This is a genomic window from Enterobacter sp. MGH 16 (assembly GCF_000493175.1).
GTDB lineage: Bacteria > Pseudomonadota > Gammaproteobacteria > Enterobacterales > Enterobacteriaceae > Enterobacter > Enterobacter roggenkampii.
Genome location: NZ_KI535695.1, coordinates 4256951 through 4313455 on the forward strand (window position 1 = coordinate 4256951; position 56505 = coordinate 4313455).

Annotated in this window: 55 protein-coding genes, 2 tRNA genes and 3 rRNA genes (2 of these 60 only partly in view); 20 read left to right on the forward strand and 40 right to left on the reverse strand. The window is 56.7% G+C overall.

Going from position 1 to position 56505, the window contains the following annotated elements; all coding sequences use genetic code 11:
* Nucleotides 1-659: the 5' end (the start) of a formate dehydrogenase subunit alpha gene (fdhF, locus tag L362_RS03050; protein ID WP_084832132.1), read on the reverse strand. The gene continues 1489 nt to the left of window position 1, outside the view; the window shows 659 of its 2148 coding nt (coding positions 1-659); it begins with the start codon at nt 657-659; its stop codon lies beyond the left edge, outside the window.
* Between the two features lie 256 nt (nt 660-915).
* Here fdhF and L362_RS03040 point away from each other — a divergent pair, with 256 nt between their 5' ends.
* The gene (locus L362_RS03040) at nt 916-1647 is read left to right on the forward strand and encodes a response regulator (RefSeq protein WP_021242940.1); all 732 of its coding nucleotides are present in this window, start codon (nt 916-918) and stop codon (nt 1645-1647) included.
* A 3-nt stretch (nt 1648-1650) separates the two neighbouring features.
* Here the strand turns inward: L362_RS03040 and lpxO are convergent, their stop codons facing one another.
* The 7 genes from lpxO to L362_RS03005 all read right to left on the reverse strand — a co-directional run bounded on the left by lpxO (nt 1651) and on the right by L362_RS03005 (nt 8798).
* A complete protein-coding gene (gene lpxO, locus L362_RS03035) occupies nt 1651-2559 on the reverse strand; it encodes a lipid A hydroxylase LpxO (RefSeq protein WP_023345276.1) in 909 nt (302 codons plus the stop codon).
* A 143-nt stretch (nt 2560-2702) separates the two neighbouring features.
* On the reverse strand, nt 2703-3710 hold the full coding sequence (locus L362_RS03030; protein ID WP_023345277.1) for a carbohydrate kinase family protein: 1008 nt from the start codon (nt 3708-3710) through the stop codon (nt 2703-2705).
* Entirely contained in the window at nt 3707-4567 is an 861-nt protein-coding gene (locus tag L362_RS03025; RefSeq protein ID WP_025912336.1) for a ketose 1,6-bisphosphate aldolase, read from the reverse strand. Before L362_RS03025 ends, L362_RS03030 begins: the two co-directional genes overlap by 4 nt.
* 10 nt (nt 4568-4577) lie before the next feature.
* A complete protein-coding gene (locus L362_RS03020) occupies nt 4578-5264 on the reverse strand; it encodes a D-lyxose/D-mannose isomerase (protein WP_023293504.1) in 687 nt (228 codons plus the stop codon).
* A gap of 49 nt (nt 5265-5313) precedes the next feature.
* Nucleotides 5314-6255, reverse strand: a complete 942-nt coding sequence (locus L362_RS03015; RefSeq protein WP_021242935.1) for an ABC transporter substrate-binding protein — start codon at nt 6253-6255, stop codon at nt 5314-5316.
* Between the two features lie 30 nt (nt 6256-6285).
* The gene (locus tag L362_RS03010) at nt 6286-7281 is read right to left on the reverse strand and encodes an ABC transporter permease subunit (RefSeq protein WP_008500046.1); all 996 of its coding nucleotides are present in this window, start codon (nt 7279-7281) and stop codon (nt 6286-6288) included.
* Nucleotides 7278-8798, reverse strand: coding sequence for a sugar ABC transporter ATP-binding protein (locus L362_RS03005; protein WP_021242933.1), 1521 nt, complete (start codon nt 8796-8798; stop codon nt 7278-7280). The genes L362_RS03010 and L362_RS03005 overlap by 4 nt, the downstream gene beginning before the upstream one ends.
* Before the next feature lie 125 nt (nt 8799-8923).
* Here L362_RS03005 and L362_RS03000 point away from each other — a divergent pair, with 125 nt between their 5' ends.
* The 3 genes from L362_RS03000 (at nt 8924) to yjdP (ending at nt 12347) form a co-directional block, all read left to right on the forward strand.
* The gene (locus tag L362_RS03000) at nt 8924-11200 is read left to right on the forward strand and encodes an ATP-binding protein (protein WP_023345279.1); all 2277 of its coding nucleotides are present in this window, start codon (nt 8924-8926) and stop codon (nt 11198-11200) included.
* A gap of 121 nt (nt 11201-11321) precedes the next feature.
* Nucleotides 11322-11948, forward strand: coding sequence for a GNAT family N-acetyltransferase (locus tag L362_RS02995; protein WP_008500049.1), 627 nt, complete (start codon nt 11322-11324; stop codon nt 11946-11948).
* A gap of 75 nt (nt 11949-12023) precedes the next feature.
* The gene (yjdP, locus tag L362_RS02990; RefSeq protein WP_021242926.1) at nt 12024-12347 is read left to right on the forward strand and encodes a DDRRRQL repeat protein YjdP; all 324 of its coding nucleotides are present in this window, start codon (nt 12024-12026) and stop codon (nt 12345-12347) included.
* Nucleotides 12348-12429: 82 nt separating this feature from the next.
* On the opposite strand, the gene phnP is transcribed toward yjdP, so the two are convergent.
* From phnP to L362_RS02910, 16 genes are all read right to left on the reverse strand, one after another.
* Nucleotides 12430-13188, reverse strand: coding sequence for a phosphonate metabolism protein PhnP (phnP, locus tag L362_RS02985; RefSeq protein WP_023345280.1), 759 nt, complete (start codon nt 13186-13188; stop codon nt 12430-12432).
* Between the two features lie 9 nt (nt 13189-13197).
* On the reverse strand, nt 13198-13632 hold the full coding sequence (gene phnO / locus L362_RS02980) for an aminoalkylphosphonate N-acetyltransferase (RefSeq protein ID WP_021242924.1): 435 nt from the start codon (nt 13630-13632) through the stop codon (nt 13198-13200).
* Nucleotides 13625-14176: a ribose 1,5-bisphosphokinase gene (gene phnN / locus L362_RS02975; protein ID WP_031275336.1), complete on the reverse strand. Its 552-nt coding sequence runs from the start codon at nt 14174-14176 to the stop codon at nt 13625-13627. The genes phnO and phnN overlap by 8 nt, the downstream gene beginning before the upstream one ends.
* Complete coding sequence (gene phnM, locus L362_RS02970; protein WP_023345281.1) at nt 14173-15309, reverse strand: alpha-D-ribose 1-methylphosphonate 5-triphosphate diphosphatase; 1137 nt, start codon at nt 15307-15309, stop codon at nt 14173-14175. Before phnM ends, phnN begins: the two co-directional genes overlap by 4 nt.
* Nucleotides 15306-15986: a phosphonate C-P lyase system protein PhnL gene (phnL, locus tag L362_RS02965; protein ID WP_023345282.1), complete on the reverse strand. Its 681-nt coding sequence runs from the start codon at nt 15984-15986 to the stop codon at nt 15306-15308. The genes phnM and phnL overlap by 4 nt, the downstream gene beginning before the upstream one ends.
* 157 nt (nt 15987-16143) lie before the next feature.
* Nucleotides 16144-16899, reverse strand: coding sequence for a phosphonate C-P lyase system protein PhnK (gene phnK, locus L362_RS02960; RefSeq protein ID WP_021242920.1), 756 nt, complete (start codon nt 16897-16899; stop codon nt 16144-16146).
* Entirely contained in the window at nt 16896-17741 is an 846-nt protein-coding gene (locus L362_RS02955; RefSeq protein WP_008500058.1) for an alpha-D-ribose 1-methylphosphonate 5-phosphate C-P-lyase PhnJ, read from the reverse strand. The genes phnK and L362_RS02955 overlap by 4 nt, the downstream gene beginning before the upstream one ends.
* On the reverse strand, nt 17734-18798 hold the full coding sequence (locus L362_RS02950) for a carbon-phosphorus lyase complex subunit (protein ID WP_021242918.1): 1065 nt from the start codon (nt 18796-18798) through the stop codon (nt 17734-17736). Before L362_RS02950 ends, L362_RS02955 begins: the two co-directional genes overlap by 8 nt.
* Nucleotides 18798-19382, reverse strand: a complete 585-nt coding sequence (gene phnH, locus L362_RS02945; protein ID WP_023345283.1) for a phosphonate C-P lyase system protein PhnH — start codon at nt 19380-19382, stop codon at nt 18798-18800. Before phnH ends, L362_RS02950 begins: the two co-directional genes overlap by 1 nt.
* A complete protein-coding gene (gene phnG / locus L362_RS02940) occupies nt 19379-19831 on the reverse strand; it encodes a phosphonate C-P lyase system protein PhnG (protein ID WP_023345284.1) in 453 nt (150 codons plus the stop codon). Before phnG ends, phnH begins: the two co-directional genes overlap by 4 nt.
* A complete protein-coding gene (gene phnF, locus L362_RS02935; RefSeq protein ID WP_023326523.1) occupies nt 19832-20557 on the reverse strand; it encodes a phosphonate metabolism transcriptional regulator PhnF in 726 nt (241 codons plus the stop codon). It lies immediately after the preceding gene.
* Nucleotides 20558-20577: 20 nt separating this feature from the next.
* Entirely contained in the window at nt 20578-21357 is a 780-nt protein-coding gene (gene phnE / locus L362_RS02930; protein WP_021242916.1) for a phosphonate ABC transporter, permease protein PhnE, read from the reverse strand.
* A 102-nt stretch (nt 21358-21459) separates the two neighbouring features.
* Entirely contained in the window at nt 21460-22476 is a 1017-nt protein-coding gene (phnD, locus tag L362_RS02925; protein ID WP_023345285.1) for a phosphonate ABC transporter substrate-binding protein, read from the reverse strand.
* Nucleotides 22477-22500: 24 nt separating this feature from the next.
* The gene (gene phnC / locus L362_RS02920) at nt 22501-23289 is read right to left on the reverse strand and encodes a phosphonate ABC transporter ATP-binding protein (protein WP_023345286.1); all 789 of its coding nucleotides are present in this window, start codon (nt 23287-23289) and stop codon (nt 22501-22503) included.
* Nucleotides 23290-23462: 173 nt separating this feature from the next.
* Complete coding sequence (gene yjdN, locus L362_RS02915) at nt 23463-23903, reverse strand: VOC family metalloprotein YjdN (RefSeq protein ID WP_023345287.1); 441 nt, start codon at nt 23901-23903, stop codon at nt 23463-23465.
* A 123-nt stretch (nt 23904-24026) separates the two neighbouring features.
* Nucleotides 24027-24362, reverse strand: a complete 336-nt coding sequence (locus L362_RS02910) for a zinc ribbon domain-containing protein YjdM (RefSeq protein ID WP_008500067.1) — start codon at nt 24360-24362, stop codon at nt 24027-24029.
* 594 nt (nt 24363-24956) lie between these two features.
* On the opposite strand from L362_RS02910, the gene crfC reads away from it, so the two are divergent.
* Nucleotides 24957-27302: a clamp-binding protein CrfC gene (gene crfC / locus L362_RS02905; protein WP_023345288.1), complete on the forward strand. Its 2346-nt coding sequence runs from the start codon at nt 24957-24959 to the stop codon at nt 27300-27302.
* The gene (locus L362_RS02900; protein ID WP_023345289.1) at nt 27299-28174 is read left to right on the forward strand and encodes a diguanylate cyclase regulator RdcB family protein; all 876 of its coding nucleotides are present in this window, start codon (nt 27299-27301) and stop codon (nt 28172-28174) included. The genes crfC and L362_RS02900 overlap by 4 nt, the downstream gene beginning before the upstream one ends.
* 57 nt (nt 28175-28231) lie before the next feature.
* On the opposite strand, the gene kdgT is transcribed toward L362_RS02900, so the two are convergent.
* Nucleotides 28232-29224 (reverse strand): 2-keto-3-deoxygluconate transporter, encoded by a 993-nt coding sequence (gene kdgT, locus L362_RS02895; protein ID WP_008500071.1) that lies wholly within the window; start codon nt 29222-29224, stop codon nt 28232-28234.
* A 650-nt stretch (nt 29225-29874) separates the two neighbouring features.
* Between kdgT and proP the strand changes: the two genes are divergently transcribed.
* Nucleotides 29875-31377, forward strand: coding sequence for a glycine betaine/L-proline transporter ProP (proP, locus tag L362_RS02890; RefSeq protein ID WP_008500072.1), 1503 nt, complete (start codon nt 29875-29877; stop codon nt 31375-31377).
* Between the two features lie 32 nt (nt 31378-31409).
* Here the strand turns inward: proP and L362_RS02885 are convergent, their stop codons facing one another.
* Nucleotides 31410-32363 carry a nickel/cobalt transporter gene (locus L362_RS02885; RefSeq protein WP_023345290.1) on the reverse strand — a complete coding sequence of 318 codons (954 nt, stop codon included), beginning with the start codon at nt 32361-32363 and terminating at the stop codon, nt 31410-31412.
* Between the two features lie 494 nt (nt 32364-32857).
* Here L362_RS02885 and L362_RS02880 point away from each other — a divergent pair.
* The 4 genes from L362_RS02880 (at nt 32858) to rrf (ending at nt 37828) form a co-directional block, all read left to right on the forward strand.
* Nucleotides 32858-34399 (forward strand): 16S ribosomal RNA (locus L362_RS02880).
* 85 nt (nt 34400-34484) lie between these two features.
* Nucleotides 34485-34560, forward strand: a tRNA-Glu gene (locus tag L362_RS02875).
* A 183-nt stretch (nt 34561-34743) separates the two neighbouring features.
* Nucleotides 34744-37648: ribosomal RNA gene (locus L362_RS02870) — 23S ribosomal RNA — on the forward strand.
* A gap of 64 nt (nt 37649-37712) precedes the next feature.
* A 5S ribosomal RNA gene (gene rrf, locus L362_RS02865) occupies nt 37713-37828 on the forward strand.
* Together the 16S, 23S and 5S rRNA genes with 1 tRNA gene alongside form the textbook arrangement of a ribosomal RNA operon.
* Before the next feature lie 240 nt (nt 37829-38068).
* Here rrf and L362_RS02860 read toward each other — a convergent pair.
* The 6 genes from L362_RS02860 to aspA form a co-directional block, all read right to left on the reverse strand.
* Nucleotides 38069-38144, reverse strand: a tRNA-Phe gene (locus L362_RS02860).
* A gap of 127 nt (nt 38145-38271) precedes the next feature.
* On the reverse strand, nt 38272-38847 hold the full coding sequence (locus tag L362_RS02855) for a transcriptional regulator (protein WP_008502952.1): 576 nt from the start codon (nt 38845-38847) through the stop codon (nt 38272-38274).
* A 49-nt stretch (nt 38848-38896) separates the two neighbouring features.
* Nucleotides 38897-40588 carry a protein-disulfide reductase DsbD gene (locus L362_RS02850; RefSeq protein WP_023345291.1) on the reverse strand — a complete coding sequence of 564 codons (1692 nt, stop codon included), beginning with the start codon at nt 40586-40588 and terminating at the stop codon, nt 38897-38899.
* Nucleotides 40564-40887: a divalent cation tolerance protein CutA gene (cutA, locus tag L362_RS02845; protein ID WP_014168278.1), complete on the reverse strand. Its 324-nt coding sequence runs from the start codon at nt 40885-40887 to the stop codon at nt 40564-40566. Before cutA ends, L362_RS02850 begins: the two co-directional genes overlap by 25 nt.
* A 113-nt stretch (nt 40888-41000) precedes the next feature.
* Nucleotides 41001-42302 (reverse strand): anaerobic C4-dicarboxylate transporter, encoded by a 1302-nt coding sequence (locus L362_RS02840; RefSeq protein ID WP_008502949.1) that lies wholly within the window; start codon nt 42300-42302, stop codon nt 41001-41003.
* A 115-nt stretch (nt 42303-42417) separates the two neighbouring features.
* Nucleotides 42418-43854 carry an aspartate ammonia-lyase gene (gene aspA, locus L362_RS02835; protein WP_003855923.1) on the reverse strand — a complete coding sequence of 479 codons (1437 nt, stop codon included), beginning with the start codon at nt 43852-43854 and terminating at the stop codon, nt 42418-42420.
* 334 nt (nt 43855-44188) lie between these two features.
* Here aspA and L362_RS02830 point away from each other — a divergent pair, with 334 nt between their 5' ends.
* Nucleotides 44189-44653, forward strand: coding sequence for an FxsA family protein (locus L362_RS02830; protein ID WP_023616652.1), 465 nt, complete (start codon nt 44189-44191; stop codon nt 44651-44653).
* Nucleotides 44654-44689: 36 nt separating this feature from the next.
* Here the strand turns inward: L362_RS02830 and yjeH are convergent, their stop codons facing one another.
* Nucleotides 44690-45910: an L-methionine/branched-chain amino acid transporter gene (gene yjeH / locus L362_RS02825; protein ID WP_023326536.1), complete on the reverse strand. Its 1221-nt coding sequence runs from the start codon at nt 45908-45910 to the stop codon at nt 44690-44692.
* Nucleotides 45911-46089: 179 nt separating this feature from the next.
* Here yjeH and L362_RS02820 point away from each other — a divergent pair, with 179 nt between their 5' ends.
* Nucleotides 46090-46383 carry a co-chaperone GroES gene (locus L362_RS02820; protein WP_003855929.1) on the forward strand — a complete coding sequence of 98 codons (294 nt, stop codon included), beginning with the start codon at nt 46090-46092 and terminating at the stop codon, nt 46381-46383.
* Nucleotides 46384-46414: 31 nt separating this feature from the next.
* Nucleotides 46415-48058: a chaperonin GroEL gene (gene groL / locus L362_RS02815; RefSeq protein ID WP_008502946.1), complete on the forward strand. Its 1644-nt coding sequence runs from the start codon at nt 46415-46417 to the stop codon at nt 48056-48058.
* Nucleotides 48059-48123: 65 nt separating this feature from the next.
* Here groL and iadA read toward each other — a convergent pair whose 3' ends face one another.
* The 3 genes from iadA to L362_RS02800 are packed head-to-tail and all read right to left on the reverse strand — an operon-like array spanning nt 48124 to nt 50405.
* Nucleotides 48124-49287, reverse strand: a complete 1164-nt coding sequence (gene iadA / locus L362_RS02810) for a beta-aspartyl-peptidase (protein ID WP_023345292.1) — start codon at nt 49285-49287, stop codon at nt 48124-48126.
* Between the two features lie 10 nt (nt 49288-49297).
* Nucleotides 49298-49759, reverse strand: coding sequence for a YjiG family protein (locus tag L362_RS02805; RefSeq protein ID WP_023293466.1), 462 nt, complete (start codon nt 49757-49759; stop codon nt 49298-49300).
* A complete protein-coding gene (locus L362_RS02800) occupies nt 49740-50405 on the reverse strand; it encodes a nucleoside recognition domain-containing protein (protein ID WP_023345293.1) in 666 nt (221 codons plus the stop codon). Before L362_RS02800 ends, L362_RS02805 begins: the two co-directional genes overlap by 20 nt.
* A gap of 234 nt (nt 50406-50639) precedes the next feature.
* Between L362_RS02800 and L362_RS02795 the strand changes: the two genes are divergently transcribed.
* Nucleotides 50640-50993, forward strand: coding sequence for a DUF4156 domain-containing protein (locus L362_RS02795; protein ID WP_008502942.1), 354 nt, complete (start codon nt 50640-50642; stop codon nt 50991-50993).
* Between the two features lie 65 nt (nt 50994-51058).
* On the opposite strand, the gene epmB is transcribed toward L362_RS02795, so the two are convergent.
* Nucleotides 51059-52087, reverse strand: a complete 1029-nt coding sequence (epmB, locus tag L362_RS02790) for an EF-P beta-lysylation protein EpmB (RefSeq protein ID WP_023345294.1) — start codon at nt 52085-52087, stop codon at nt 51059-51061.
* Between the two features lie 40 nt (nt 52088-52127).
* Between epmB and efp the strand changes: the two genes are divergently transcribed.
* The 3 genes from efp (at nt 52128) to ecnB (ending at nt 53139) form a co-directional block, all read left to right on the forward strand.
* The gene (gene efp / locus L362_RS02785; RefSeq protein WP_008502940.1) at nt 52128-52694 is read left to right on the forward strand and encodes an elongation factor P; all 567 of its coding nucleotides are present in this window, start codon (nt 52128-52130) and stop codon (nt 52692-52694) included.
* A 58-nt stretch (nt 52695-52752) separates the two neighbouring features.
* The gene (locus L362_RS0123255) at nt 52753-52884 is read left to right on the forward strand and encodes an entericidin A/B family lipoprotein (protein ID WP_024907352.1); all 132 of its coding nucleotides are present in this window, start codon (nt 52753-52755) and stop codon (nt 52882-52884) included.
* A gap of 108 nt (nt 52885-52992) precedes the next feature.
* On the forward strand, nt 52993-53139 hold the full coding sequence (gene ecnB / locus L362_RS0123260) for a lipoprotein toxin entericidin B (protein ID WP_003025482.1): 147 nt from the start codon (nt 52993-52995) through the stop codon (nt 53137-53139).
* Nucleotides 53140-53176: 37 nt separating this feature from the next.
* On the opposite strand, the gene L362_RS02780 is transcribed toward ecnB, so the two are convergent.
* Nucleotides 53177-53776: a helix-turn-helix transcriptional regulator gene (locus L362_RS02780; RefSeq protein ID WP_021240725.1), complete on the reverse strand. Its 600-nt coding sequence runs from the start codon at nt 53774-53776 to the stop codon at nt 53177-53179.
* A 261-nt stretch (nt 53777-54037) separates the two neighbouring features.
* Here L362_RS02780 and sugE point away from each other — a divergent pair, with 261 nt between their 5' ends.
* A complete protein-coding gene (gene sugE / locus L362_RS02775; protein WP_008502938.1) occupies nt 54038-54355 on the forward strand; it encodes a quaternary ammonium compound efflux SMR transporter SugE in 318 nt (105 codons plus the stop codon).
* On the opposite strand, the gene L362_RS02770 is transcribed toward sugE, so the two are convergent.
* Nucleotides 54352-54882: a lipocalin family protein gene (locus L362_RS02770; RefSeq protein ID WP_023345295.1), complete on the reverse strand. Its 531-nt coding sequence runs from the start codon at nt 54880-54882 to the stop codon at nt 54352-54354. The two genes, sugE and L362_RS02770, sit on opposite strands and share 4 nt — an antisense overlap.
* A gap of 130 nt (nt 54883-55012) precedes the next feature.
* Complete coding sequence (locus L362_RS02765) at nt 55013-56158, reverse strand: cephalosporin-hydrolyzing class C beta-lactamase MIR-17 (RefSeq protein ID WP_023345296.1); 1146 nt, start codon at nt 56156-56158, stop codon at nt 55013-55015.
* A gap of 132 nt (nt 56159-56290) precedes the next feature.
* Between L362_RS02765 and ampR the strand changes: the two genes are divergently transcribed.
* Nucleotides 56291-56505, forward strand: the 5' end (the start) of a protein-coding gene (gene ampR / locus L362_RS02760) for a LysR family transcriptional regulator AmpR (RefSeq protein WP_023345297.1). Its footprint extends 661 nt past the window's final position; the window shows 215 of its 876 coding nt (coding positions 1-215); the start codon lies at nt 56291-56293; its stop codon lies beyond the right edge, outside the window.

Sequence of the window (56505 nt, forward strand, 5' to 3'; positions counted from 1 at the left end):
TTTTTCAATGCAATGTGCATATCCGCAATGCGCGCGGTTTCAATTTTGCGCGGATCGCAGACGATGATTTTCGCCCCATTCTGTTTAGCGCGAATAACGTGGTTCGCGACGATAGGGTGAGAATCCGCCGGGTTATAACCAAAGATGAAGACGAGATCGGTATTATCTATCTCGTTGATGGCATTACTCATTGCGCCGTTACCGACCGACTGGTGCAGACCTGCAACCGATGGGCCGTGTCAGACGCGAGCGCAGCAGTCGACGTTATTGGTACCAATAACGGCGCGCGCGAATTTTTGCATCACATAGTTGGTTTCATTTCCCGTCCCGCGGGAAGAGCCGGTGGTCTGGATGGCATCCGGGCCATACTTGGCCTTAATGGCACTCAGGCGCGTGGCGACATAATCCAGCGCCTCGTTCCAGGTGACGGCTTCCAGCTTGCCGCCGCGCTCGCGGCGGATCATAGGGGTTTTCAGGCGCGGGGTAAGAATTTGGGTATCGTTAATAAAATCCCAGCCGTAGTACCCTTTCAGGCACAGCGTGCCCTGGTTGGTTTTCCCCTGCGCGGCCTCCGCCCGGACGATTTTGCCGTTATCGACCACCAGGTGGATCTTGCAACCTGAGGCACAATAAGGGCAAACCGTGACGACTTTTTTCATCAGTCTGCTCCAGTTAATCGAATCGTTCGCACCCACTATGCAGCTTCTATGCCATGTTTTTTGTATGGGTATCCCCTGACTTTACGGCCCATCCGGGGTGAAAACCCTGACAAAAAGCAGTCAATCGTCAAAATTGACGTGTCGACAGGGCGGCGGATGTGACATGGGTTGAATTTCCGTCACTGAAAAAACCTTTTGACTGGAGCCGACGGCAGAATAGTTCAGACTTAACATAATCCCCTGACGGAAGCATACGATGAAACCGGCGATTCTGGTGGTTGATGACGATACGGCAGTCTGCGAACTGCTTCAGGACGTGCTGAGCGAGCACGTCTTTAGCGTGCTTGTCTGCCATAACGGCCAGGATGCGCTGCGCCAGGTGCAGCAGGAGCCGAATATCGCGCTTGTGCTGCTGGATATGATGCTGCCGGATATCAACGGCCTGCAGGTTCTGCTGCAGCTGCAAAAGCAGCGTCCGGCGCTACCGGTTGTGATGTTAACCGGCCTGGGCAGCGAGTCAGACGTGGTGGTGGGGCTGGAGATGGGGGCCGACGATTATATTGGCAAACCGTTCAACCCGCGCGTGGTGGTTGCCCGGGTGAAAGCGGTGTTGCGCCGAACGGGCGCGCTGGCGGCAGAAGCCCCCGCAGCGCCCGTCGCGGGCATTGCGTTTAATGGATGGACGCTTGATACCACCCGCTGTGAGCTGATTGATCCGCAGCGTAATACCGTGCCCTTAACCCAGGGCGAGTACGGCCTGTTGCTGGCGCTCACGCAAAATGCCCGCCGGGTGCTGAGCCGCGATCGGCTGCTTGAGCTGACCCACAGCGAAAGCGCCGACGTGTTCGACCGCACGATTGACGTGCTGATCATGCGCCTGCGCCGGAAAATAGAGGCTAACCCGCATCAGCCTGCGCTCATCAAAACCATCCGCGGGTTGGGTTACGTGTTTGCCACTGACGTGAGCCGGCCCGAACAGGCGGCATAAGGCTTACGTTATCGCCGGAACAATGATGGCGGCAAAAATCGCAATGATGCACAAATACTTGAGGGCGTAATAGGCCTTACGGTTCCTTTTTTTCAGGCGCTGCCCCCGTTCGCGGCTCGCATGAACGTATTTAAAAATTCGGTTAATGCCGCCGGTACTGTCATTCTCGTCATTCGGTGAGCTGGCCGCAGACATCAGCGTGGTTCCCACCCAATGGTTAACCGCCTGCGCCCAGCGCCATTTCATCGGACGCTCGATATCGCAGAAGAGAATAATGCGCGTTTGATCCGATTTATTTTCTGCCCAGTGGACGTAGGTCTCATCAAAAATAACGGCTTCACCATCCCGCCAGCTGTGGCGCTGCCCGTCGACTTCAATAAAGCAGCGATCGTCATTCGGGGTGAATAAGCCCAGATGGTAACGAACCGAGCCCGCATACGGATCCCGGTGCTTGCCAAGCTTTGCACCCGCCGGCAGCTCGGCAAACATGGCCGCCTTCACCGAAGGGATTTCACTCACCAGCCGGGTCGTCACCGGGCATAAAGACTGCGCGGAGGGATGGGCATCGGCATACCACTTCAGATAAAAACGTTTCCAGCCGCGTTTAAAAAAGGTGTTAAAGCCGGCGTCGTTATTATTTTCCGCTGCCTTAATATGATGCTGCAAACGCAGCGCCTCTTCGCGAATAACCAGCCAGTTTTCCGTCAGCTTATTTAATTCCGGGAAGCGCTCTGTTTCAAAGAAAGGCTGCCTGGCGGGCAGGGAAGAAAACGCCGTCATAAACATATTGATGGGCGCCATAAACGTCGAATGGTCGAAGAGCTGACGGGAAAGCGTCTGTTTTTCTTTGCCGCGGGAATGCGCATAAATAACGCTGATAATGAAAATACCGATGATGATGGCTGCGAACATTTTTCCCTTGTCCTCTTTCTATCTCATTTCGGAAAAGCGTGCGGACAGAGTGCTGCCCACGCCGAATATGCCAGATGGAGAGAGTGTAGTTCGGGAATATAAAATTCATAGAACTGTAACGAAAAATCGCAATTATTGTTAAATTAAATGCTCTCGCGAATAAACGCCTGCAGCTCGGCCAGCGTTTTTGCGCCGTCAATCGCATTGGCGGCCAGCAGGCTTGCCCGCGCGCAGGCGTGCGCCAGATAAATACTTTCTGTCAGCGGGAGCGATTCATGGCAGCCGTATAAAAAGCCCGCGCAAAAGGCATCGCCCGCGCCGACGCTGCCAATAATCTCTTCCTGCTCCAGCATCCATGACGGGATCCAGCGACCCTCTTCACCGCGAGCTTCTCCCCATGCGCCTTCCGGACAGTGGATCACCACCCGCTGGCGTACGCCGGCCGCCAGCAGCTGCGCCGCGGCGTCCGCGATATGGGCAATGTGCGGGGCGTCGTTTTCGTCACGCATTGTCAGGCCGCTAAACTCACCGGCCTCCAGCTCGTTAATCACCAGATAGTCGAGATGGCGAAGGGCAGGGAGCACCAGCGGCTGATAGCGCGGGTCGCCCTTACGGGAAACCAGATCGAGTGAGGTTTCATACCCCTGGTCACGCATCTGCGCCAGCAGCCGCGCGCTGCGGGTGCCAAATTCGTCATCGGGCATATCCAGGCTGTCGAGTAGCAGGAGATAGCCGAGATGGAAGATCTTCATCGATCCGTCTAAGCGATCGAAAGCAGGAAGATCCAGCAGGCGGTTGGCCCCCGGCGAGTGGAAAAAGGTGCGCTGTCCGCTGGGGTCGGTCATCACCTGCGACATGGAGGTTGGCGCAAAGGTGGTGCGCTGTACGCGCTGGCGGTTGACGTGGTACTGGTCGAGCATCGCCAGAATGTAGTCCCCGTCGCCGTCTTCGCCAATCAGCCCCACCGCCTGCAGCGGCAGGCCAACGTGCATTTTTGCCAGCGTCAGCAGGACGTTGATCGGCGCGCCGCCGGTTGAGCGTTCGCTGTGGGTGATTTCCGCCAGCCAGCCGCGCTCCGGCCACTGCACGATCTGGTGGACGTGGTCCACCAGCATATTGCCTGCGGCGATGATGCCTTTGCGTTCCATCATGCCTGCCCCGCGCTGCCGAAAATGCGCATCTGTTCGGCGACCGTATCCGTAATCGCCTCTTCTATCCCCAGCAGCAGCTCGGCAAACTCGTCGTACAGCGGCTGGCGGTTCGCCATGCGCTGCTCCACGGCGGCGAGCGCGGCCTGCGACATGCCGGTATAGAAATTGATTTTATGAATGCCCAGCTCGATGGCGCGGCGGAAGTCGGCATCGCTAATCCCGGAGCCGCCGTGTAAAACCAGCGGCAGCCCCGTCTGCTGACGAATGGCGTCCAGACGCGGGAAATCGAGCTTCGGCTCGCCTTTATACTTGCCGTGTGCGTTGCCGATGGCGACGGCCAGCGCGTCGATGCCGGTTGAATCAACAAATTCGCGCGCCAGCTGCGGATCGGTGAAGAAGGCTTCATCCGCATGTCCGTAAAGCGCGCCCCCTTCATCACCCCCGACCGCGCCCAGCTCTGCCTCCACGGAGACGCCCACCGCATGGCACATCTTCACCACTTCTCGCGTCTGGCGAACATTTTCCTCATAGCTCAGCGTAGAGCCATCGAACATCACGGAGCTAAACCCTAAGCGCAGGGCGCGCACGACGGCGTCATAATGCAGGCCGTGGTCGAGGTTGAGCACCACGGGAATAGCGTGGCGAGCGGCCTCGAACTTCACCGCTTCGACAAGGGAATCCAGCGACACGTACTTAAAATGCACTTCCGCGATGTTGATGATAAACGGCGAGCGTTCCTGCTTTGCGGCGGCGAATAGCGCGCGCAGGAAGTGGGAGTCGAGCACGTTAAACGCGCCCAGCGCATAGCGGTGTTGTCTGGCGTGCGCAAGACCGTCGGCAAGAGAAATCAATGGCATCATTCACCCCTTATATCCGAAACAGGTTGTACTCGTTGCACAGCACCAGCAGCGCCGGTTCGTCTTCTTCGATGTTGTTATAGCGGGCAACGGGCTGCAAAAAGTGGTTGTCGTGTTCATCGTCATTAACCGAGGAGACTTCGCCCACCAGCACGTCGCCGAAGCCGCGTTCGCCCCAGAAACTGTGGTAAAGAGTGGGCGTCAGGCAGATGCTTTCCCCTGGCGTGAGGCGCAGCTGGCTGCCGGGGGCGTGTGTCTGGCGGCAGCCGTCGACGGTGACGGTCACGTCGGTGTTTTCCGTCTCTTCATGCGCTCCAGCATTCCATAACTCAATGATCAGATTCCCGCCGCCCCGGTTGATGATGTCTTCGCGCTTGCGCCAGTGAAAATGCATCGGCGTCACCTGGCCGTCGCGCACGTGCATGATTTTTTCGGCATAGCTTTTTTCATAAGGCACGCCGTTGGGCGAGCCGTTGCGCAGGGTGAACAGCGTCAGGCCTTCAGCGGCAAAGTTGTTGCCGCCGAACGCCGTCACGTCCCAGCCGAGCTTGAGGTCGAACACTTCCTGCCATGCGGCCTGGTCAAGCTGCTGCCATTTCGTTGGCGGAAAGCTGGCAAAAGGCGGGAGATGAACGTCGTGCATGGAGAAAAACTGCCGCGTGTGGCCGAGGATTTCATTGATGTCGGAGCGTTTCATGGGGACTCCTTGAAAACAGTTCCCTCTCCCTGCGGGAGAGGGAAAAGGATCATTTAACCGTCCAACCCTTATAGGTACCGACGTTCTTTTTATCGATCATCGTCACCGGGATCAGCACGGGCGCTTTCGGCGCGGGTTTGCCCTGGAGAATGTCATAGCCGATCTCCACCGCCTTTGCCGCCATGACCTGCGGATCCTGCGCCGGGGTTGCGACAAACAGCGAGTTTTCACGCTTCAGCGCTTCCTCACCGTCCGGCGATCCATCCACGCCAACGATAAAGAACTCGTTGCGCTGCGCCTGTTTCGCGGCCAGATCGGCGCCGATCGCGGTCGGATCGTTAATCGCAAACACGCCGTCGATCTTCGGATTGGCCGCCAGCAGGGAGGTCATGACTTCCAGACCGCCTTCACGACTGCCCTTGGCGTTCTGGTTATCCGAGAGCACCTTGATATCCGGATGTTTTTTGAACTCCGTCTGGCACCCTTCTACGCGGTTTTGTACCGCAGAGACCGGCGGTCCGTTGATGATCACCACGTTGCCTTTCCCTTTCAGGCGGTCGGTAATGTACTTACAGGCCATCTCACCCGCCTGGGTGTTATCGGAGGTGATGGTGGCATCAGCCCCTTCCGCCGCCACGTCAACCGCCACGACCACGATCCCGGCGTCCTTCGCGCGTTTCACCGCCGGGCCGATCCCTTTGGAATCCGCGGCGTTGAGGATGATCATGTCCACTTTCGCGGCAATGAAGTTGTCGATCTGCGCCACCTGCTGGCCCAGATCGTACCCGCTGGAGACCAGCGTCACCTTGACGTTATCGCCCGCCAGCTTGCGCGCTTCCAGCTCGGCACCTTTGGTGATCTGCACGAAGAACGGGTTAGCCAGGTCGCCCACCGTCACGCCAATGGACTTCAGATCTTTCGCCTGCGCAAACGGCGTTGCGGCAAGCAGCGCGCCAGCACAGAGCGCGGTCACTAAGGGTTTCAAACGCATCTTGTCTTCCTCACTCGTAGGGTATTGTTGTTATGCACTTTGATGGTGTCGGGTACGGTATTTGTCGATCAGCACCGCAATGATGATCACCGCCCCTTTGATCACCAGCTGCCAGAAGTAGGAGACGCCCATCAGCGTCATGCCGTTGTTGAGGGTGGCGATGATCAAGGCACCGACCAGCGTGCCGGTGATCGTGCCGATCCCGCCGACGAAGCTGGTGCCGCCGAGGATCACCGCCGCAATTGCATCCAGCTCGTAACCCGTGCCGAGGTTACCGTTAGCGCTGTAGAGGCGTGAGGCGCTCATGACGCCGCCGAGGCCGGAGAGCAGGCCGCTCATGCCGTAGACAAACAGCAGCACCAGCCAGACCTTAATGCCCGTTAAGCGCGCCGCCTGCATGTTGCCGCCCACGGCGTAGATGTGAACGCCGAGCGTGGTGCGGCGCAGGATGAACCAGCACACCACAATGACCGCCAGGGCGATCGCCACCAGCCAGGGGATCGGGCCGAGGTAGTTATTGCCGATCCACTCGAAGTTGATGTTGGAGTTAATGACCGTCGTGCCGTCGGCCAGCAGATAGGCCGCGCCGCGCAGCGCCGTATAGGTGCCGAGCGTGACGATGAAGGGGGGCAGCCCGGCAAAGGCCACCAGTGCGCCGTTGAACAGGCCCAGCACCATGCCGAGCATCAGCGCGGCCGGAATGGACAGCCCGGCGAATTCGGGAATGAGCGACACCACCATCGCCGCCACCGCCGTGGTGCCGAGAATCGACCCCACCGAGAGGTCAATCCCGCCGGTGAGGATAATAAAGGTCATTCCCGCCGCCAGCACGATGTTGATCGACGCCTGACGGGTGATGTTGAGCAGGTTGCTCTCAGTGAAGAAGTTGGGCGCAATAAAGCCAAAAACCGCCACAATCAGGATCAGAATCGGCAAAATACCGACCGTTTGCATCAGATCGCTCATCAGCATTTTTTTGGCGGAGGCGGATTTCGCCACCTGCTGCGGATGGGTTGGAGTTGTCATGATTGCACCGCCTGATGATGAGTGTCGTTCACGCCGGTTGCCAGCGTCATAATGTTTTCCTGAGAGATGTCACGCCCGTGAAGCTCGCCCGCGATGCTGCCTTCCCGCATCACGTAAACCCGGTCGCTCATGCCCACCACTTCCGGCAGCTCGCTGGAGATCATCAGGATCGCCACGCCTTTGCGCGCCATCTGGTTCATGATGCGGTAGATCTCGCTTTTTGCGCCGACGTCCACGCCGCGCGTGGGTTCGTCCAGAATCAGAATGCGCGGGCCGATGGCGACCCAGCGGGAGATGAGCAGTTTTTGCTGGTTGCCGCCGGAAAGACCGCCTGCGCGCACCTGCGAATGGGGCACGCGGATATTGAGCAGGGCAATGGCGTCATCGGAAATGGACTGGGCTTTTTTGCGGTTCAGCCAGCCGAAGGTGGCGTCGCGCTCCAGCGTCGCCATAGTGATGTTCTCCTGCGCCGCCAGCTCCAGAAACAGCCCCTGCTCCTTGCGGTTCTCGGTGAGAAAACCGATGCCGTTTTCGATGGCCGCGCGCGGGGAGTGGATCACCACCGGCTCGCCGTCGACCTCAATCATGCCGCCCGTGGCTTTACGCACGCCGAAGATAAGCTGTGCCAGCTCGGAACGTCCGGCCCCGACCAGTCCCGCCAGCCCGACGATTTCGCCGGAACGCACCTGCAGGCTGCACGGCTGTACTTTTTTACCGTCGGTGAGGTGGTGGACGTTGAGACGCGGGCTGCCGAGGGGAATATCACGCTCCTTGTTGAACAGGTCGCTTAGCGGGCGGCCCACCATCATCTTCACCAGTTCCGACGCGTTCAGCTTGTCGCGCGTCAGGCTCCCGACGTACTGCCCGTCGCGCAGAACGCTGACTCGGTCAGAGAGTTCATAGACCTCCGCCATGCGGTGGCTGATATAGATGATCGCCATCCCTTCATCGCGCAGGCGCAAAATCAGTTCAAACAGGCGATGGGTTTCGCGGGAGGAGAGGGCGGCGGTGGGTTCATCCATCACCAGAATGCGGCTGTTGCGGTGCAGCGCGCGAGCAATTTCCACCTGCTGCTGTTCGGCGATGGTGAGCTTCATCACCAGATCGGTGGCGCTAAACTGCGCGCCGAGGCGGTCAATCACCGCCTGCGCCTGGGCGGCCATCTCCTTGCGCTGGACCAGCCCGCCGCGCGACAGCTCGCTGCCGAGGAAGATATTTTCGGCTACGGTCAGATTGGGCGCGAGCTGCATCTCCTGGTAAATCAGCGTGATGCCTGCGGCCAGCGCATCCTTCGGCCCTTTAATGTGAAACGGCTGGCCGTCGATCAGGATCTCGCCGCCGGTGGCGGTATAGGCGCCCGCAAGGATTTTCATCAGCGTGCTTTTGCCTGCGCCGTTTTCACCCATCAGCGCGTGGATCTCACCGGCAAAGACCGTCAAATCCACACCCTTGAGCGCGTGGAAACTGCCAAACGTTTTGGCAATGCTGCGCATCTCTAATACCGGGGTTCTGCTCATGGCGGATCTCCTGTGAATGCCGATTTCTGCACTTCATCACAGGTGCGTAAATGCAAAATTTCAGAAGCTGTTCATATTTGTCATAGTTATGAATAGCGAATGTGAATCACAGTTACGGAGTCAACATGCCTTCACGCCCCCCGTTCTTCGCCAGCGCCCGAGGCCGCCTGCTGATTTTCAATCTGCTGGTGGTCGCCGTGACGCTGATGGTGAGCGGCGTGGCGGTGCTCGGCTTCCGCCACGCCAGCCAAATCCAGGAGCAGGTCCAGCAGCAAACGCTGGACGACATGACCGGCAGCATGAACCTGGCCCGCGACACCGCCAGCGTGGCAACGGCGGCGGTGCGGCTCTCACAGGTGGTAGGGGCGCTCGAGTATAAAGGTGAAGCCGAGCGCCTGAAGCAGACGCAAATGGCCCTGCGCCACTCGCTGGAGCAGCTTGCGGAGGCGCCGCTGGCGCAGCAGGAGCCGGCGCTGGTGGCGCGTATTATTCAACGAAGCAATGAGCTCCAGCAGAGCGTGACGGAGATGCTGGAGCGCGGACAGCGACGCCATCTGGAGCGTAACGCGCTGCTGAGCTCGCTGTACCAAAGCCAGAGCTACCTGCGCCATCTGCAGGACATCAACCGCCGTTATGACAGTAACGTACCCGATGCGCAGCAGCTGATGGAGATGGACCGGCTGATCGCCGCCGCCATCGACACCCCGTCGCCGCGCGCAACCGTTCAGCAACTGGACGCGGTGGCCGCAACGCTGCCCCGGAGTGCCGCACAGCCGGTTGTGAAGGCGGTTCTGCCTGATTTTAATGCCGAGCTAGGTCAGCTCGCCCCGCTGTCGAAGCAGCTGGAGGAGAGCGATCTGGCGATAAGCTGGTACATGTTCCACATCAAGGCGCTGGTGGCGATCCTCAACAGCGATATCAATCAATACGTTGAGCAGGTGGCGCAGGCCTCCCGGCTTCGCACCGCCCAGAGCCATCACGAACTGCAATCCATCAGCGTGTTTATCACCATTTTCGCCGTGCTGGCGCTGATCATCACCGGGTGTGCCTGCTGGTATATCTACCGCCATCTGGCCTCCAACCTGACGGCCATTTCCCGGGCGATGTCGCGTCTTGCTCACGGTGAACAGGATGTGTCCGTTCCCGCGCTGCAGCGGCGCGATGAGCTGGGTGAACTGGCGCGCGCGTTCAACGTTTTTGCCCGCAACACCGCCTCGCTTGAGCACACCACGCGCCTGTTGAAAGAGAAGACCACGCAGATGGAGATCGACCGCATTGAGCGTCAGGGGCTGGAAGAGGCGCTCCTGCACAGCCAGAAAATGAAGGCCGTCGGACAGCTGACGGGCGGGCTGGCGCATGATTTTAATAACCTGCTGGCGGTGATCATCGGCAGCCTTGAGCTGACCGACCCCGAATCAAACGACGCGCCGCGCATTACCCGGGCGCTGAAGGCGGCCGAGCGTGGCGCCTTGCTGACCCAGCGCCTGCTGGCGTTTTCTCGCAAGCAATCCCTGACCCCGCATGCGGTAGAGATGCAGCCGCTGCTGGAGAACCTCCGGGAACTGCTGCGTCACTCCCTCCCTGCCACCCTGACCCTGGAGATCGAAGCGCAATCCCCGGCATGGCCCGCCTGGATAGACGTTAGCCAGCTGGAAAACGCCATCATAAACCTGGTGATGAACGCGCGCGATGCAATGGAAGGGCAAAGCGGGGTGATAAAAATCCGCACCTGGAATCAGCGCGTCACCCGCAGCGACGGGCGCAGGCAGGATATGGTGGCGCTGGAGGTCATTGACCGCGGCTGCGGGATGTCTCAGGAGGTGAAATCCCGCGTCTTTGAGCCGTTCTTCACCACCAAACAGACCGGGAGCGGGAGCGGGTTAGGCCTGTCGATGGTCTACGGCTTTGTCCGCCAGTCCGGCGGTCGCGTGGAGATCGAGAGCGCGCCGGGGCAGGGGACGACCGTCCGGCTTCACCTTCCGCGATCGACGCTACCCGTAGTTCCTGAAGATGAAACGCTCTCTGCCACCGCCTCGGTCGATAACGAGCGGCTGGTACTGGTGCTGGAAGATGAAGCCGATGTCCGTCAGACCTTGTGCGAGCAGCTGCACCAGCTTGGCTACCTGACGCTCGAAGCGGAAAACGGCGAGCAGGCGCTGAGCATGCTGGCGGCGTCGCCGGATATTGGCATGTTTATCAGCGACCTGATGTTGCCGGGAAGCCTGAGCGGGGCCGAGGTGATTAGCCATGTGCGCAGCCACTATCCGCAGCTTCCGGTGCTGCTGATCAGCGGACAGGATTTACGGCCCACGCATAATCCTCAGCTGCCGGACGTTCAGCTACTGCGCAAGCCGTTTACGCGGGTGCAGCTGGCGCAGGCGCTGCGGAAAATATGTTTTTAAATGCCCCTGTTTAGGATTTCATCAAGAGCAACGTTGACGCCGGTGATGTTAATCTGCGCAAAATTTAGCAGATTGGGATATAAAAGGAATTATGCCGGTACTCACAAAGGGGGACTCACAAATGATCGTGATGCCTACAACATACAGCCCGAGCACAATTGCCAGGTCGTTTAAACTCGTTGATGAGTTTGAGCTTTCCGGGCGAGTGCTACATGTTATTTTTGATAGCCAGACGCCAAGAGCTGCGATTATTGAAGCGGATATCGAAACCTTCGATGGGGTGCCCCGGCATCGGGTTGTTGCTGCCCTGGATTTACAACGTAAAACGCATTTGGGTGAAGATATCATTGCCGTCGAGCGCTGTTGGGAAGATGCCAATGTCATTCAGGTAGAAGGTATCTGTGTTGATCCCGCCGAGCGTGACAAGGGACTGGCAACTCGCCTGTATGAAGCCCTGGTATTACAGTGTGGCGTGACACTTGTCAGCGACTTTGAACAATATGAGGGTGGGAAGATGCTCTGGCAGAAAATTGCCCGCGAGTCTGACCAAATCGCTGTATTTGTTCTTGATACCGAGCAGGGCGCATTTTGGCCGTATGATGGTAGCAAGGTTATCTATGACGGAGGGTGTATCCCCGAAGATCGTATCTGGAGCCATTCGCCGGATCAAAAATGCTACGGCATCGTCCTGGTCGCAGAAAATAAACAGCGTGCGAATCAACTGATGGAAGTCCCAGGACACAACTGAATTTGAGATTCCTCCGCTACCCCCACACCCTGCTGTTCATTACCTTAAGGCCAGTTCACCTGCGAGTCTGGCATTATGAAACGTTACTCTACCGCTCTGTTATTTGGTCTGCTGTCACTCACCAGCCAACTGGCGCATGCCGATATCGTTGATGATGCTATTGGCAACATTCAACAGGCAATCAACGACGCCTATAACCCCAGCAGCAGCCGCAGCAACGATGATGACGATCGTTATGACGATAACCGTCGCATGGATAGCCGTCAGTATGACGATCGCCGTCGGCAGCTTGAAGACAGACGCCGCCGTTTAGATGAGCGTCAGCGCCAGCTGGATGACGACAGACGCCGTCTGGAAGAGGATGAGCGCAGGTTAGAAGACGATTACGATCGAGGCTAAAGCCTGGTGACGCTTCGCTGACGCAGGCCTGCAAAACCCTGGCGCGTAGGCCGGGTAAGGCGCAGCCGCCACCCGGCAAAACTCAGTCGAGAACCAACACCATCCCGTCATACCCCGCTTCAATGCCGGACGGCAGCGGGTTATCCATCATCCACACGTCAAACTGATGGCTGATATGCGTCAGGATCACCTGCGGGCAGCCAATCACTTCGTTTAACGCCATCACGGTATTTAAGTCGCAATGGTTTCGCGGCGTCTCGTCGCGCGGTTCGTGGCTGCAGTCGATAATCATCGCCTGCGGCTGATTGTTGAGCAGGAACTTCACCGTTTTTTTCGGCAGCCCGGCGGTATCGGACAGCCAGGCCACGCGGCTGTGGGCCGATTCCAGCAGATACCCGAAGGTCAGTTTCGAATGGTTGAGCGGCAGCGGCGTGACCCGCATTCCCTGAAGTTCAAACATCACAAACGGTTCGACCGTATGGCTGAAATCCAGAATCCCCGGATGTTTAAACAGGTCGTCACAGCCCACGTCATCCGGCGGACCGTAGACGGGGATCGTCGCGCCCACGCCCCATCGCAGGGGGAAGAGCCCCTGGACGTGATCCATATGGTAATGGGTCAGCAAAAACTGCTGAAAGCTGCCTGCAGCCCAGTCGTCCATCAGGTGTGGAATACCGGCATCCAGCAGGGTCACCGCATCGTTGAATTTGACCACCGCGCTACAGGGGCGACGGCGATAGGTCTCCTGCAGGCGCGCCCGGCGGCACGCCGCGCAGTCGCAGCCAAAGACCGGCACGAGTTGCGCGCTTCCGGTTCCTGTTAACGTGATTGTCAGACTCATAATGCACCTCTACAGCGGTTTGGTGAATCGGAAATGGCTCTGCGTATATCCTTCACGGACGTAAAAACGGTGGGCGTCGGTGCGCTTCACGCTGGTGGAGAGTTCGGTCAGCTCCGCGCCGGCCTCTCGTGCCACCCCTTCCGCCCAGGCCAGCAGCTGGCTGCCCACCTTTAACCCGCGCGCCTGCGGCATCACCACCAGCTCCTGGATCTCGCCGATCCAGCGTGCGTGGTGGAGGTGAAACTGCATGTGCAGGCCGATCATGCCGATGACCTGCCCGTCCAGTTCGGCAAGCTGGTAGCGCATGTTGTGATCCTGCAGATTGGCAAGATAGCCCGCGTGAAACGCCTGGTGATCAAATTCGGCCTGCTTTAATTCGCAGATTAACGCATAGACGATTTGCGCATCGTCGGCGGTGGCGGGGCGAAGCGTGCAGTCAGGCATGCTGTTTCTCCTTCTGACGGATAAGCGATAAAAAGGTCTCGACTGACTGTAGCAAACTTCCGTCGTTATTAAGGATATGGCAGTCGGACGGGGTGTAGCGCGCCGCACGCGCAAGCCGTTGATCGATCTCACGGGCGGATTCACGACCCCGGCTCTGCAACCGGCTGCGCAGGACGTCCGGTGAAACCTGCAGGCAAACCGGCAGCAGGGCCGCCCCATAGCGGGCGCGCGCTTGCGAAAGGTGCGCCCGTGAACCGTTGACCAGCACGTCGAACCCCGCATGCAGCCACAGATCGGTCTCGATGCCGATCCCATAGTAATAGCCGTTGGCGTGCCAGCTCAGCGCCAGCAGATTTTGCCCGGCACGGGTAAAAAACTCCTGCTCGCTCAGGGCGATATGGTTTTCACTCCCCGCATTGGCCGCGCGGGTAATGTAGCGGTGCGCCACCAGCAGCTGCGGATGCTCCTGCTGCCGTAAGGCGGACAGCAGGCTGTCCTTACCGGAGCCGGACGGCCCCATTAACCAGATAAGTCTTCCCATCAGAACACCCTTTTTCCCTGACGCCAGACGTGGTCAATATGGACGTGCTCGCCCTTGCGGTGAGCCAGCACCAAATCCGCCCGCTTGCCTTCGGCTATCTCGCCGCGATCCTGCAGATTAAGCGCCGAGGCCGGGTTTTTCGTCACCAGGCGAATCGCCTGTGGCAGCGAGAAGCTGTTGCCCTCATCGTCCGCGACGCGGAAGGCCGCGTCCAGCAGGCTGGCGGGGTAATAGTCAGAGGAGAGGATATCCAGCAGGCCGAGCGAGGCGAGCTTGCTTGCCGCGACGTTGCCGGAGTGCGAGCCGCCGCGCACGATGTTCGGTGCGCCCATCAGGACGTTCATGCCGTGCTTGCGGGAGGCTTCAGCCGCCTCGAACGTGGTGGGGAATTCGGCGATCACGCTGCCAAGCTGGTGGGATTCGAGCACGTGATCGTGCGTGGCATCGTCATGGCTGGCCAGCGCGATATTGCGGTCCCGGCACATCGCCGCAATTCGGACACGGTTAGGCTGCGACCACCGTGCCGCAAGCGCCAGCTGCTCTTCTTCGTAACGGGCCATCTCCGCGTCGCTGAGAGAATATTTGCCCTGATAGTATTCGCGATACTTTTCAATGTTGGCGAACTGACGCTGCCCCGGCGAGTGGTCCATCAGGGAGACCAGCGACACCGGCTCGCGGCCGACCAGCTTTTCAAACAGCGGCAGGGTAGTGTGGTGCGGTAGCTCGCAGCGCAGGTGCAGGCGGTGCTCGGCGCGGTTGAGGCCGCGCTTTTGCGTCTCCTCGACGGCGTTGATCATCTTCTCCAGATTTTCCAGACGATCGCCGCCGTCGCGCACGTCGCCGATCGCCACCGCGTCCAGCACCGTGGTGATGCCGCTGGCGACCATCAGCGCGTCGTGGCTGCTCATCGCTGAATGCGCGGGCCAGTCCACCTTCGGGCGCGGGGTGAAGAATTTATCCAGATTATCGGTATGCAGCTCAATCAGCCCCGGCAGCAGCCAGCCGCCGTCGCCGTCCATCGCCTCGGGCGAGCGGCTCTGGGTTTCAGCAAACGCGCGGATTGTTCCGTCCTGGATCTCAATCGAGCCGTCAACCACCTCATTGTCCAGTACCAGCTTGACGTTATTGATAATCATGCGGGAGTCCCCATTGGGTGCAGCCTGTCCGCGACGCGGGTGCGAACGCTCTCGTCGTGGAAGATCCCGACGATCGCCGCCCCGCGCGCTTTGGCCTGTTCGATCAGCTCCACCACGGCCGCGCTGTTTTTATCGTCGAGCGAGGCGGTGGGTTCATCCAGAAGTAAAATCGGGTAGTCGACGATAAAGCCGCGGGCGATATTGACGCGCTGCTGCTCGCCGCCGGAAAAGGTCGACGGGGCAAGGTGCCACAGGCGCTCGGGCACGTTCAGGCGCGTCAGCAGGCTGGCGGCTTTGGCGGCACAGGTTTCGCGCGGCACGCCAAGATCCAGCAGCGGCTGCATCACCACGTCCAGGGCGGAGATCCGCGGGATCACCCGCAGAAACTGGCTCACCCAGCCGATCGTCGAGCGGCGCACCTCCAGCACCTTACGCGCCGGGGCCTGCACCAGGTCGATCCATTCATCGCCGTGGCGAATATGAATATGGCCTTCGTCGGGCAGATAGTTGGCGTAGAGGGAGCGCAGCAGGGTCGATTTTCCGCTGCCGGAGTGGCCGTGCAGCACCACGCATTCGCCGCGATTAACCTCCAGCGAGGCATTTTGCAGCACCGGCAGGCGCACGCCGTTTTGCTGGTGGAGCACAAAGGTCTTACTTACGTTTTGTACGTGGATCATGTTGGCCTCGCGATTCGTTTTGCCGGGTGGCGGCTTCGCCTTACCCGGCCTACAAGGTGCGGTGTTCGCGTTGCCGGGTGGCGGCTTCGCCTTACCCGGCCTACAGGTGCGCTATTCGTAGGCCGGGTAAGCGCAGCGCCACCCGGCAGCAGCACCCTCAGTTCTGCAACACGGACGACACCAGCAGTTGGGTGTAGGGATGGTGGGGATCGTCGAGCACGCGGTCGGTTAACCCACTTTCCACCACCCGACCCTGCTTCATCACCAGCAGGCGGTCTGCCAGCAGGCGCGCGACGCCCAAATCGTGGGTGACAATCACCACCGCCAGGTTCAGCTCTACCACCAGGCCGCGCAGCAGGTCGAGCAGGCGCGCCTGCACGGAGACGTCCAGCCCACCGGTGGGTTCATCCATAAACACCAGCTTCGGATGGGTGACGAGATTGCGGGCAATCTGTAAACGCTGCTGCATGCCGCCGGAGAAGGTTGTCGGCAGGTCGTCGATGCGCGAGGCGGGGATTTCCACTTCTTCCAGCCAGTGCTGCGCCGTGGCGCGGATATTGCCGTAATGGCGCGCGCCGGTGGCCATCAGGCGTTCGCCGATATTGCCTCCGGCAGAGACCTGACGGCGCAGGCCGTCCATCGGGTGCTGGTGCACCACGCCCCACTCGGTGCGCAGCAGGCGGCGGCGCTCGGCCTCGCTCATGCCGTAGAGCGAGGCGCCCTCATACAAAATGTCGCCGTTCTGCGGCGTCAGGCGCGCGGAGATGGATTTCAGCAGGGTGGTTTTGCCGGAGCCGGACTCGCCGACGATCCCCAGCACTTCGCCCGGCCACAGCTCGAACGACACGTCGCTGAAGCCTTTGCCCGGCGCATACAGGTGGGTCAGGTGATTTACCGAAAGCAGCGGTTTCATTGGCCGTTCGCCTCGCTCTGTTGGCGGCAGAAATCGGTGTCGGAGCAGACAAACATCCGTTTGCCCGTGTCGTCCAGCACCACTTCGTCCAGGTAGCTGTGTTTGGATCCGCAGATGGCGCACGGCTCGTCCCACTCCTGCACCGTAAACGGGTGATCGTCAAAATCGAGACTCTCTACACGGGTGTACGGCGGTACGGCGTAGATGCGTTTTTCACGTCCGGCACCGAACAGCTGCAGGGCGGGCATCATGTCCATCTTCGGATTATCGAATTTCGGGATCGGCGACGGGTCCATCACGTAGCGGCCGTTGACCTTCACCGGGTAGGCGTAGGTGGTGGCGATATGGCCGAAGCGGGCGATATCCTCATACAGCTTCACCTGCATCACGCCGTACTCTTCCAGCGCGTGCATGGTGCGGGTTTCGGTTTCGCGCGGCTCGATAAAGCGCAGCGGCTCCGGGATCGGCACCTGAAAAATCAAAATCTGATCTTCCGTGAGCGGCGTTTCGGGAATGCGGTGGCGGGTCTGGATCAGCGTCGCGTCTTCGGTTTTTTCGGTGGTCGCGACGCCCGTTACCCGCTGAAAGAAGGTGCGGATCGATACGGCGTTGGTGGTGTCGTCCGCGCCCTGGTCGATGACCTTCAGCACGTCCGCCTCGCCGATCACGCTGGCGGTAATCTGGATGCCGCCCGTCCCCCAGCCGTAGGGCATCGGCATTTCTCGACCGCCGAACGGCACCTGATAGCCAGGAATCGCCACCGCTTTTAAGATGGCGCGCCGGATCATGCGTTTGGTTTGCTCGTCCAGATAGGCAAAGTTGTAGCCGCTTAAGTTAGCCATGTTTGCGCTCCCGTTGCAGGCGTTTCAGCAGTTCCAGTTCGGCCTGGAAATCGACGTAGTGCGGCAGCTTGAGGTGCGAGACGAAGCCCGCGGCCTCGACGTTATCCGCGTGGGCCAGCACAAACTCTTCGTCCTGCGCCGGGCCAGCAACGTGCTCGCCGTAGTCCGGTGCCTGCAGGGCGCGGTCGACCAGCGCCATGGCCATCGCCTTGCGTTCGCCGAGACCAAACACCAGCCCGTAGCCGCGGGTAAAGTGCGGGTCTTCATTTTCGGGCGCAACAAAACCGTTCACCATTTCACACTCGGTCATCAGCAGTTCGCCGACGTTTACGGCAAAACCCAGCTCTTCCGGCACGATTTCGACGTCGATATAGCCGCTGCGAATTTCGGCGGCAAACGGGTGGTTGCGCCCGTAGCCACGCTGGGTGGAGTAGGCCAGCGCCAGCAGATAGCCCTCGTCGCCGCGCATCAGCTGCTGCAGGCGGGAAGAACGCGAGCACGGGTAAACCGGCGGCGTGCGGGTGATGTCATCCGGCTGCGCGCCGGAGTCCTCTTCCGCCTTCGCCAGGCCCTGTTTCGCCAGCAGGCTGAAGACGTGCGGAGACGGTTCCTGTTCGGCGTCAGAGGTACTGAGTCGTGGCGCCTCGCCGTTCGCCAGCAGGGTAAAATCCAGCAGGCGATGGGTGTAGTCATAGGTAGGGCCGAGCCGCTGGCCGCCGGGAATGTCTTTATAAACGGCAGAAATGCGGCGCTCCAGGCGCATCTCCGCCGTGTTGATGGGTTCGCTGACCGCCAGCTTCGCCAGCGTGGTGCGGTAGGCGCGCAGCAGGAAGATGGCTTCCACGTTATCGCCGCTGGCCTGCTTGAGGGCCAGCGCCGCCAGCTCGCGGTCGGCGATACCGCCCTCGGTCATCACCCGATCGACGGCGAGATTAAGCTGCTGTTCAATCTGGGCGACGCTCAGCTCAGGGAGCTGTTCATCACCCCGTCGTCTGTGCGCCTGCAGCGCATGGGCGGCGGCGATCGCTTTTTCGCCCCCTTTGACGGCAACGTACATCAGCACACCTCCACGTGGGTGGTCCGCGGGATGGCCAGCAGGCGCTCGCCGCAGGTCAGGATCAGGTCAATGCCCAGCGGGAACGGGTGCGGGCGCTCGGTCAGCTCGTGAATGATGCACTCCGGCAGCTGCGGCGCGACCATGCGCTCGTCGGCGATGCCTGCGCCCGTCAGGCGCAGCATGCGGCCGCCGCTCAGGCTGGCGACCTGCAAAATCAGCGTGGCGCTGGTTTCCGGGGCGACGGCGGTGCCTTCGCTCAGGGCATTCAGCTGTTCATGGCTGATTTGTTCGTCGGCCACGGCAAAGATCGCCTGCCGGGGCTGATCGACCAGCGGAGCGCCGGTGTGAAAACGCAGGTTCTGGCTGGCGATGTCGTTCGACAGGGCGCCCGAAAGCCATACCGGGGTATCGTTGTCGGCCAGGGTGAGCAGCACGCTGGTTGTCGCCAGGTTCAGCGGCAGCCAGCCCTGAGAGAGCTGATGCAGCGAGACAATCACGCCCGGCTCGCTCATGGCCTTCAGCAGGCGACGGAAACTGTGTTGGGCATCCTGGACGGCCAGGGTAAAAGCAGGTTGAAGCGTCATGCGTTGTCTCCGCGAACGAGCGTAAAGAAGTCGACCCGGCTGGTATTCACTTCGGCCTGACGCGCGGCAAGACGTGCGGCGCGGTTGGCCTCCAGCGGGGAAATAAGGGTTTCCATCAGCGTCTGGAAATGCGGTGGTTCCTGTAAAAGCGCATCGATGACCGCGCAGCGCTCGGCGTGCGCTTTATCACGCCCCAGCACGTAGCCGTAGCCCAGCGTGCCGCTGTGCAGGCGGATCGCTGCGCGGGTGAGGGTGGCATCCCCGGCGAAGAAGCGCTCGCCGGTGCCGCCCATGCGCGCCTGGATCTGAACGAGGCCGATCTCCGGCGCGCGGAGGAGGTCGTACCCGGGAGCCAGGCTAAGGGCGTTCATGCGGGCAGAGAGCGCAGCAGGCTGGCTGTGGGCCAGCACGCGCATCCAGCGCTGTCGGGTGGCGGTGTCGAAGTGCATTCAGTGCTCCATGGTGAATTCAATCATGTCGGCGCGGGTCAGGCTGACGGAGTATTCCGTCGCGTCGATCTCGCCGTCACGGTGGTTGAGGGTGCGCACGCAGAGCAGCGGGGCCATATTGGGGATTTCGAGCACTTTGCTCTCTTTCGCCTGCGCGCGGCGGGCGCTGATGCGCGTCTGGGTGCGTTTCAGCGCAATGCCTGTCGCATTCTGGAGAAAATCATGTAGCGAACCGCTGGAGAAATTCTGCAGCACCGGCCAGAGGGTGAGATCCGCGAAGTAGTGATCGATCTGGCACACCGCGACGCCGTTGACCCGGCGCAGCGTGCGCAGGTGGATGACGTTGTCGCCCTCCTGAATACCCAGCGCGTCCGCCACGTGGCTGGAGGCCGGACGTAGCACCGAGAGCAGCTTTTCGCTGGTCGGGTGGCTGCCCTGATCCAGCAGGTTCTGGCTAAAGCGCGCCTGGGCGTTAAGCGGGTAGTCGAACGGGCGCATCAGCACCAGCACGCCCACGCCCTGACGGCGCTGCACCCAGCCGCGCTCGACCAGCTGGTCAATGGCGCGGCGCAGTGTGTGTCGGTTCACCTCATAGCGGTCGGCAAGCTGCTGCTCGGCAGGAAGGTAGTCTCCGCAGCGGTAATGCGTGCGCAGCTCCACTTCGAGCTTTGCCGCAATCTCTTGCCAGCGGGTGGGGTAACTGGTCGGATGTCTGGATAAGTGCATAGAAAACAAAGCCTCGCTTCTCAGATGAAGTGCTTACGCAAACGTTGAGAGAGGAAATCCAGCAGGCTGACGGTGACGATGATGAGCACCATCAGGGCGCAGGTTTGCTGGAACTGGAAACCGCGAATCGCTTCCCACAGGGTGACGCCAATCCCGCCTGCGCCGACCATGCCGACGACGGTGGCGGAGCGGACGTTGGACTCAAAGCGGTACAGGGAGTAGGAGATCAGGAGCGGCATCACCTGCGGCAGGACACCGTAGAGGATCTCTTCGATTTTATTGGCGCCGGTGGCGCGAATGCCTTCCACCGGACCGGGCTCGATGGCTTCGACCGCCTCGGAAAGCAGCTTGGAGAGCACGCCGGTGGTGTGAATGAACAGCGCCATGACGCCCGCGAACGGACCGAGGCCGACGGCGACCACGAACAGCATCGCAAAGACCATTTCGTTGATCGCCCGACAGGCGTCCATCAGGCGGCGCATGGGCTGGTATATCCACCACGGCACGATGTTTTCAGCGCTCATCAGGCCAAACGGAATGGAGAGAATAACGGCCAGCGCGGTGCCCCAGACGGCGATTTGCAGGGTGACCGCCATTTCACTGAGGTAGTCCTGCCACTGGCTGAAGTCCGGCGGGAAGAAGTCGGCGGCGAAGGTCGCCATATTGCCCGCGTCTTTGAAGAGCAGCAGCGGATCCATTTCCGCGCCCTTCCAGGAGATAACCAGCACCGCCAGCAGGATGGCCCAGCTTATGAGCGAGAACCAGCTGCGCTTCGGCGGCGGGAGGGTGATGGTTTGCATGTGTTACTCCGCAGGTCTTTGTGTGCCGGATGGCGCTACGCTTATCCGGCCTACGATCCAAAATGTAGGCCCGGTAAGCGCAGCGCCACCGGGCGAAAAGCGTTACTGCACCGCTTTATTCACGCAGGTCATCGCGCCGAGCGCGGCGGTCAGGCGGTCGAGGTCTTCAAGCTGAGCCTGAATCGCGGCCACTTTGCTGGTCTTCTCCTCGTCCTTCAGGCCTTTGTTGTCCTTCACGCCCTGCATCTCTTTAAACAGCGCCAGCTGGCGAATCGGCACCAGCTGCAGGTCGCTTGACGGGCGGAACGGTGCCCAGCCCAGACGTTCCAGGACCGCTTTCTCTTCCGGCGTTTTGCCGTAGGTCATAAAGAAGTCGTACACCTTGTCCTTGGTGCTTTCGGACAGGTTTTTACGCCACACGATCGGGTCGCCGGGGATCAGCGGGGATTTCCAGATAACCTTCAGCTCTTTCAGCTTGTCCGGGGCGGACGTCTTCAGCTTGTCGAGGTTCTCGGTGTTGTTGGTGGCAACGTCCACCTGCTTGTTGGCCACGGCCAGAGCGTTGGTTTCATGGCTGGCGTTTACCGTGCGCTTAAAGTCGCTGGCGGAGGCGTTGTTTTTGGCGAAGACGTAGTAGCCAGGGACCAGGTAACCCGAGGTGGAGTTCGGATCGCCGTTGCCGAAGGTCAGCTCTTTGCGTTTGGCGAGCATGTCGTTGAGGTTGTTGATCGGGCTGTCTTTGTTGACGATCAGCACGCTCCAGTAGCCCGGGGAGCCATCTGCCGCGACGGTCTGGGCAAAGACCTGGCCGTTCGCGCGGTCCACCGCTTCCATGGCGGAGAGGTTGCCGTACCAGGCGATGTCCACTTTATTAAAGCGCATCCCCTGGATGATGCCCGCGTAGTCCGGGGCGAAGAAGGCGTTCACTTTGATCCCCAGCTTGGTTTCCATATCTTTCAGGAACGGTTCCCACTGAGGTTTCAGGTTTTGCTGTGATTCCGTCGAAATAATGCCGAAGTTCAGCGCTTTTTCCTGCTCTTCCGCATACGCCGGGCTTAACAGGGTGCTGAGGCTGAACATGCTGGTAAAGGCCAGCGCGGCAACGGCTTTGTAGCTCATGTACTTTCCTCGGATCGGGTTTATTTAAGCAGCCTGCGCGTTCTCTTCGACGCGGTTAATGCTGCGGTAGAGATGGTCAAAACGTTCGTTATCAAACTGATGGCTCGCGCCATCAAAGAACACGTGTCCCTGACGCAGGGCGACGATGCGTTCGCAGTAGCGCAGGGCGTAATCCACCTGATGCAGCGTGACCACCACGGTAATGCCGTCGTTCTGGTTAATGTCGCGCAGGGTCTCCATCACGATGCGGGCGGACTCCGGGTCCAGCGAGGCGATGGGTTCGTCAGCAAGAATGATTTGCGCTTTTTGCATCAGCGCGCGCGCAATCGCCACGCGCTGCTGCTGCCCGCCGGACAGGGTGGAAACGCGCTGGTGGGCGAAATGCGCCATGCCGACGCGGGTCAGCGCCTGTAAAGCTTCCTGCTTCTGGGAAGGGGTGAACCAGCGCAGACAGGTGCGCCAGAACGGGGTGCTGCCGAGCGCGCCAATCAGCACGTTCTCCAGCACCGTCAGGCGGTTTACTAGGTTGAACTGCTGGAAGATGTAGCCCGTCTGGGCGCGGCTCTTGCGGATATCGCTCGCCAGACGCCCGGCGCGCTGTACGGTATTACCCAGCAGCTCGACGTTGCTTTCCGGCGTTTTATCGCCGGTGATAAGCCCGCTCAAATGGCGCAGAAGGGTGGATTTACCCGAGCCAGAAGGCCCGAGAAGCGCCACCATGTCGCCCTGCCGGACGGTCAGATCAACGGCATGCAGAGCCTTGTTATGATTGAAGGTCTTGCTCAGTTTCTCGACGCGGATGACAGTTTGCATGTGCTGGGCCTCACGATAAATGTGGCCTCATGCTGGCGCATCAATGTGACATTTGGGTTAAGTGCAGGTTGCGGGAGTTTGAAGAGTTGAGCGGAGTTTGATGACAATCATCGTAGGCCCGGTCAGCGCAGCGCCACCGGTCGCTGTTGCCGGCTGCGCTGCGCGTGTCCTGCCTACGACGTTTGTTGCTTGACGACGTTAATCATCCACGGCACGCCGTATTTGTCGGTGACTTTACCGAAACCGTGCGCCCAGAAGGTCTCCTGCCACGCCATGTCGATATTCCCGCCATCGGCAAGGTTGTCGAACCAGCGCTTGCCTTCATTGACGTCCTGGGTGTCGAGAACCAGCGTAAAGCCCGCGTACTGCGCGTTGCTGCCGGGCGGCATCCCGTCGCTCATCATGATATCGCTGCCCGCAATGCGGACGTTGGAGTGGGCGATAGCCGAATCCGGAAACTGCATACCGGACGGACAGCCTTCTTCGCTGTTATCGCTTTTTGGCATTTCGCCGAAGGTAATTTTATAGAGAAGTTCTGCGCCGACGGCTTGCTGGTAAAAGGCGGTGGCCTCAGCGCAGTTGCCGGCGAAAGAGATGTAGGGACTTAACGGCATAATCTTTACCTCACGTAAGAAAAGCCCGTTAAGTTTAGTTCTTTTTTTGTAGGCCAGATAAGCGTAGCGCATCCGGCAAAATCGCCCGGTGGCGCTTCGCTTACCGGGCGTACAGGTGAAAAATCAGTTCTTTTTCACGAACTCAGATTTCAGTTTCATTGGACCGAAGCCGTCAATTTTGCAGTCGATATTATGATCGCCTTCAACCAGACGGATATTCTTCACTTTGGTGCCGATCTTCAGCATGGAAGAACTGCCTTTCACCTTCAGGTCCTTAACGACGGTAACGCTGTCACCGTCCGCCAGCAGGTTGCCGTTCGCATCTTTTACGATGAGCGCATCAGCATCCTGAGCCGGCTCGGCATCATTCCATTCATGAGCGCATTCCGGGCAGATGAACATGCCATTATCTTCATAGGTGTATTCAGAATTGCATTTTGGGCAGTGTGGGAGAGACATATCGGTATCCTCAAAAGTGTAAACGCGCTGGAAAGTGCCAGCTAAATGACGGCAGGGTGCCGAAAAAGGCGGCAAGTATAGCGCAAATCCACACCGTTGTCGGTGATATTGTGAATTAAAAAAGCCAAAAAGCGTATCGGGAGTGACACGTTCTGTCAGTCAGTTACGCGAAGCTTATGTCCATTAACACGGTGGGAAGAAATGACGATAAATATATCGAATATTTTATTGCAGCAAATTGCTACGCTCTGCCATTTCGGATAAGGTGAAGCGACACATTGTTATTTATCTCCGGACTTTGCTGCCATACATATCTTATGGCAGTGGTGCATTACCTCTCTTTTTAGGTGGGTAAATAATGGTGATATATCCTGAAGTTTCTTAAAAATGGGCTACGCTTTTTTCTTTTGGCTATCAGGCCTGGAGAAGAGTTCTACACGCCATGCAAGGATAGGGAATTATTCCTGATTATCTTCAATCAGTTATATTTCGGCGAACATGTTTTCCACACGTGATCATATAAGCCTGAACAACATAATTAAAACCAGTGGCTTAATAAAAGTAATAAATTTGCGTTAAGGAAAGGCTTTTATCATGCACACACAGACCATTTTTGAATTAAGCCAGGAAGCCGAGCGTTTGTTACAGCTTGCCCTGCAAAATCTTGATACGTTGAAATCAATGCCCACTGAGATGCTGGAGAGCACAGAGGCTGCTATTACTGGCGAAACAAACAACGTTTTACCTTTGCATTTTAGCGCGCGCGGTGTCGACGCCCAGCAGGCGATGCTGAATAATGAATTACGCAAAATAACCCGGCTGGAAATGGTCCTGGCCATTGTTGGCACCATGAAAGCGGGGAAATCGACCACCATTAATGCGATTGTGGGTACCGAAGTGTTGCCGAACCGCAATCGTCCAATGACGGCGCTTCCGACGTTGATTCGCCACACGCCGGGTCAGAAGGAACCGGTGCTGCATTTCTCTCATGCCTCCCCGATTGATGAATTGATCCAACTGCTTCAGAAACAGCTCTGTGATTACGACCGCGGGAAGCTGGCTCAGCGTCTGGAAATTGATAAAGACATGAATACGCTGCTGGAGCGCATTGAAAAAGGGGAAGCGTTTGAGAAGCATCACCTGGGCGCGCAGCCGATATTTCATTGTCTGAAAAGCCTCAACGATCTGGTGAGACTTTCCCAGGCGCTGGGTGTGGAGTTTCCGTTCTCTGAATATACGGCTATTGAACATATCCCGGTGATTGAAGTGGAGTTCGTGCATCTTGCGGGCCTGGATGCCCACCTCGGGCAGCTGACGCTGCTCGATACGCCCGGGCCGAACGAGGCCGGACAGCCGCATCTGCAAAAAATGCTCAGCGAGCAGTTGTCCCGCGCATCGGCGGTACTGGCCGTGATGGATTATACCCAGCTTAAATCCATTTCTGATGAAGAAGTCCGCCAGGCGATTTCCGCGGCGGGAAAATCGGTGCCGCTGTATGCGCTGGTCAATAAATTCGATCAGAAAGATCGCAATAGCGATGATGAAGAACAGATTCGGGCGATGATCTCCGGCACCTTAATGAAAGGCAATATTTCGCCTGGTCAGATTTACCCCGTGTCGTCCATGTGGGCGTATCTGGCGAACCGCGCGCGCTATGAGCTAAGTTCGCATGGACGACTGCCGGATCATCAGGAGCAACCCTGGGTGCAGGATTTTGCCGAAGCCGCACTCGGACGTCGCTGGCGTACGGCGGATCTGGACGATATCGACCATATCCGACATTCTGCCGATTTGCTCTGGGAAGATTCGCTCTTCGAGCAACCGATACGGAAACTGATTTACGCCGCCTATGCCAATGCCTCGCTCTACGCGCTGCGTTCAGCCTCGCATAAGCTTCTTAACTACGCGCAAAACGCCCGCGAGTATCTCGATTTCCGCTATCAGGGGCTGACGGTGGCCTTTGAGGCGCTGGAGCTGAATATCGCACGTCTGGAAGAGGACATGGCGCTTTTGCAGACGCGTCAGCGCGTGGTGAGCGATGAGGTGAAACACGAGGTTGAGGAAGCGCTGAACGCCACCGCGGACTTTATGGGCTCCCAAAAAACCGCGCTTCACCAGGCGATTGACCAGGTGTTCAGCACGCCCCCGATTCTTGATTCGGCAGGCACCGAACGGCAGCAACTTCGCGGTGAGAGGGTGAAGCAGCTGGTGCTGGACGATGAAAGGCAGGCGCAGATTGCGCTGAGTAAATTACGCGCTTCCTGCGAGCGGGTGATGCTGGATGCCCAGACGAAGATCGGCCGTGAGCTGGCGTTACGCTTCGATCAGCTGGAGTCCACGCTGGCGCGTTCTCTTAACGAAGCCATGCGTCCCATCGAAACGCGTATTAAAGAGCATCTGAGCCATGCGGGTTTTCGGGCGCGGATCAGCTTCCCGGCGTTTCAGGCAAGCCAGCTTAACTTCAATACGCGAGCGCTGTTTAACGATGCGATTGCGCAGGACGACAGCCAGGCCGCCCCGCCTTCCGGCGGGAGCAGCATGCGCGAAACGGTCTCTCGCTGGCTCAATAATCCTGGCTGGGGCTGGGACGAGTATGTGGAAACGCGCACGCGCTATGTTATCGACATTGCGCAGCTACATGACAAATTTAAGCAACATATTGATCAGTTTTGTGAACAAATACGTAAAGCTTTGTCCGCGCAGGTCGATGTCTCTGTTACGGCAGGAATGGCGACGTTCTTTGCAGAATTTTCGTTGTGCCTGACCGGGTTACAGGAAAGCTTGCGTGATAGCCTCGCAGTGCGTCAGCAAAATGAGCACTCAACCCGAGCGCTCTGCCAGTTGTTGAAGCAAAGCATCACTACTGCGACGTGGATACAGGAAGATACCCGACTGTTACGCGATGATATTCAAACTCTATTCGCGGCAGAGCAACCATGACAACACCACTACTGGACGGCCCCGGGCGAACGCTGGAGTGTATTAATCCAAAATTTATGGTCGATCTGGTGCAGGGGGGAGACGCGGCGCGTCATCCTCGCCTGGGACCACAGCAGCTGCAGTTTCGCGAGCGTTTGACGCAGGAAATCATGACGCATACCCGGCTACGCCCCTGGGCGATGGCGGGGATGCTCAATGAAAATGCGGCGCTGCGCCTGGGGCTGGCGGAAAAGCTGGCCGGGATGCTTGATCCGGGCCATCTCGCGCTGACGCTGATGGCAGAGAAGCTGATTGCGCTGCGTCAGCAGACTCACCCGCGCACCCTGCAGTCTCCCGGACTGACGCAGCAGTACGCCGATCTCGTGTCTCATTTTACCCAACGCGCAGCCTGGAAAGAAAAGGCGCTGACCCAGCGCGGGCTAACGGTGCAGGCGGGTGAGCACAGCGAGCAAATTTTTACCCGCTGGCGGGCCGGACATTATGATGGCTGGTCGCTGGCCGGGCGCTGTTTTATCGTTCTGGAAGAACTGCGCTGGGGAGCATTTGGCGACGCATGCCGCCTCGCGAAAGAAGATGTGGCGGCCATGCTTAAGGATAACCTGTGCAGCATGGCGGCTAACTATCTGGCGCAGGGCATTAATGCCTCACCCACGACCCGCCATTTTTATCACCAGTGGCTGACTGCGCCTGCTTCTCCCGGATCGATCGATCATAAAGACATGCTGGGCTGGCTGGGGGACTGGTGTCAGGCGGATAAGCATCCGGTGAGCTGGTCAGTGACGCAAAACTGGCAGACCGTCGCACTGGGGATGCCGAGGCTCTGTTCGGCAAAACGGCTGGTGGACGGGATGGTGGAAGAGATTTTTGGGTAAATCCCTTACCCCTCACCCTCTCCCCGCAGGGAAGAGGGGAGGGTTTGGTGCGGTGTGTTAATGGCGGAGTTCGACCGCTTTTCGTTCGATATTTTGCTCGGGGGCATTGGCGTAGCGTTTCGCATATAGCGCCGTGATGATCGGCACCAGTAGCGCAGTGACAATCACGCTGGCGGCAACCAGCGCCGTCGCTGAAGCGGCTACCGGTTCGAAGGCCGGGTTAATCTGGGCAATAATCACCGGGTTGGCGACGGCAGCGCCTGCGGCTGAAGAGGCGGCGACGCCCGCCGTGCCGTTTCCTCCCCCGATCACGCGGTCGGCAACAATCAGCGGAATACCGGTAATGACGATTACGGCGACACCCAGCACAATACCCAGCAGGCCGGTATCAAGGATAACCTTCAGGTTGATGGTGTTCCCCAGCGCAAAGCCGAAGAACGGGATCAGCACCGGCGTGGCTTTGCTGAAGAAATCACGCAGATCGTGATCGAGGTTGCCAAGGGCAAAGCCGATCAGGAAGGGCAGGATTGCGCCGACAAAGTGGTGGGGTTCAAAAGAGGCCAGGCCAGCAGACCCCAGGATCAGCATCGTCATTAGCGGGCCTGATTCGAGAGACATCAAGACAAATGCGCCGGACTCTTCTTTCGTCCCGTACTGGTTCATCAGGCTGGCGTACAATCCGCCGTTAGTCATATCCATCGCGGAGACAATCGCCAGCACCGATAACCCCGCGAAGAACCCGGTCTGAATTCCATTCTCCGGGATGAACATCGCGCATATCATTGCCACCGCCCAGGCTACCGCTATTTTGGTTATTACCAGCGTGCCGGATTTCCGTAATACGGTACCGGTCGCCCGCAAATTAATGGATGCACCGATACAAAAAAACCAGACGGCAAGAATTGGAACCGTGCCCGTTATCATGCCTTTTGTGAAACCACCAAAATAAGCCCCGGTATCAGGGGCAAGGGTATTCAGGATGGCGCCCAGCACCAGCGGAACCAGCATCATACCGCCGGGTATGCGTTCTATCGTGGCTTTAATCTTCATGGACAATCCTCACATCTGACCCCGCAGGACGGGCGTTCGGTGTTAAAAGTTAGTCAATAAATTCAATTGATTGGCATTTGTTTTTGAGTGGCGTTTCTCGATAATCCCGCCAGGAAAATAAATGTTTTCTCTCGATTAACTTCATTGGAAAACACATGGAATGCTGTATTCGAATTTATCATGCGATCATTGGAATATTGATTCAATCAAAATAAAACATCGTTTTAGTTATCTTTGTCACATATTCAATGTAAAACTATCGGCGGCTTCATGATGAAGAAAATTTATGTAAATTGAATGTGAGTAAACGTGGTTTGTTTTTTTGTTGCGAAAGAACTCATAACGTGCGTGAGAGAGCTCATGAGGCGGGGATGAGAAAGGGCTTATTTGCACTGATTGACAAATACTGGACTGAGTTGACCTGAAGCTTAAATATGTGTGAAGTTGATCACAAATATAAACGCTGGTAGGGTAAAAAGGTCATTAACTGCCCAGGCAGGCGTCAACAGGTTCGGTTGTATCGACGTAAAACGTCAATGTAAGTAAACCTGCTACGCTTGAATAAGGCGATTCGCATGGAGCGGATCCCATGGTTCACAGAACGCACGCTGGACTGTGAAACAGACAGGGCCGAGTCAACGAGGATAGCTATGCTGAGAAGGAAAAAGATTAAACCCATCACGCTTCGCGACGTCACCATTATTGATGACGCCAAACTGCGTAAAGCGATTACCGCAGCCTCGCTCGGTAATGCGATGGAATGGTTCGATTTTGGTGTCTACGGCTTTGTGGCCTATGCGTTAGGTAAAGTGTTTTTCCCCGGGGCCGATCCCAGCCTGCAGATGATTGCGGCACTGGGTACGTTCTCCGTTCCCTTCCTGATTCGCCCGCTGGGTGGTCTGTTCTTCGGTATGCTCGGTGATAAATATGGTCGTCAGAAGATCCTGGCTATCACCATCGTCATTATGTCGATCAGTACATTCTGTATCGGTCTTATACCGTCTTACGCCACTATCGGCATTTGGGCACCGATTCTGCTGCTGATCTGTAAGATGGCACAGGGCTTCTCCGTGGGCGGTGAATATACTGGCGCCTCGATCTTCGTTGCCGAGTATTCTCCTGACCGTAAGCGCGGGTTTATGGGAAGCTGGCTGGACTTCGGCTCCATTGCCGGTTTTGTCCTGGGCGCGGGTGTGGTGGTCCTGATTTCAACCGTAGTGGGGGAAGAGAACTTCCTCGACTGGGGCTGGCGTATACCATTCTTCCTGGCACTGCCGCTGGGGATCATTGGCCTCTACCTGCGTCATGCGCTTGAAGAGACGCCTGCGTTCCAGCAGCACGTTGATAAGCTGGAGCAGGGTGACCGCGAAGGGCTGCAGGACGGTCCGAAGGTATCGTTCAAAGAGATTGCCACTAAGCACTGGCGAAGCCTGCTGGTCTGTATCGGTCTGGTGATCTCCACCAACGTGACCTATTACATGCTGCTGACCTACATGCCGAGCTATCTGTCGCATAACCTGCACTACTCGGAAGATCACGGTGTGCTGATCATTATCGCCATCATGGTGGGTATGCTGTTTGTGCAGCCGATTATGGGCCTGTTGAGTGACCGCTTTGGTCGTCGACCGTTCATTATTCTGGGAAGCGTTGCGCTGTTTGCCCTCGCCATCCCGGCATTTATTCTGATCAACAGTAATGTACTGGGGCTGATTTTTGCCGGTCTGCTGATGCTGGCGGTGATCCTTAACTGCTTTATCGGGGTGATGGCCTCAACGCTGCCCGCGATGTTCCCGACCCATATTCGCTACAGCGCGCTGGCCGCGGCCTTTAACATCTCGGTGTTGATTGCCGGTCTGACCCCGACGCTTGCCGCCTCGCTGGTGGAGAGCACGCAGAACCTGATGATGCCTGCTTATTACCTGATGGTGATCGCGGTGATTGGTTTGATTACCGGTATTACTATGAAGGAGACGGCGAATCGCCCTCTGAAAGGCGCAACGCCTGCGGCATCGGATATCCAGGAAGCGAAAGAGATCCTCCGTGAGCACTACGATAATGTAGAGCAGAAGATTGAGGATATTGACGCCGAGATTGAAGAGCTGCAGAAAAAACGTTCTCGACTGGTGGATCAGCATCCACGCATCAATGAGTAACAAAAAACCCGCCGCTGGCGGGTTTTCTTTTATTAGCATCCTGCGGCGATGTAGTCGCCATTGGCGCTGATGGGGACCACCGTCAGGAACAGCACCGTCGCGAACAGGATCAGGACTATCCCTCCGGCTATTTTGACGGTCGGCACCAGCCATTTTAACGAGGCGCTTTCTCCGAACCAGGCCACCGTGCGTTCGCGGGCGTAACGTACAGCCAGTGAAAGCCCCATAATAGAAAGAGCGGTTCCCAGCGACATGGTCATGACTGCGGCCATCCCCCAGGTAACAATGCCCAGTGCGTTCGAAAACATCAGAATCATAATCGCCCCGCTGCACGGGCGTGCGCCAATCGCCAGTATCACGCCCAGACGGGTTTTCCAGTCGCCCTGCGTCAGTTCTGCACCTACGCCGTGATGACCGCAGCCACAGTGTTCGTCGTGCTGATGAAGCGGCTTAATGGCAGAGACAGACATCCTGCGCGGGCGCAGGCTCTTCAGCGCCTGGTAAATGACAAATGCGCCGAATGCGCCAATAAGCACTGCGCTGACCTTCTCCACAAACCAGCGGCTGGTACTGATATCCCCTGAGGCGAGGTTAAACCCTACCGCCAGGATAAAGACAAACAGAATGGCGCTGACGCCCTGCATCAGGCTGCCCAGGAAAGGGACGACCCGGGCGGCCAGCTCGCTTTCCTTATTGGTAGTCAGATAGGTCGTCACAATGAATTTTCCGTGCCCGGGGCCAATGGCGTGGAGTACGCCATAAAGGAAAGCCCCCGTTAACAGCCATAATCCGCCGCTGTACTGGTGGTTATTCAGCTGCAGCAGGTACATCACCAGATAGCGGTGCAGGGTAATTTGCGTGGCAAGACACCACTGGATAAAGGCGTTCCAGTGCGCATGCAGGGTAAAACCGGCAAAGAGAATTGCCAGCAGCATCAACCCAGCGGTAGGGAGACGCCAGTCACGGGTGAGGCGTTGTGTGGTCATGAAGCGGCCTGCACAGAGAAGAGTATTTGCCGCCAGTATAGTTGATCTTCCCGCTCAGTTCGTGGGATCACATTGGGATCCGTGCAGAATTGTGGATAACTTTGTGCATAAATGGGTATAAGGCGGGGGTTTGCTGGGGAATGCAGCAGTCAGTCATTTTTTTGCAACTTTTCGGTTGCGGTCGTTCGCGAACTCCCTATAATGCGCCTCCATCGACACGGCGGATGTGAATCACTTCACAAACAGCCCGGTCGGTTGAAGAGAAAAAATCCTGAAATAACGGGTTGACTCTGAAAGAGGAAAGCGTAATATACGCCACCTCGCAACGGTGAGCGAAAGCCGCGTTGCACTGCTCTTTAACAATTTATCAGACAATCTGTGTGGGCACTCAAAGTGACATGGATTCTTAACGTCCTCGGACGAAAAATGAATACCAAGTCTCTGAGTGAACATACGTAATTCATTACGAAGTTTAATTCACGAGCATCAAACTTAAATTGAAGAGTTTGATCATGGCTCAGATTGAACGCTGGCGGCAGGCCTAACACATGCAAGTCGAGCGGCAGCGGAAAGTAGCTTGCTACTTTGCCGGCGAGCGGCGGACGGGTGAGTAATGTCTGGGAAACTGCCTGATGGAGGGGGATAACTACTGGAAACGGTAGCTAATACCGCATAACGTCGCAAGACCAAAGAGGGGGACCTTCGGGCCTCTTGCCATCAGATGTGCCCAGATGGGATTAGCTAGTAGGTGGGGTAACGGCTCACCTAGGCGACGATCCCTAGCTGGTCTGAGAGGATGACCAGCCACACTGGAACTGAGACACGGTCCAGACTCCTACGGGAGGCAGCAGTGGGGAATATTGCACAATGGGCGCAAGCCTGATGCAGCCATGCCGCGTGTATGAAGAAGGCCTTCGGGTTGTAAAGTACTTTCAGCGGGGAGGAAGGCGCTGAGGTTAATAACCTCAGCGATTGACGTTACCCGCAGAAGAAGCACCGGCTAACTCCGTGCCAGCAGCCGCGGTAATACGGAGGGTGCAAGCGTTAATCGGAATTACTGGGCGTAAAGCGCACGCAGGCGGTCTGTCAAGTCGGATGTGAAATCCCCGGGCTCAACCTGGGAACTGCATTCGAAACTGGCAGGCTAGAGTCTTGTAGAGGGGGGTAGAATTCCAGGTGTAGCGGTGAAATGCGTAGAGATCTGGAGGAATACCGGTGGCGAAGGCGGCCCCCTGGACAAAGACTGACGCTCAGGTGCGAAAGCGTGGGGAGCAAACAGGATTAGATACCCTGGTAGTCCACGCCGTAAACGATGTCGACTTGGAGGTTGTGCCCTTGAGGCGTGGCTTCCGGAGCTAACGCGTTAAGTCGACCGCCTGGGGAGTACGGCCGCAAGGTTAAAACTCAAATGAATTGACGGGGGCCCGCACAAGCGGTGGAGCATGTGGTTTAATTCGATGCAACGCGAAGAACCTTACCTACTCTTGACATCCAGAGAACTTTCCAGAGATGGATTGGTGCCTTCGGGAACTCTGAGACAGGTGCTGCATGGCTGTCGTCAGCTCGTGTTGTGAAATGTTGGGTTAAGTCCCGCAACGAGCGCAACCCTTATCCTTTGTTGCCAGCGGTCCGGCCGGGAACTCAAAGGAGACTGCCAGTGATAAACTGGAGGAAGGTGGGGATGACGTCAAGTCATCATGGCCCTTACGAGTAGGGCTACACACGTGCTACAATGGCGCATACAAAGAGAAGCGACCTCGCGAGAGCAAGCGGACCTCATAAAGTGCGTCGTAGTCCGGATTGGAGTCTGCAACTCGACTCCATGAAGTCGGAATCGCTAGTAATCGTAGATCAGAATGCTACGGTGAATACGTTCCCGGGCCTTGTACACACCGCCCGTCACACCATGGGAGTGGGTTGCAAAAGAAGTAGGTAGCTTAACCTTCGGGAGGGCGCTTACCACTTTGTGATTCATGACTGGGGTGAAGTCGTAACAAGGTAACCGTAGGGGAACCTGCGGTTGGATCACCTCCTTACCTTAAAGAACCTGCCTTTGCAGTGCTCACACAGATTGTCTGATGAAAAGTAAATAGCAAGGCGTCTTGCGATTGAGACTTCAGTGTCCCCTTCGTCTAGAGGCCCAGGACACCGCCCTTTCACGGCGGTAACAGGGGTTCGAATCCCCTAGGGGACGCCACTTGCTGGTTCGTGAGTGAAAGTCACCTGCCGTCATATCTCAAAACTGACTTGCGAGTCACGTTTGAGATATTTGCTCTTTAAAAATCTGGATCAAGCTGAAAATTGAAACGACACATCTTAATGGTGTGTTCGAGTCTCTCAAATTTTCGCAATCATGAAGTGAAACATCTTCGGGTTGTGAGGTTAAGCGACTAAGCGTACACGGTGGATGCCCTGGCAGTCAGAGGCGATGAAGGACGTGCTAATCTGCGAAAAGCGCCGGCGAGGTGATATGAACCTTTGACCCGGCGATGTCCGAATGGGGAAACCCAGTGTGATTCGTCACACTATCGTTAACTGAATACATAGGTTAACGAGGCGAACCGGGGGAACTGAAACATCTAAGTACCCCGAGGAAAAGAAATCAACCGAGATTCCCCCAGTAGCGGCGAGCGAACGGGGAGCAGCCCAGAGTCTGAATCAGCTTGTGTGTTAGTGGAAGCGTCTGGAAAGTCGCACGGTACAGGGTGACAGTCCCGTACACGAAAATGCACAGGTTGTGAACTCGAAGAGTAGGGCGGGACACGTGGTATCCTGTCTGAATATGGGGGGACCATCCTCCAAGGCTAAATACTCCTGACTGACCGATAGTGAACCAGTACCGTGAGGGAAAGGCGAAAAGAACCCCGGCGAGGGGAGTGAAATAGAACCTGAAACCGTGTACGTACAAGCAGTGGGAGCACCTTCGTGGTGTGACTGCGTACCTTTTGTATAATGGGTCAGCGACTTATATTCTGTAGCAAGGTTAACCGTATAGGGGAGCCGAAGGGAAACCGAGTCTTAACTGGGCGTTAAGTTGCAGGGTATAGACCCGAAACCCGGTGATCTAGCCATGGGCAGGTTGAAGGTTGGGTAACACTAACTGGAGGACCGAACCGACTAATGTTGAAAAATTAGCGGATGACTTGTGGCTGGGGGTGAAAGGCCAATCAAACCGGGAGATAGCTGGTTCTCCCCGAAAGCTATTTAGGTAGCGCCTCGTGAACTCATCTTCGGGGGTAGAGCACTGTTTCGGCTAGGGGGCCATCCCGGCTTACCAACCCGATGCAAACTACGAATACCGAAGAATGTTATCACGGGAGACACACGGCGGGTGCTAACGTCCGTCGTGAAGAGGGAAACAACCCAGACCGCCAGCTAAGGTCCCAAAGTCATGGTTAAGTGGGAAACGATGTGGGAAGGCACAGACAGCCAGGATGTTGGCTTAGAAGCAGCCATCATTTAAAGAAAGCGTAATAGCTCACTGGTCGAGTCGGCCTGCGCGGAAGATGTAACGGGGCTAAACCATGCACCGAAGCTGCGGCAGCGACACTATGTGTTGTTGGGTAGGGGAGCGTTCTGTAAGCCGTTGAAGGTGGCCTGTGAGGGTTGCTGGAGGTATCAGAAGTGCGAATGCTGACATAAGTAACGATAAAGCGGGTGAAAAGCCCGCTCGCCGGAAGACCAAGGGTTCCTGTCCAACGTTAATCGGGGCAGGGTGAGTCGACCCCTAAGGCGAGGCCGAAAGGCGTAGTCGATGGGAAACAGGTTAATATTCCTGTACTTGGTGTTACTGCGAAGGGGGGACGGAGAAGGCTATGTTAGCCGGGCGACGGTTGTCCCGGTTTAAGCATGTAGGCGGAGGTTCCAGGTAAATCCGGTACCTTATTAACGCTGAGGTGTGATGACGAGGCACTACGGTGCTGAAGTAACAAATGCCCTGCTTCCAGGAAAAGCCTCTAAGCATCAGGTAACATCAAATCGTACCCCAAACCGACACAGGTGGTCAGGTAGAGAATACCAAGGCGCTTGAGAGAACTCGGGTGAAGGAACTAGGCAAAATGGTGCCGTAACTTCGGGAGAAGGCACGCTGATATGTAGGTGAAGCCCCTGCGGGTGGAGCTGAAATCAGTCGAAGATACCAGCTGGCTGCAACTGTTTATTAAAAACACAGCACTGTGCAAACACGAAAGTGGACGTATACGGTGTGACGCCTGCCCGGTGCCGGAAGGTTAATTGATGGGGTTAGCGGCAACGCGAAGCTCTTGATCGAAGCCCCGGTAAACGGCGGCCGTAACTATAACGGTCCTAAGGTAGCGAAATTCCTTGTCGGGTAAGTTCCGACCTGCACGAATGGCGTAATGATGGCCAGGCTGTCTCCACCCGAGACTCAGTGAAATTGAACTCGCTGTGAAGATGCAGTGTACCCGCGGCAAGACGGAAAGACCCCGTGAACCTTTACTATAGCTTGACACTGAACACTGGTCCTTGATGTGTAGGATAGGTGGGAGGCTTTGAAGTGTGGACGCCAGTCTGCATGGAGCCGTCCTTGAAATACCACCCTTTAATGGCTGGTGTTCTAACGTAGACCCGTGATCCGGGTTGCGGACAGTGTCTGGTGGGTAGTTTGACTGGGGCGGTCTCCTCCCAAAGAGTAACGGAGGAGCACGAAGGTTAGCTAATCCTGGTCGGACATCAGGAGGTTAGTGCAATGGCATAAGCTAGCTTGACTGCGAGAGTGACGGCTCGAGCAGGTGCGAAAGCAGGTCATAGTGATCCGGTGGTTCTGAATGGAAGGGCCATCGCTCAACGGATAAAAGGTACTCCGGGGATAACAGGCTGATACCGCCCAAGAGTTCATATCGACGGCGGTGTTTGGCACCTCGATGTCGGCTCATCACATCCTGGGGCTGAAGTAGGTCCCAAGGGTATGGCTGTTCGCCATTTAAAGTGGTACGCGAGCTGGGTTTAGAACGTCGTGAGACAGTTCGGTCCCTATCTGCCGTGGGCGCTGGAGAATTGAGGGGGGCTGCTCCTAGTACGAGAGGACCGGAGTGGACGCATCACTGGTGTTCGGGTTGTCATGCCAATGGCACTGCCCGGTAGCTAAATGCGGAAAAGATAAGTGCTGAAAGCATCTAAGCACGAAACTTGCCCCGAGATGAGTTCTCCCTGAGACTTTAAGTCTCCTGAAGGAACGTTGAAGACGACGACGTTGATAGGTCGGGTGTGTAAGCGCAGCGATGCGTTGAGCTAACCGATACTAATGAACCGTGAGGCTTAACCTTACAACGCCGAAGGTGTTTTGGCGACGAGACAGATTTTCAGCCTGATACAGATTAACAGAATTTGCCTGGCGGCTTTAGCGCGGTGGTCCCACCTGACCCCATGCCGAACTCAGAAGTGAAACGCCGTAGCGCCGATGGTAGTGTGGGGTCTCCCCATGTGAGAGTAGGGAACTGCCAGGCATCAAACAAGAAGAACCCCGTACCGAAAGGTGCGGGGTTTTTTGCTTTGTGCGTCAGAAATCATGCCGGATGGCGGCTTCGCCTTATCCGGCCTACAAAACCTGTAGGCCCGGTAAGCGCAGCGCCACCGGGCATGGCAGACCGCACGATCCCACGGTAAAAAGAAGCAAGAATACTAAAGAAGGGATTTATAAACGCAGAAAAGCAAAAACCCAGCCATAGGCTGGGTTCTTTAAATAGTGGTGCCCGGACTCGGAATCGAACCAAGGACACGGGGATTTTCAATCCCCTGCTCTACCGACTGAGCTATCCGGGCAACGGAGCGCATTAAACCGCAATCGCGCCTTATCGTCAACATTATTTCGGGGAAAGCTGTTCAATTGCTTAACTTTGCGGCAATCTGATGGTTTACGCGTCGAATACGTCAAATTTAACAGGTTCGCTTACGTTAACGCCCCGCCCATACGGCACTGAGCAAAGCGCAGAATATCTTCCGCCAGTCGGTGCGCCGTATCCACATCGGCCTGGCTACGGTTCACCAGCATGCGGCTCAGGCAGCCCTCCAGCACCAGCTCCATCTGTTTCGCCACCATTGCCGGGTCATCCACTTCAAGACGGGTCAGCAGCTCGTGAGTGAAGTCATGCGCAGCCCGTTTTTGCTGCTCCGCCAACTGATGGACAGGATGGTCGGGATCGGGATAGAACGTACAGGCCGCAATAAACAGGCAGCCCGGATAGCGGTTGTTGCTGACACATTCCGTCAGGGCGGTATAGCGCGCCAGAAGCTTTTGTTCCGCAGTCAGTTCTTCATTCAGCATCAGCTGCCTGCGCCAGATATCAACCTGCTGGCTGAGATAGCGCAGAGCATCATAAACGAGCGCCTCTTTATCCGGCCAGAAGCGCTTAAGATCATCCAGGGGGTAATCGATACGGTCGGCTACCATCTCAAGCGTGGTGCTGGCGATCCCATAAATCTCAAGTAATTGCAGGGCTTGTCCCAGTACGTCTTCACGTTGCACGGTTATCTCCTCCGCTATTCCCAACGGTATGTTCCGTTTAAAGTGTTGTTTACGGTTGGCGATTGCGCAAATGCGCGCTAAATGCCGCTGCATCCATAAACCCGGTTACACGCTGTTCTGGCTGCTCCTGACCCTGTTGATTGAAGAACAGAATGGTTGGCAGCCCGAGCACGTTAAGCTGTTTTAGCAGAGCCTTATCCTGCGCATTATTGGCGGTTACGTTCGCCTGGAGCAGAACCGTCTCTTTCAGGGCGTTTTGTACCTGAGGATCGCTAAAGGTGTATTTTTCAAACTCTTTGCAGGCGACGCACCAGTCGGCATAGAGATCGAGCATCACCGGCTTGCCTTTCGCCTGTGCGAGCGCGCTGTTGAGCTCATCGACGTTCTTAATCTGCATAAAGTTCAAATGCGCCTGCGTCTGGCCGACCGGCGAGCCGAACGCCCAATCCTGCAGAGGACGCACGCTCACCAGCGCGGCGGCGAGCAGGAGAATTTGCACCAGGCGCATCCACGCTTTTTTGGCTCCCAGACTGACGATAAATGCCCAGGAGAAGAACGCTACGCCGAGCATCGCCCACAGGCGAGTGCCCCAGACGTCACCCGTAATGCGTTCCAGCAGGAACACCGGCAGCGCCAGAATCACAAAACCAAATGCGGTTTTCACCGTCTCCATCCACGGGCCGCTCTTCGGCAGCAGGCGGTTGCCAAAAACCGTGACCAGAATCAGCGGCAGGCCCATGCCCAGCGCGTAAAGGTACAGCGTACCGCCGCCGAGCCACAGATTGCCGCTCTGGGCAATATAGAGCAGGATGGCGCTCAGCGGGGCAGTGGTGCAAGGGGAGCAAATCAGTCCGGCGATGGCCCCCATCATAAACACGCCGCCTGCCGAACCACCCTGCTGACGATTGCTCATCAGCGTTAAGCGGGTTTGCAGAGCTGACGGTAACTGCAGCGTGAACAGGCCAAACATCGACAGTGCCAGCAGGATAAATATCGCCGACAGGCCAATCAGCACGTACGGGTGCTGAAGTGCGGCCTGGAACTGCAACCCGGCAGCGGCGACCACAAGGCCGAGCGCCGTGTAGGTCAGCGCCATACCCTGCACGTAAATAAAGGCCAGCAGCAGCGCGCGTGCGGTGGAAAGGCGCTGTTTGCCGCCCATCACGATGCCAGAGATGAGCGGATACATCGGCAGCACGCAGGGGGTAAAGGCAATGCCAATGCCAATCAGTAAGGCCCACAGCGCGGAGAACGGAAGGTCAGCGGTATCCTCATGCTTCTCGCCTGAAGGAAGAGGTGAAATCGTGGGCGACGCTTTCACCTCACTAAGCGGAACCACCTTTGTTTCCGGCGGATAGCAGAATCCGGCATCCGCGCACCCCTGATAGGTCACCGTCAGGGTCGCGCCTTTATCCGCCTGGTTCACCGTAACGGGCACGCCCAGGCGCTGGCGATAGATTTCGCTTTTGCCGTAAAACTCATCTTCATGCCACTCGCCAGCGGGCATCTGTAATGCGCCCACGCTGGCCTGAGCAGGCGTAATGCTCACCTGTTTGCGATAGAGGTAATAGCCCTCTTTCACCTGCCAGTTGAGCGTAAGGTCGTGCTGGTTTTGCTGGAAATCGAAAACAAACGCCCGATCGGCAGGAATGAAGTTCGAACGGCCGGGCGCGTCAAACAGCCCGGCAAAAACCGATGTGCTGCAAAGCAGCAGGATCAGCGTAAGGAAGCGTTGAGCCATGAGAGATAGTCGTTATCGCCATGAACCACTGGCAAGACCAGCAGTTCCGGGGTTTGGTAGGGATGATGAGATTTGAGGCAGTCCAGGAGTGCCTGCTGATTCGCCAGATTGGTTTTAAGCAACATCTGGACTTCGTACTCTTGCTCCAGCTTACCTTCCCAATAGTAAAGAGAGGTAGCGCCGGGGAGCAGCGTGACGCAGGCTGCCAGTTTTTCGGCCAGCACTTTGGCGGCGAGATCCTGGGCAGAAGCTTCATCAGGGGCGGTGCACAGTACGACAACGGCATCAGGCGTGTTCACAAGTCGACCTCCTCATCACGAAAGTCTTCACTATATCACGCAAGACGATTGGTCATTAATGAAACGGGCCGCTGAGCGGCCCGATTTTAACTATTTTTACAACGGCTAACCGTTTACAGCACAATGCCGCCGATGATAAAGCCGAGGACCACGCAAAGCGTAATCGCCACCACGCCCGGGATGAGGAACGCGTGGTTAAACACGTACTTACCGATACGGGTTGAGCCGGTGTCGTCCATCTCCACCGCCGCCAGCAGGGTTGGGTAGGTTGGCAATACGAACAGGGCAGAAACCGCCGCAAAAGAGGCAATTGCCGTCAGCGGCGTCACACCCAGCATCAGCGCCGCAGGCATCAGCGCTTTGGTGGTCGCCGCCTGGGAGTAAAGCAGAGTAGCCGCGAAGAACAGCACGACAGCCAGCAGCCACGGATAGTTGTGCAGCAGGTCACCAGCGACGGTCTGGATATCACTGATGTGCGCTTTCACGAAGGTATCACCAAGCCACGCCACACCCAGTACGCACACGCAGGCGCTCATACCGGATTTGAAGGTGCTGGCGTTCAGCACTTCGCTGGTATCAATTTTACAGGTGATGCTAATCAGCGTCGCGATGGTCAGCATGAACACCACAATCGCTTCGTTACGCGGCAGGACAGGGTTCTGGATCAGCCCCACGGTATCGCTGATGGCGGTCGCATAGAACATGACGGCGACAATACCAATCAGGAACAGCAGCACGGAGCGTTTCGCATGTGGCTTCAGTTCGAAGACCTGGCTGCCGCGCAGGCTCACTTCACCTTTTGCCAGACGCTCCTGATAAACCGGATCGTCTTTCAGTTCAGCACCGAGGAAGTTACACAGCACGGCGGTAATCATCACCGCAATCAGCGTCACCGGAATGCAGATCGCCAGCAGCGTCAGGTAGCTCACGCCCATCGGCTCCAGGATACCGGCGAAGAAGACCACCGCCGCGGAAATCGGCGAGGCGGTAATCGCGATCTGGGACGCGACGACGGCAATAGAGAGCGGACGCGACGGACGGATACCCTGTTCTTTCGCCACTTCGGTAATCACCGGTAACGTGGAGAAAGCGGTGTGGCCAGTACCGGCGAGAATGGTCATAAACCAGGTCACCAGCGGAGCAAGGAAGGTTATGTATTTCGGGTGGCGGCGTAGCATGCGCTCCGCCAGGCTCACCAGGTAGTCCATACCGCCTGCCACCTGCATGGCGGCAATAGCGGCAATGACTGCCATGATGATTTCGATAACGTCGAACGGGATTGCGCCGGGTTTAATCTGAAAGATAAGGGTAAGAACGAGCACTCCAAGACCGCCGGCAAAACCGATGCCGATACCCCCGAGTCGTGCTCCCAAATAAATCGCCAACAAGACGATGACGAGTTCTGCTCCAAACATAAGGACCTGCCTTGCTTATTAACAAGTTGATATTGAATTGTTGTATTTTGGTAACGCCTAAAAAGAAAAAAGGCACGTCACAAGTGACGTGCCTTAAGAAGCCTAGCCTGAACGGTTACTGTTCGCTTTCATCGGTATATCGTTTCGCTTTATAGGCCGGGTGCATCAGGTTCTGGGCTGAGAAAATATCGTCCAGCTCGGCTTCGGTCAACAGCCCGCGCTCCAGCACCACTTCACGCACGCTCTTACCGGTTTCGGCGCAAATCTTACCGACGATGTCGCCGTTATGGTGCCCGATGAACGGGTTGAGGTAGGTGACGATCCCGATGGAGTTATAGACATAACCCTCGCAGACTTCTTTATTCGCCGTGATGCCGTTGATGCATTTTTCCAGCAGGTTGTAGCAGGCGTTGGTCAGAATGTGGATAGATTCAAACATCGCCTGGCCAATGACTGGCTCCATCACGTTCAGCTGCAGCTGGCCCGCTTCAGAGGCCATGGTCACGGTCGTATCGTTACCGATGACTTTGAAGCAAACCTGATTCACTACTTCTGGCACGACCGGGTTCACCTTGGCTGGCATGATGGACGAACCTGCCTGCAGTTCTGGCAGGTTGATTTCGTTCAGGCCAGCGCGCGGGCCGGAAGAGAGCAGGCGCAGGTCGTTACAAATTTTGGACAGTTTCACCGCCAGACGTTTCAGCGCGCTATGTACCATGACGTAGGCACCGCAGTCGGAGGTTGCTTCAATCAGGTCTTCTGCAGGCACAACCGGCAGGTTGGACACTTCAGCCAGCTTCTGTACCGCCAGCTGCTGATAGCCATCCGGGGTGTTCAGACGCGTACCGATGGCGGTAGCGCCCAGGTTCACTTCCAGCAGCAGCTCGGAGGTGCGCAGCAGATTTTTAGTCTCTTCGTTCAGCAGGACGTTAAACGCGTGGAATTCCTGGCCGAGGGTCATCGGCACCGCATCCTGCAGCTGGGTACGACCCATTTTCAGAATGTCCTGGAACTCAACCGCTTTACGCTGGAAGCCATCACCCAGTTGGTTGATCGCATCCACCAGTTTCACCACGGAGGCATACACCGCGATACGGAAGCCGGTAGGGTAGGCGTCGTTGGTGGACTGGCATTTGTTGACGTGGTCGTTCGGGTTCAGGTACTGGTATTCACCTTTCTGGTGACCCATCAGCTCCAGGCCAATGTTTGCCAGTACTTCGTTGGTATTCATGTTGACGGAGGTGCCCGCGCCGCCCTGATAGACGTCAACCGGGAACTGATCCATGCATTTGCCGTTGTTCAGCACTTCATCGCAGGCTGCGATAATCGCATTTGCCGCGCTTTTAGGAATGGTTTGCAGCTCTTTGTTGGCCAGGGCTGCGGCTTTCTTCACCATCACCATGCCACGAACAAACTCAGGGATGTCGCTGATTTTGCTGTTGCTGATGTAGAAGTTTTCAATCGCTCTCAGAGTGTGGACACCGTAGTAGGCATCCGCTGGAACTTCCCTGGTACCCAACAAGTCTTCTTCGATACGAATGTTGTTTAACATGTGAACCTTCTTTTCAAGCTGCCGATGGATTGTACTAAACACACAGTATTTATGTGGTTTTGAATATTTTCTGACCGACGATTATTCCCTCAATCAGCCAGATGCTCGAGATCATATGCTGATGATAGCGAATTGCCGTAAGCTGGATCACTTATTATCGAGCCGATTCCATGATAATTATTAATCTGTGAAATGGGTCACCGCTTTAATATTTCCAAAAAAAATATCCGTGCAAACTGATTGAATTTTCGCTAACCGTCACCATCTCATACAAACGCGTGTCGCGAACACATTCAGACAGGGGCCGATGGCCTCTGCCACACAGGAGATGCCAGTGCGCTGGATACCGTTTATTGCTTTCTTTCTCTATGTTTACATTGAGATTTCCATTTTCATCCAGGTTGCCCATGTGCTGGGCGTCCTGCTGACGCTGATTCTGGTGATTTTCACCTCCGTCATCGGCATGTCGCTGGTGCGTAATCAGGGTTTCAAAAATTTCCTGATAATGCAGCAAAAGATGGCCGCAGGCGAAAGCCCGGCGGAAGAGATGATCAAAAGCGTGTCGTTGATTATTGCGGGGCTGCTGCTAATTCTGCCCGGGTTCTTCACCGACTTCCTCGGCCTTCTGCTGCTTCTGCCGCCGGTGCAAAAGCACCTGACCATGAAGCTGCTGCCGCATCTGCGCTTTAGCCGTATGCCGGGCGGTGGGTTCAGCACCGGGCCAGGCGACACGTTTGAAGGGGAATATCAGCGTAAGGATGAACAGCACGACCGTCTGGATCACAAAGACGATCGGTGATTTTGTTGCCCGGTGGCGCTTCGCTTACCGGGCCTACTAAAGCGCCAGCCACAACACCGCCAGCATGACGATGGCGTACATACTTTTCCACCCCACCATTGCCAGCAACAGCAGGCACAGTAGCCCCCCGACAAGCGCCAGTGCTTTATAACGGCCTTTCAGCAGACGACAACCTGCCAGCATGCACAGCAGGTAGATCATGATGAAAATGCCATTGGCGTAGACGAGCAGCGTATCCAGATTAACCTTCAGGGCGTAAATGCACAGCGTACTCACCACGCAGCAGCCCAGTACGGCATTCAGGGCATTCAGCGGCAGCTGGCGTTTAGACAGCCGCGCGAGGCGGTTATCAGGTCTGTAAAGCGCCTGAGACCACACCAGACGGGCAAAGCTCTGGATATAAATGTTAAGGCTGGCAAAACAGGCCAGATAGCCGATAACGCAGGCGATCCACAGCGCTTTCACACCAAACAGTTCAACCACGATACCCGGCAGCGATGCCGCGGCGGCGAGATCGGCTCCGAAAGCCTTGAAGTGCAACACCAGCACGGTACACGCCCAGTACACCGTGCCTGCCAGCAGCAGGCCGATCATCAGTGCGCGGGGGAAATCACGTTCAGGCTGCTTAAATTCCGACGCCAGATGGGCAAAGGCTTCCAGACCGACAAAACACCAGAACATGACGGAGAGCGCGGCAAAAAGCTGTGAGTGGTCGACGTCTGTCACGGCCGGGAAGGGAATCTCTTTTACGGTGATATCGCCCGCCCACCAGATAGCGGCAACGAGCGCGACAATCAGCACCGCAACCAGTGTCTGCAGGTTGGCGCTGGAGCGGGCTCCGCGTGAACCCACCCACCAGACGATAGCCAGCGTACCCAGTTCGGCCAACAGCAACTGCTCGTCATGCCAGCCAAACAGCGCCTGGCCAAAGCCGGTTGCAATGTGCAGCGCCGCAGGAAGCCCAACCGGAATAACGGAGAGAAACAGCCAGCCGGTCACACGCTCCAGTCGCGGGCCAAATGCCAGCCCGACAAAATGCGCCACGCCGCCCGCGCTGGGGAAATGCCGCCCCAGGATGGCAAACACAATGGCAATCGGGAAAACCAATACAATCAGAACGGGCCACGCCCACAGACTGTTATTTCCGGCTACCAGTGCCGCCAGTGCAGGTACGGCGAACACGCCCGTTCCTAACAAGGAGGTTGAGAGCAGGCCGACGCCCTGCGCCAGCCCCAACTCCTGCTTGAGTCCACTCATTGACATCGTCCTGCCAATTCCAAAAGAGAGGCGATGGTAACACTTTCGCAAAATTTTTTTTCAACTCCCCCTTGAAGGGGTAAAAAGCTATCCCCATCTCTCAGGGCACTAGTCGGAAAACCGCATGCGGGCCGGCGTCATCCATAACTGATAATGACTTTCTCAAAGGAGAGCTATCAATGAGTATTCGTCCGTTACATGATCGTGTGATCGTCAAACGTAAAGAAGTTGAAACCAAGTCTGCTGGCGGCATCGTTCTGACCGGTTCTGCAGCAGCCAAATCAACGCGTGGCGAAATCATCGCTGTCGGTAAGGGCCGCATCCTGGAAAACGGAACTGTGCAGCCACTGGACGTTAAAGTTGGTGACATCGTAATTTTCAACGATGGCTACGGCGTGAAATCCGAGAAGATCGACAATGAAGAAGTGTTGATCATGTCCGAGAGCGACATTCTGGCAATTGTTGAAGCGTAATTTACGCACGAGAATTTGAGGAAATAAGAACATGGCAGCTAAAGACGTAAAATTCGGTAACGACGCTCGTGTAAAAATGCTCCGCGGCGTAAACGTACTGGCAGATGCAGTTAAAGTGACCCTGGGCCCGAAAGGCCGTAACGTAGTGCTGGATAAATCCTTCGGCGCGCCAACCATCACCAAAGACGGTGTTTCCGTAGCACGTGAAATCGAGCTGGAAGACAAGTTCGAAAACATGGGTGCGCAGATGGTGAAAGAAGTGGCCTCTAAAGCGAACGACGCTGCAGGCGACGGTACCACCACCGCGACCGTTCTGGCGCAGGCCATCATCACCGAAGGTCTGAAAGCCGTTGCTGCGGGCATGAACCCAATGGATCTGAAACGTGGTATCGACAAAGCTGTCGCCTCCGCTGTGGAAGAACTGAAAGCGCTGTCCGTACCGTGCTCTGACTCTAAAGCGATTGCTCAGGTTGGTACCATCTCCGCTAACTCCGACGAAACCGTAGGTAAACTGATCGCGGAAGCGATGGACAAAGTCGGTAAAGAAGGCGTAATCACCGTTGAAGACGGTACCGGTCTGGAAGACGAACTGGACGTGGTTGAAGGTATGCAGTTCGACCGCGGTTACCTGTCCCCATACTTCATCAACAAGCCAGAGACTGGCGCTGTTGAGCTGGAAAGCCCGTTCATCCTGCTGGCTGACAAAAAAATCTCCAACATCCGCGAAATGCTGCCAGTGCTGGAAGCCGTTGCGAAAGCAGGCAAACCGCTGGTTATCATTGCTGAAGATGTTGAAGGCGAAGCGCTGGCGACCCTGGTGGTCAACACCATGCGCGGCATCGTGAAAGTGGCTGCGGTTAAAGCACCTGGCTTCGGCGATCGTCGTAAAGCGATGCTGCAGGATATCGCTACCCTGACCGGCGGTACCGTCATCTCTGAAGAGATCGGTATGGAGCTGGAAAAAGCGACCCTGGAAGACCTGGGCCAGGCGAAACGCGTTGTGATCAACAAAGACACCACCACCATCATCGATGGCGTGGGTGAAGAAGCCGCTATTCAGGGCCGCGTAGGTCAGATCCGTAAGCAGATCGAAGAAGCGACTTCCGATTACGACCGTGAAAAACTGCAGGAGCGCGTAGCGAAACTGGCAGGCGGCGTTGCGGTAATCAAAGTCGGTGCTGCGACCGAAGTTGAAATGAAAGAGAAAAAAGCGCGCGTTGACGATGCCCTGCACGCGACCCGTGCTGCGGTAGAAGAAGGCGTGGTTGCGGGGGGTGGCGTTGCGCTGGTGCGCGTTGCCGCTAAACTGGCTGGCCTGACCGCTCAGAACGAAGACCAGAACGTGGGTATCAAAGTTGCGCTGCGCGCAATGGAAGCGCCTCTGCGTCAGATCGTGTCTAACGCCGGTGAAGAGCCATCTGTGGTAGCAAACAAGGTTAAAGCGGGCGAAGGTAACTACGGTTACAACGCTGCAACTGAAGAATACGGCAACATGATCGACTTCGGTATCCTGGACCCAACTAAAGTGACCCGTTCTGCTCTGCAGTACGCGGCCTCTGTTGCTGGTCTGATGATCACTACCGAATGCATGGTGACCGACCTGCCTAAAGGCGATGCGCCTGACTTAGGTGCTGCTGGCATGGGCGGCATGGGTGGAATGGGCGGCATGATGTAATCATGTTGTTCTGAACCTCTCAGAACGAACCCCGGGCAGAAATGCCCGGGGTTTTTTATTGCGTGCTATTCGAAAGTCCCTTTGACACACACGGCACCTTCACGCACCATCTGGCGGCCTTTGGCCCAGACCTCGCGAATCTTCAGATCGTCCGTCAGTACCAGGAAATCCGCGTCGCATCCGGGCGCGAGCCGTCCCTTATGCTCCAGCCCGAGAAACGCCGCCACGTTTCGCGTAAAGGGAAGAAGCGCCTCTTCCAGCGGCAGCTGATGCCGGCTGACCAGCTGCTGCAGCGTTTCGAGCAGGGATTCGAACCCCGCCACGCCCATCCCCACCAGATTGCCGCTCTCATCAAATTTCGGCTGACTGCCGTTGCCGTCCGAACTGAGCGTAAGCCGGTTAAACGGCACCTGCGCCTCGCGGGCCATCACGATGGCGCTGGCGGCGTCAATCGGTTCACTGATGCTGGTCGTGATGTCGATAAAGCCGCCTTCGCGGGCATAGCTCAGCGCGGCAAGGAACAGCGCCTGGGCGCGGTTTACGTGCGTTGGCAGCAGTTTCACGCGCGGAACGTCGGCGTTATTCAGGATGCTAAACAGCGGCTCCAGCAGCTTTGGGCTGTTGCCGAGGTGAAACACGGAAATACCCGCTTTGGCACCCAACAGCCCGCCTACGCGTGACTGGGCAGCCATACTGGCGAGCTGGTCCTCGGCTGGCGCGGAAGAACGATGGTCAGAGATCGCGCATTTCACGCCAATGATTTTATCAATCAGCGCCACGTCTTTTTCGACACTGCCGGTGATGGTCGGCGAAGGCAGCCCGTACGCCCCCGTCAGCATCCATGCGCTGATCCCTTCATGCTCAAGCGCCCGCGTTTTTGCCAGCAGCGATTCAGGATGCCGGGTCACGCCGTCGGTGCCTAGCAGGCCAACAACCGAGGTGATGCCTGCGGCAACGAGTGCAGACAGGCGAACCTCTGGCGTGCGGGTGTGAGGGCCCGCCTCACCGCCGCCACCGATCAAATGCACATGCTGGTCGATAAACCCCGGGCAAACCACCGCCCCAGCCAGATCGCTTTCCGGGCAGTCTGGCCTCGTTGTTCCGTGGTTCGCTTTTTCGATCGCCACGATTTTTCCCGCAGCGATCAGCAGATCGCAACGTCCCTTATCCTCCGGGGCGTAGAGATGTGCGTTGCGGAAAAGGTGAGGGTTCAGCACTGAAAAATCCATTTTTATCTCCTCAGAAGAGTAGCTGCATCACCCACATTGAGAGCAGGGCATTAATGACACAAAGAGTAATAATATGCGGATAATATTTCGGGTTTACGCCGGCGGTACCCAGGCAGCGGCCGGTGTTTTGCACCGGATTGCCCATCAGGTAGATGGCGGGCAGCAGGATGGTGGCATCGTGGCCGTTGAGCGTGCCGGCGGCGACCAGGCTGGCGCAGACGCCCACGCCGCCGCCCATACTCATCACCGAGGCCAAAAGAACCGTTGCCGCCGCACCCGGAAGGCCCCACAGCGCCATAATTGGCTCGCATATCTTGCCGACTATATCCAGCAGGCCGGTGACCTTGAGCGCCTGAATGATGACAAACGCCATGACGACGTTCGGCAACAGGCTGGTGGTGGCGATGGTAAAGCCGCGCCGGGCGCCATCAATAAACATATCCATGATATTTTTACGCGGCTGGGCGATCATGTTCTTCCTCCTGAATGCGGCGATCTTCCATGTGGGCGATCCACAGGCGCAGGACGTTCGCGCCAACGAATTTAAACATCAGAATAACGGCCAGCGGCGTAATCACCGGGATGGTGATAACGGTGAAGAGCGCGGCACCGGAAGAAAAATAGTTGGTAATGATGGCGCTACCGCTGGTCTGAAAGGTGGCGAAAATAGCGCGCTCCTGGTCCGTAATCGCGCCTTCATCGGTTAACTCTTTGGTCATCCCTGCCGCCGCATCGGTGTTTTGCAGGTTGGCTATCAGCGCCAGGGAGCAAACGCCCGGCACACCAAGCAGCGGACGTAAAATGGGGGTCATAAGCTGCTGTGCGGCACGCAGCCCGCCCAGACCTTCGGTGACGGCAATGATACCGAGCGATAAAATGACCGAGGGAGCCAGCTCAAGGGCAAAGAGGAAACCGTCTTTCGCCCCCGTTCCGCCCGTTCCGCGAAACGTCAGAGCGCCGTTGACCGGGCCAAAGCTGCCGTTTAAGACGGTAAAATCCAGCACGCGCCACCATTCGGTGCTTTTGGCGAAAAAGCCCGAGAAAAAAACGATGGTAAGTACAAACGCCACATAACCCACCCATGTCACTTTTTCCTCTCCTGAGGATGATGCACTCATAAAACCTCCTTTTTTAGTCGCGTACAAAAGTTGTACGTTGCATCACTAAAAACGATCGGGGGCTAAAACACGATATCCCAAAGGTTATTATCAGAATTCATTTAAGATGTCGGAGGAGTGCCTCGCGGAATCTGGCTCGCAGAAATGCGCGGGGGTTTTTCTTTTAGTCATCTTTTAGGTATAAGATTTACACACGGACAATTACTGTCCAGCTTATTGAAAACGAGGAATAACATGCGCGTAAAAGTCTGTGCAGGGATTGTAGGGGCAGCATTGCTGCTGGCGGGTTGTAGCTCCAGCAATGAGCTGTCGGCAGCGGGCCAGGGCGTTCGCTTTGTGGAAGATAAGCCTGGCAGTGAATGCCAGCTGTTAGGCACGGCAACCGGTGAACAAAGTAACTGGATGTCGGGTCAGCACGGTGAGGAAGGCGGTTCTATGCGCGGAGCGGCGAATGCCCTGCGTAATCAGGCTGCGGCAATGGGCGGCAACGTGATTTACGGCGTAAGTAGCCCAACGCAGAGTATGCTGTCCAGCTTCGTGCCGACCGCCAGCCAGATGACGGGCCAGGTCTATAAGTGCCCGAACTGATGTAATGTGCTAATGGCGCTGCGCCCGGCCCTGTAGGGCGGGTAAGCGTAGCGCCACCTGCCTTTTTAGTGCTGCCGCAGCTGCAAATCGAGCGGCGTCTTGCTCGGCTCTCCGCCAATCTCGCGTGCCAGCTTCGGCACCATATAGCCTGAAACCAGCGTTAACAGTTCGCGCATAATCTGCCGGGCTTCTTCATCCGTCACCATGAAATGCGCCGCGCCCTGAACGCGATCCAGCACGTGCAGGTAATACGGCATCACGCCCGCATCAAACAGAGCATTGCTCAGATCGGCCAGCACGCGGGCGCTATCATTCACGCCGCGCAGCAGCACGCTCTGGTTCAGCAGCGTCACGCCCGCTTTACGCAGTCGCGCCATCGCCGCGCGAAACGCATCGTCAATTTCGTTCGCATGGTTAATATGATTCACCAGCAGCACCTGCAGGCGGGATTGCTCCAGGCGTGCCACAAGGCCGTCGGTGATACGTGCCGGAATGACAATCGGTAAGCGGCTATGAATGCGCAGGCGCTTAATGTGCGGGATGGCTTCAAGCTGAGTCAGCAGCCAGTCCAGCTCATGATCTTTCGCCATCAACGGGTCACCGCCGGAAAAAATAATCTCATCCAGTTCCGGATGGGCGGCGATATAGTCCAGCGCGACCTGCCAGTTGCGTTTATTGCCCTGGTTTTCGGCATAGGGGAAGTGCCGACGGAAGCAATAACGACAATTTACCGCACACCCGCCTTTTACCAGCAGCAGGGCGCGGTTGTGATATTTGTGCAGTAAACCCGGCACCACGCTGTTCTGCTCTTCCAGCGGATCGGTGCTGTATCCCGGCGCAGTAATGAATTCATCCTGCGAAGTAAGCGTTTGTTTTAATAGCGGATCGTCGGGGTTGCCTTTCTCCATCCGCGCCACAAACGCACGGGGAACGCGCAGGGCGAAAAGGCGCTTTGCCTCGCGGCCTGCAAGCAACTCTGGGTGCTGATCGAGGTCTAAAAGACGCAGCAATTCATCAGGACTGGTGATTACATCGGCAAGTTGCGATAACCAATCTTCTCTGGACGGGGTGTTTAGGGTTACAATATGCGCCATTTTGTGGCTTAGCTACCAGTTAACAAATTTAGAGGGCCTTATGGCAACGTACTATAGCAACGATTTTCGTGCTGGTCTTAAAATCATGATGGACGGCGAACCGTACGCGGTTGAAGCCAGCGAATTCGTTAAACCAGGTAAAGGCCAGGCATTCGCACGCGTTAAGCTGCGCCGTCTGCTGACCGGTACCCGTGTTGAGAAAACCTTCAAGTCTACTGACTCTGCAGAAGGCGCTGATGTTGTTGATATGAACCTGACCTATCTGTACAACGATGGCGAGTTCTGGCATTTCATGAACAACTCCACTTTCGAACAGCTGTCTGCTGATGAGAAAGCGGTAGGTGACAGCGCTAAATGGCTGCTGGATCAGGCTGAGTGCATCGTGACCCTGTGGAACGGCCAGCCTATCGCAGTGACCCCACCAAACTTCGTAGAACTGGAAATCGTTGAAACCGATCCAGGTCTGAAGGGTGATACCGCAGGTACCGGCGGTAAGCCAGCCAAACTGTCTACCGGCGCAGTGGTGAAAGTGCCACTGTTCGTACAGACTGGCGAAGTGATCAAAGTGGATACCCGCTCCGGCGAATACGTATCCCGCGTGAAGTAATTTACGTATGATTGAAGGCGCAGCGACCGCTGCGCCCGATTTTTTGCAGGCAGGGATGATGAAACGTACCGTTAAAATTCTGCTTCTGTTAGCGCTCTCCAGTGCATTGCTTTCTGGCTGTAACACCACGCGTGGAATGGGACAAGATATCCAGGATCTGGGTCATATCATTTCTCACGCCGCCAGCTAAGTTCGTCTAATTTTCCTAAAAATGCTTCCTCTTCCGTCAACCGGCGGGATTTTGTCTATTCTTAAGTTGCTATACACAAAACAACTTTGGCTATAAAAGGAAGATATTATGGTTAAGAAGACAATTGCAGCGATCTTTTCAGTCCTGGTACTTTCTTCAGTGTTAACGGCCTGTAATACCACGCGTGGCGTCGGTCAGGATATTTCTGAAGGTGGTAGCGCAATCTCTGGTGCGGCAACAAAAGCTCAGCAGTAATGAATAAACGGTACGGGACCAGCCGGGTTTCGTACCGTCAGCTTTCTGATTCCTGCAGGGATAAGAACGGAGAAAAACGCGTATCCATATGTAATTTCATGCGGATATTGCGTTTATAGGTATAAACCGTTTTTCCGTTGATGCTCAGGTGAGCGGCAATTTTTTGATTGCTCGCGCCGTCCATCCATAACGTCAGCACCTTCTCTTCCTGTCGGGTCAGCAAAGGGGCTGCCGCCGTTGGCCTGTCAGCGCTGGCGCGCGAAATTAACGCGTCGTTGATAACCGTTGCCACCTCTTCGAGACTGGCATTTTTCAACAGCGACGACCAGACTGGAAACTTACCAAGCCAGTCGGTCATGCCGCTGTCCTCTCCCGACTGCAGCAAAATAAACGGTAATCGTTCACTGGCGTTAAGCAGGGAAGAGAGCTGCTGAAAATGGTGAATATCCTGCCTGAAGCCGTACAGGTCAGCGATAACCAGCGTTGGTTTCCATTGCAGAATGTGTTCTCTGGCAAGAAACAGATTATTCAGCCCGGTCACTACGTAGTGTCCCGGGAACAAACCGGAATGATTGAGCCATGCTTCAAACCCCGCGCGGGTGAAGTGACAACGGTCAATCAAAAGAATTTTGAACATATTTTATTCGCAGTCGGCTAGTGGTTTGGCTTCCTGCCATCAGAAAGCACATCATCATAGAGAAGTCGGATGAGTGCTAAAAGCCGGAACTCCGCGCCATACTGCGGCTATTTCTTGCCTTAACGTGTTTAGCAAAAAAGGATTGAAAAAAAATAGCACGCTAACCACAATAGGTGGCGTAATCTCTGCCTTACGGGACGACCCGTAAGCGTTTCTTTCACCGGGGACGGCCCCAACTTGCATTAAGTTAAGGAGCCTGACATGTCCTGGATCATTCTTTTTATTGCTGGCCTGCTCGAAGTGGTATGGGCGATTGGTCTCAAGTACACCCACGGATTTACCCGCCTGACGCCCAGCGTCATTACCGTTACCGCCATGATAGTCAGTATTGTTCTGCTATCCTGGGCGATGCGCTCTTTGCCTGTGGGAACGGCTTATGCCGTCTGGACGGGTATTGGCGCGGTGGGGGCCGCCATCACCGGCATTCTGCTGCTCGGCGAGTCAGCGAGTCTGGCGCGTATCGCCAGCCTCGCATTGATTGTGGCCGGGATCGTTGGGCTTAAGCTCAGCACCCACTAATGGGGCTGATTTACCCAGATAAGTTTTGATACATCAAACCCTTGCCGGGTCGCGACGTCCAGCATCTGCTGCTTCATTTCGGGTGAAATAGTTGGCGTGCGGGAGAGTATCCACAGGTAGTCGCGATCCGGCCCACAGACCAGCGCATGGCGATACGCTTTGTCGAGCGCTATCACGTTATAACCGCCATAAAACGGACCAAAGAAAGAGACCTTAAGCGCGGCCCGTCGCGGGTCTCCAGTGAAGTACGCTTTTCCCACCGACTGCTGCCACATCTCCCGATCGGGATTATAGCCCCGGTTGATCACCTGAATACCGCCATCATCCATCGGACTGTAATTCGCCGTGACCTTCACTAAACCCTGCTCAAACCGATGGTCGAGGCGCGCGATTTCATACCATGTTCCAAGGAAGCGTTGTGCATCAAAAGGCGTGACGACGGTGACGCCAGGAGGCGGGGTAGGGGAACTGCAGGCAACCACTAAAAACGCGGCTGTCACCGCGGCAATAACAGGCAGAATGCGCATAGGAGTTTCCTTACTGTTTTTTGTTAAGTGTAGATGACAGCAGGAAAAATGCGGAAGATTGTGCGGCGAATTTCGCCGCACACTGTGGTTTTGTAGGCCGGGTAAGGCGAAGCCGCCACCCGGCAATGTTTTACTGCAGCGCGTCGAGGATACGGTATGCCGCCTCAACGCGTGCCGGGTTCGGATAGCTTTTATTCGCCAGCATCACAATGCCGAGCTGCTTTTCAGGAATAAATGCCACGTAGCTGCCAAACCCGCCCGTCGAGCCTGTTTTATGGACCCAGGAGGCCTTGACCGGCGGCGCGGGTGGATTCACTTCTGCCACGGGCAATGGTGCCAGCGCCACCTTGTTATCACTGCCTCCGACGACGGTTTTGGCATCGACCGGCCAGTTGAGCATCTCCCAGCCCAACCCCTGATACATGGCCCCCACGCGCCAGTAGCGAGACTGCGCCAGAGCAATGCCTTGCTTGAGTGAGGGAGCCTGAAGAGAATCCGGCTTCATGTTGGCTATCACCCAGCTCGCCATATCCTTCACGTTAGTTTTTACGCCATAGGCTTCCGCGTCCAGCATCCCTGGCGAAACGTGGACCGCTTTACCCTCACGGTATCCCCAGGCGTAATGCGCCTCTTCCGCTTTCGGGACGTTAATCCAGGTATGGTCCAGCTTGAGGGGTTTAAAGACCCGCGTCGTCATGGCCTGCTCATAGCTCATGCCGGAAGGTTTAACCGCCAGCGCACCAAAAAGACCGATGCTGGCGTTAGCGTAAAGACGCGTGGTGCCCGGCTTCCACTGCGGCTGCCAGTTTTGATAAAAGCGCAGCAGAGAAGCGGTATCCGTGACCTCATCCGGCACCTGTAACGGCAGACCGCCTGCGGTATAGGTTGCCAGATCCAGCATGCGAATGCCCTGCCACTGCTTGCCCGTGAGCTCAGGCCAGTATTTTGCTACCGGATCGCCCAGCGCTACTTCACCCCGGGCAATGGCATCGCCGCCCAGTACGCCGGTGAAGGTTTTACTTATAGAGCCCAGCTCAAACAGGGTTTGCGGGGTGACGGGTTTGTTCGCCGCAACATCGGCTTTACCGAAGGTAAAGTAGTGTGGCTGACCCTGATAAATTACCGCCACCGCCATACCCGGAATGGCCTGCGCGTTCATCAGCGGCGTAACGGTACGTTCCACCACCTCAGCCAGCTGTTTTTCGGACATCGGTGCGGCGAATGCAGCGCTGGTGACGCTGAGCAGCAGGGCACAGCTTAGGGATTTTGTCATCATCGGTTATCTTCCGTAATAGCAGTTCAAGGGAGTGTCCGGGCCCGTCAGACCGCTGTAGTCTGTTGGATTTGACTGTGGCTGACAAACGGTTAAATTTAGCATTAGCTGTTAATTTTTCTAACGGATGGGGCCATGACCCGCAGCTATCTTCCGCTTAATTCGCTTCGCGCCTTCGAAGCTGCCGCAAGGCACCTCAGTTTTACGCATGCCGCTATTGAGCTGAATGTCACCCATTCCGCGATTAGCCAGCACGTAAAGGCGCTGGAGCAGCATCTTAATTGCCAGCTGTTTGTCCGCGTTTCCCGTGGGCTGATGCTGACCACGGAAGGCGAGAATTTGCTGCCGGT

Coding starts and splice junctions, on each gene's coding strand:
- L362_RS02910 (WP_008500067.1), bottom strand. CDS start 24,362: ATGTCTCTCCCACACTGCCCAAAATGCAATTCTGAATACACCTATGAA.
- phnH (WP_023345283.1), bottom strand. CDS start 19,382: ATGACGCTTCAACCTGCTTTTACCCTGGCCGTCCAGGATGCCCAACAC.
- sugE (WP_008502938.1), top strand. CDS start 54,038: ATGTCCTGGATCATTCTTTTTATTGCTGGCCTGCTCGAAGTGGTATGG.
- L362_RS02840 (WP_008502949.1), bottom strand. CDS start 42,302: ATGTTTGGAGCAGAACTCGTCATCGTCTTGTTGGCGATTTATTTGGGA.
- L362_RS02765 (WP_023345296.1), bottom strand. CDS start 56,158: ATGATGACAAAATCCCTAAGCTGTGCCCTGCTGCTCAGCGTCACCAGC.
- yjdP (WP_021242926.1), top strand. CDS start 12,024: ATGAAACGTTACTCTACCGCTCTGTTATTTGGTCTGCTGTCACTCACC.
- phnM (WP_023345281.1), bottom strand. CDS start 15,309: ATGATTATCAATAACGTCAAGCTGGTACTGGACAATGAGGTGGTTGAC.
- phnK (WP_021242920.1), bottom strand. CDS start 16,899: ATGAAACCGCTGCTTTCGGTAAATCACCTGACCCACCTGTATGCGCCG.
- efp (WP_008502940.1), top strand. CDS start 52,128: ATGGCAACGTACTATAGCAACGATTTTCGTGCTGGTCTTAAAATCATG.
- L362_RS03015 (WP_021242935.1), bottom strand. CDS start 6,255: ATGCGTTTGAAACCCTTAGTGACCGCGCTCTGTGCTGGCGCGCTGCTT.
- phnO (WP_021242924.1), bottom strand. CDS start 13,632: ATGCCTGACTGCACGCTTCGCCCCGCCACCGCCGACGATGCGCAAATC.
- epmB (WP_023345294.1), bottom strand. CDS start 52,087: ATGGCGCATATTGTAACCCTAAACACCCCGTCCAGAGAAGATTGGTTA.
- L362_RS03040 (WP_021242940.1), top strand. CDS start 916: ATGAAACCGGCGATTCTGGTGGTTGATGACGATACGGCAGTCTGCGAA.
- iadA (WP_023345292.1), bottom strand. CDS start 49,287: ATGGATTTTTCAGTGCTGAACCCTCACCTTTTCCGCAACGCACATCTC.
- L362_RS03000 (WP_023345279.1), top strand. CDS start 8,924: ATGCCTTCACGCCCCCCGTTCTTCGCCAGCGCCCGAGGCCGCCTGCTG.
- L362_RS02885 (WP_023345290.1), bottom strand. CDS start 32,363: ATGACCACACAACGCCTCACCCGTGACTGGCGTCTCCCTACCGCTGGG.
- L362_RS02805 (WP_023293466.1), bottom strand. CDS start 49,759: ATGATCGCCCAGCCGCGTAAAAATATCATGGATATGTTTATTGATGGC.
- phnD (WP_023345285.1), bottom strand. CDS start 22,476: ATGAGCTACAAAGCCGTTGCCGCGCTGGCCTTTACCAGCATGTTCAGC.
- L362_RS03030 (WP_023345277.1), bottom strand. CDS start 3,710: ATGATGGAACGCAAAGGCATCATCGCCGCAGGCAATATGCTGGTGGAC.
- phnC (WP_023345286.1), bottom strand. CDS start 23,289: ATGCAAACTGTCATCCGCGTCGAGAAACTGAGCAAGACCTTCAATCAT.
- L362_RS02950 (WP_021242918.1), bottom strand. CDS start 18,798: ATGTACGTTGCCGTCAAAGGGGGCGAAAAAGCGATCGCCGCCGCCCAT.
- lpxO (WP_023345276.1), bottom strand. CDS start 2,559: ATGTTCGCAGCCATCATCATCGGTATTTTCATTATCAGCGTTATTTAT.
- L362_RS03020 (WP_023293504.1), bottom strand. CDS start 5,264: ATGAAACGCTCCGACATCAATGAAATCCTCGGCCACACGCGGCAGTTT.
- yjdN (WP_023345287.1), bottom strand. CDS start 23,903: ATGCCGTTAAGTCCCTACATCTCTTTCGCCGGCAACTGCGCTGAGGCC.
- kdgT (WP_008500071.1), bottom strand. CDS start 29,224: ATGAAGATTAAAGCCACGATAGAACGCATACCCGGCGGTATGATGCTG.
- aspA (WP_003855923.1), bottom strand. CDS start 43,854: ATGTTAAACAACATTCGTATCGAAGAAGACTTGTTGGGTACCAGGGAA.
- L362_RS03010 (WP_008500046.1), bottom strand. CDS start 7,281: ATGACAACTCCAACCCATCCGCAGCAGGTGGCGAAATCCGCCTCCGCC.
- phnP (WP_023345280.1), bottom strand. CDS start 13,188: ATGAGTCTGACAATCACGTTAACAGGAACCGGAAGCGCGCAACTCGTG.
- L362_RS03025 (WP_025912336.1), bottom strand. CDS start 4,567: ATGCCATTGATTTCTCTTGCCGACGGTCTTGCGCACGCCAGACAACAC.
- L362_RS02900 (WP_023345289.1), top strand. CDS start 27,299: ATGACAACACCACTACTGGACGGCCCCGGGCGAACGCTGGAGTGTATT.
- L362_RS02780 (WP_021240725.1), bottom strand. CDS start 53,776: ATGTTCAAAATTCTTTTGATTGACCGTTGTCACTTCACCCGCGCGGGG.
- L362_RS02955 (WP_008500058.1), bottom strand. CDS start 17,741: ATGGCTAACTTAAGCGGCTACAACTTTGCCTATCTGGACGAGCAAACC.
- L362_RS03005 (WP_021242933.1), bottom strand. CDS start 8,798: ATGAGCAGAACCCCGGTATTAGAGATGCGCAGCATTGCCAAAACGTTT.
- phnL (WP_023345282.1), bottom strand. CDS start 15,986: ATGATCCACGTACAAAACGTAAGTAAGACCTTTGTGCTCCACCAGCAA.
- ecnB (WP_003025482.1), top strand. CDS start 52,993: ATGGTTAAGAAGACAATTGCAGCGATCTTTTCAGTCCTGGTACTTTCT.
- L362_RS02770 (WP_023345295.1), bottom strand. CDS start 54,882: ATGCGCATTCTGCCTGTTATTGCCGCGGTGACAGCCGCGTTTTTAGTG.
- phnG (WP_023345284.1), bottom strand. CDS start 19,831: ATGCACTTCGACACCGCCACCCGACAGCGCTGGATGCGCGTGCTGGCC.
- L362_RS02850 (WP_023345291.1), bottom strand. CDS start 40,588: ATGGCTCAACGCTTCCTTACGCTGATCCTGCTGCTTTGCAGCACATCG.
- phnE (WP_021242916.1), bottom strand. CDS start 21,357: ATGCAAACCATCACCCTCCCGCCGCCGAAGCGCAGCTGGTTCTCGCTC.
- phnF (WP_023326523.1), bottom strand. CDS start 20,557: ATGCACTTATCCAGACATCCGACCAGTTACCCCACCCGCTGGCAAGAG.
- proP (WP_008500072.1), top strand. CDS start 29,875: ATGCTGAGAAGGAAAAAGATTAAACCCATCACGCTTCGCGACGTCACC.
- yjeH (WP_023326536.1), bottom strand. CDS start 45,910: ATGAGTGGACTCAAGCAGGAGTTGGGGCTGGCGCAGGGCGTCGGCCTG.
- groL (WP_008502946.1), top strand. CDS start 46,415: ATGGCAGCTAAAGACGTAAAATTCGGTAACGACGCTCGTGTAAAAATG.
- L362_RS02795 (WP_008502942.1), top strand. CDS start 50,640: ATGCGCGTAAAAGTCTGTGCAGGGATTGTAGGGGCAGCATTGCTGCTG.
- L362_RS02995 (WP_008500049.1), top strand. CDS start 11,322: ATGATCGTGATGCCTACAACATACAGCCCGAGCACAATTGCCAGGTCG.
- L362_RS02800 (WP_023345293.1), bottom strand. CDS start 50,405: ATGAGTGCATCATCCTCAGGAGAGGAAAAAGTGACATGGGTGGGTTAT.
- crfC (WP_023345288.1), top strand. CDS start 24,957: ATGCACACACAGACCATTTTTGAATTAAGCCAGGAAGCCGAGCGTTTG.
- L362_RS0123255 (WP_024907352.1), top strand. CDS start 52,753: ATGAAACGTACCGTTAAAATTCTGCTTCTGTTAGCGCTCTCCAGTGCA.
- L362_RS02820 (WP_003855929.1), top strand. CDS start 46,090: ATGAGTATTCGTCCGTTACATGATCGTGTGATCGTCAAACGTAAAGAA.